The sequence below is a fragment of the Fluviicoccus sp. genome (assembly GCF_030646115.1).
Classification (GTDB): domain Bacteria; phylum Pseudomonadota; class Gammaproteobacteria; order Pseudomonadales; family Moraxellaceae; genus Fluviicoccus.
The window spans coordinates 168,874-226,544 of the sequence record NZ_JAUSMX010000015.1 but is presented as its reverse complement, the minus strand read 5'-3'; the positions used below and the strand labels follow the sequence as shown (position 1 = coordinate 226,544).

Annotated in this window: 47 protein-coding genes and 1 pseudogene (2 of these 48 only partly in view); 18 read left to right on the top strand and 30 right to left on the bottom strand. The window is 60.0% G+C overall.

Annotation, left to right across the window (positions count from 1 at the left end; translation table 11 throughout):
- From Q7T36_RS11470 to Q7T36_RS11460, 3 genes are all read right to left on the bottom strand, one after another.
- Positions 1-1,712 carry the 5' portion of a DUF2357 domain-containing protein gene (locus Q7T36_RS11470; protein WP_304848306.1) on the bottom strand. Its footprint begins 637 nt before the window's first position, so only the first 1,712 of its 2,349 coding nucleotides appear in the window; it begins with the start codon at positions 1,710-1,712; its stop codon lies beyond the left edge, outside the window.
- 58 nt (positions 1,713-1,770) lie between these two features.
- Positions 1,771-3,297 carry an McrB family protein gene (locus Q7T36_RS11465; RefSeq protein ID WP_304848303.1) on the bottom strand — a complete coding sequence of 509 codons (1,527 nt, stop codon included), beginning with the start codon at positions 3,295-3,297 and terminating at the stop codon, positions 1,771-1,773.
- A gap of 297 nt (positions 3,298-3,594) precedes the next feature.
- A complete protein-coding gene (locus Q7T36_RS11460) occupies positions 3,595-6,339 on the bottom strand; it encodes a peroxidase family protein (protein ID WP_304848298.1) in 2,745 nt (914 codons plus the stop codon).
- Positions 6,340-6,582: 243 nt separating this feature from the next.
- Here Q7T36_RS11460 and Q7T36_RS11455 point away from each other — a divergent pair, with 243 nt between their 5' ends.
- Positions 6,583-7,722, top strand: coding sequence for a GNAT family N-acetyltransferase (locus Q7T36_RS11455; RefSeq protein WP_304848295.1), 1,140 nt, complete (start codon positions 6,583-6,585; stop codon positions 7,720-7,722).
- Here Q7T36_RS11455 and Q7T36_RS11450 read toward each other — a convergent pair.
- Positions 7,719-9,587, bottom strand: a complete 1,869-nt coding sequence (locus tag Q7T36_RS11450) for a patatin-like phospholipase family protein (protein WP_304848292.1) — start codon at positions 9,585-9,587, stop codon at positions 7,719-7,721. The genes Q7T36_RS11455 and Q7T36_RS11450 overlap by 4 nt on opposite strands.
- A gap of 75 nt (positions 9,588-9,662) precedes the next feature.
- Complete coding sequence (locus Q7T36_RS11445) at positions 9,663-10,427, bottom strand: ParA family protein (RefSeq protein ID WP_304848288.1); 765 nt, start codon at positions 10,425-10,427, stop codon at positions 9,663-9,665.
- A 224-nt stretch (positions 10,428-10,651) separates the two neighbouring features.
- On the opposite strand from Q7T36_RS11445, the gene Q7T36_RS11440 reads away from it, so the two are divergent.
- The 3 genes and pseudogenes from Q7T36_RS11440 (at position 10,652) to Q7T36_RS11430 (ending at position 16,459) form a co-directional block, all read left to right on the top strand.
- The gene (locus Q7T36_RS11440; protein ID WP_304848284.1) at positions 10,652-12,109 is read left to right on the top strand and encodes an aldehyde dehydrogenase family protein; all 1,458 of its coding nucleotides are present in this window, start codon (positions 10,652-10,654) and stop codon (positions 12,107-12,109) included.
- Between the two features lie 180 nt (positions 12,110-12,289).
- A pseudogene (locus Q7T36_RS18005) lies at positions 12,290-12,553 on the top strand (hypothetical protein); the annotation flags it as partial.
- A 3,069-nt stretch (positions 12,554-15,622) separates the two neighbouring features.
- Positions 15,623-16,459, top strand: coding sequence for a hypothetical protein (locus tag Q7T36_RS11430; protein ID WP_304848279.1), 837 nt, complete (start codon positions 15,623-15,625; stop codon positions 16,457-16,459).
- Between the two features lie 36 nt (positions 16,460-16,495).
- On the opposite strand, the gene Q7T36_RS11425 is transcribed toward Q7T36_RS11430, so the two are convergent.
- Both Q7T36_RS11425 and ovoA read right to left on the bottom strand, forming a co-directional pair.
- Positions 16,496-17,299 (bottom strand): hypothetical protein, encoded by an 804-nt coding sequence (locus tag Q7T36_RS11425; RefSeq protein ID WP_304848277.1) that lies wholly within the window; start codon positions 17,297-17,299, stop codon positions 16,496-16,498.
- Positions 17,300-17,355: 56 nt separating this feature from the next.
- The gene (gene ovoA / locus Q7T36_RS11420) at positions 17,356-19,464 is read right to left on the bottom strand and encodes a 5-histidylcysteine sulfoxide synthase (protein WP_304848273.1); all 2,109 of its coding nucleotides are present in this window, start codon (positions 19,462-19,464) and stop codon (positions 17,356-17,358) included.
- A gap of 294 nt (positions 19,465-19,758) precedes the next feature.
- On the opposite strand from ovoA, the gene Q7T36_RS11415 reads away from it, so the two are divergent.
- Both Q7T36_RS11415 and Q7T36_RS11410 read left to right on the top strand, forming a co-directional pair.
- The gene (locus tag Q7T36_RS11415; RefSeq protein ID WP_304848270.1) at positions 19,759-20,439 is read left to right on the top strand and encodes a response regulator transcription factor; all 681 of its coding nucleotides are present in this window, start codon (positions 19,759-19,761) and stop codon (positions 20,437-20,439) included.
- A gap of 31 nt (positions 20,440-20,470) precedes the next feature.
- On the top strand, positions 20,471-21,916 hold the full coding sequence (locus Q7T36_RS11410) for a sensor histidine kinase (protein ID WP_304848268.1): 1,446 nt from the start codon (positions 20,471-20,473) through the stop codon (positions 21,914-21,916).
- On the opposite strand, the gene Q7T36_RS11405 is transcribed toward Q7T36_RS11410, so the two are convergent.
- The 4 genes from Q7T36_RS11405 to Q7T36_RS11390 all read right to left on the bottom strand — a co-directional run bounded on the left by Q7T36_RS11405 (position 21,913) and on the right by Q7T36_RS11390 (position 25,219).
- A complete protein-coding gene (locus tag Q7T36_RS11405; protein ID WP_304848266.1) occupies positions 21,913-22,377 on the bottom strand; it encodes a DUF4124 domain-containing protein in 465 nt (154 codons plus the stop codon). The genes Q7T36_RS11410 and Q7T36_RS11405 overlap by 4 nt on opposite strands.
- Positions 22,378-22,486: 109 nt before the next feature.
- Positions 22,487-23,995, bottom strand: coding sequence for an ammonium transporter (gene amt / locus Q7T36_RS11400; protein WP_304848264.1), 1,509 nt, complete (start codon positions 23,993-23,995; stop codon positions 22,487-22,489).
- A gap of 50 nt (positions 23,996-24,045) precedes the next feature.
- Complete coding sequence (gene glnK, locus Q7T36_RS11395; protein WP_304848260.1) at positions 24,046-24,384, bottom strand: P-II family nitrogen regulator; 339 nt, start codon at positions 24,382-24,384, stop codon at positions 24,046-24,048.
- 61 nt (positions 24,385-24,445) lie between these two features.
- Entirely contained in the window at positions 24,446-25,219 is a 774-nt protein-coding gene (locus tag Q7T36_RS11390; protein WP_304848257.1) for a TorF family putative porin, read from the bottom strand.
- A gap of 252 nt (positions 25,220-25,471) precedes the next feature.
- Here Q7T36_RS11390 and Q7T36_RS11385 point away from each other — a divergent pair, with 252 nt between their 5' ends.
- Complete coding sequence (locus tag Q7T36_RS11385) at positions 25,472-25,726, top strand: accessory factor UbiK family protein (protein WP_304848254.1); 255 nt, start codon at positions 25,472-25,474, stop codon at positions 25,724-25,726.
- Between the two features lie 60 nt (positions 25,727-25,786).
- Positions 25,787-27,277 carry a YifB family Mg chelatase-like AAA ATPase gene (locus Q7T36_RS11380; RefSeq protein WP_304848250.1) on the top strand — a complete coding sequence of 497 codons (1,491 nt, stop codon included), beginning with the start codon at positions 25,787-25,789 and terminating at the stop codon, positions 27,275-27,277.
- A gap of 39 nt (positions 27,278-27,316) precedes the next feature.
- On the opposite strand, the gene Q7T36_RS11375 is transcribed toward Q7T36_RS11380, so the two are convergent.
- Positions 27,317-29,833 carry an alkaline phosphatase gene (locus tag Q7T36_RS11375; RefSeq protein WP_304848247.1) on the bottom strand — a complete coding sequence of 839 codons (2,517 nt, stop codon included), beginning with the start codon at positions 29,831-29,833 and terminating at the stop codon, positions 27,317-27,319.
- 192 nt (positions 29,834-30,025) lie between these two features.
- On the opposite strand from Q7T36_RS11375, the gene Q7T36_RS11370 reads away from it, so the two are divergent.
- Positions 30,026-30,583: an LON peptidase substrate-binding domain-containing protein gene (locus Q7T36_RS11370; RefSeq protein WP_304848244.1), complete on the top strand. Its 558-nt coding sequence runs from the start codon at positions 30,026-30,028 to the stop codon at positions 30,581-30,583.
- 6 nt (positions 30,584-30,589) lie between these two features.
- Here the strand turns inward: Q7T36_RS11370 and Q7T36_RS11365 are convergent, their stop codons facing one another.
- The 11 genes from Q7T36_RS11365 to Q7T36_RS11315 all read right to left on the bottom strand — a co-directional run bounded on the left by Q7T36_RS11365 (position 30,590) and on the right by Q7T36_RS11315 (position 40,149).
- Positions 30,590-32,281, bottom strand: a complete 1,692-nt coding sequence (locus Q7T36_RS11365; protein WP_304848241.1) for a TrkA family potassium uptake protein — start codon at positions 32,279-32,281, stop codon at positions 30,590-30,592.
- Positions 32,281-32,661 (bottom strand): DUF6394 family protein, encoded by a 381-nt coding sequence (locus tag Q7T36_RS11360; RefSeq protein WP_304848238.1) that lies wholly within the window; start codon positions 32,659-32,661, stop codon positions 32,281-32,283. The genes Q7T36_RS11365 and Q7T36_RS11360 overlap by 1 nt, the downstream gene beginning before the upstream one ends.
- 87 nt (positions 32,662-32,748) lie before the next feature.
- A complete protein-coding gene (locus Q7T36_RS11355) occupies positions 32,749-33,207 on the bottom strand; it encodes an HIT family protein (protein WP_304848235.1) in 459 nt (152 codons plus the stop codon).
- On the bottom strand, positions 33,207-33,989 hold the full coding sequence (locus Q7T36_RS11350; RefSeq protein ID WP_304848232.1) for a hydroxypyruvate isomerase family protein: 783 nt from the start codon (positions 33,987-33,989) through the stop codon (positions 33,207-33,209). The genes Q7T36_RS11355 and Q7T36_RS11350 overlap by 1 nt, the downstream gene beginning before the upstream one ends.
- Before the next feature lie 58 nt (positions 33,990-34,047).
- Positions 34,048-34,773 (bottom strand): hypothetical protein, encoded by a 726-nt coding sequence (locus tag Q7T36_RS11345; RefSeq protein WP_304848229.1) that lies wholly within the window; start codon positions 34,771-34,773, stop codon positions 34,048-34,050.
- Between the two features lie 33 nt (positions 34,774-34,806).
- Positions 34,807-35,556: a hypothetical protein gene (locus tag Q7T36_RS11340; protein ID WP_304848226.1), complete on the bottom strand. Its 750-nt coding sequence runs from the start codon at positions 35,554-35,556 to the stop codon at positions 34,807-34,809.
- 79 nt (positions 35,557-35,635) lie between these two features.
- The gene (locus Q7T36_RS11335) at positions 35,636-36,355 is read right to left on the bottom strand and encodes a hypothetical protein (RefSeq protein ID WP_304848223.1); all 720 of its coding nucleotides are present in this window, start codon (positions 36,353-36,355) and stop codon (positions 35,636-35,638) included.
- A 203-nt stretch (positions 36,356-36,558) separates the two neighbouring features.
- Positions 36,559-37,272, bottom strand: coding sequence for a hypothetical protein (locus Q7T36_RS11330; protein WP_304848221.1), 714 nt, complete (start codon positions 37,270-37,272; stop codon positions 36,559-36,561).
- Positions 37,273-37,362: 90 nt separating this feature from the next.
- Positions 37,363-38,085, bottom strand: coding sequence for a hypothetical protein (locus Q7T36_RS11325; RefSeq protein ID WP_304848219.1), 723 nt, complete (start codon positions 38,083-38,085; stop codon positions 37,363-37,365).
- A 217-nt stretch (positions 38,086-38,302) separates the two neighbouring features.
- The gene (locus Q7T36_RS11320; RefSeq protein ID WP_304848216.1) at positions 38,303-39,445 is read right to left on the bottom strand and encodes an acyl-CoA dehydrogenase family protein; all 1,143 of its coding nucleotides are present in this window, start codon (positions 39,443-39,445) and stop codon (positions 38,303-38,305) included.
- 35 nt (positions 39,446-39,480) lie between these two features.
- A complete protein-coding gene (locus Q7T36_RS11315) occupies positions 39,481-40,149 on the bottom strand; it encodes a bifunctional 2-polyprenyl-6-hydroxyphenol methylase/3-demethylubiquinol 3-O-methyltransferase UbiG (RefSeq protein ID WP_304848214.1) in 669 nt (222 codons plus the stop codon).
- A gap of 229 nt (positions 40,150-40,378) precedes the next feature.
- Here Q7T36_RS11315 and Q7T36_RS11310 point away from each other — a divergent pair, with 229 nt between their 5' ends.
- Positions 40,379-42,196 carry an acyl-CoA dehydrogenase C-terminal domain-containing protein gene (locus Q7T36_RS11310; protein WP_304848212.1) on the top strand — a complete coding sequence of 606 codons (1,818 nt, stop codon included), beginning with the start codon at positions 40,379-40,381 and terminating at the stop codon, positions 42,194-42,196.
- A gap of 69 nt (positions 42,197-42,265) precedes the next feature.
- Here the strand turns inward: Q7T36_RS11310 and yihA are convergent, their stop codons facing one another.
- Positions 42,266-42,946 carry a ribosome biogenesis GTP-binding protein YihA/YsxC gene (gene yihA, locus Q7T36_RS11305; RefSeq protein ID WP_304848209.1) on the bottom strand — a complete coding sequence of 227 codons (681 nt, stop codon included), beginning with the start codon at positions 42,944-42,946 and terminating at the stop codon, positions 42,266-42,268.
- Positions 42,947-43,097: 151 nt separating this feature from the next.
- Here yihA and Q7T36_RS11300 point away from each other — a divergent pair, with 151 nt between their 5' ends.
- The 4 genes from Q7T36_RS11300 to Q7T36_RS11285 all read left to right on the top strand — a co-directional run bounded on the left by Q7T36_RS11300 (position 43,098) and on the right by Q7T36_RS11285 (position 45,519).
- The gene (locus Q7T36_RS11300) at positions 43,098-43,394 is read left to right on the top strand and encodes a cytochrome c5 family protein (protein WP_304848206.1); all 297 of its coding nucleotides are present in this window, start codon (positions 43,098-43,100) and stop codon (positions 43,392-43,394) included.
- A 16-nt stretch (positions 43,395-43,410) separates the two neighbouring features.
- Positions 43,411-44,067, top strand: a complete 657-nt coding sequence (locus Q7T36_RS11295) for a cytochrome c (RefSeq protein ID WP_304848203.1) — start codon at positions 43,411-43,413, stop codon at positions 44,065-44,067.
- Between the two features lie 155 nt (positions 44,068-44,222).
- Positions 44,223-44,840: a thiol:disulfide interchange protein DsbA/DsbL gene (locus tag Q7T36_RS11290; RefSeq protein WP_304848200.1), complete on the top strand. Its 618-nt coding sequence runs from the start codon at positions 44,223-44,225 to the stop codon at positions 44,838-44,840.
- A gap of 73 nt (positions 44,841-44,913) precedes the next feature.
- On the top strand, positions 44,914-45,519 hold the full coding sequence (locus tag Q7T36_RS11285; protein ID WP_304848197.1) for a glutathione S-transferase N-terminal domain-containing protein: 606 nt from the start codon (positions 44,914-44,916) through the stop codon (positions 45,517-45,519).
- Positions 45,520-45,574: 55 nt separating this feature from the next.
- Here Q7T36_RS11285 and Q7T36_RS11280 read toward each other — a convergent pair whose 3' ends face one another.
- From Q7T36_RS11280 to rdgB, 3 genes are all read right to left on the bottom strand, one after another.
- Positions 45,575-48,802 (bottom strand): FecR family protein, encoded by a 3,228-nt coding sequence (locus Q7T36_RS11280; RefSeq protein WP_304848194.1) that lies wholly within the window; start codon positions 48,800-48,802, stop codon positions 45,575-45,577.
- 15 nt (positions 48,803-48,817) lie between these two features.
- Positions 48,818-50,128, bottom strand: a complete 1,311-nt coding sequence (locus Q7T36_RS11275) for a tetratricopeptide repeat protein (RefSeq protein ID WP_304848191.1) — start codon at positions 50,126-50,128, stop codon at positions 48,818-48,820.
- A gap of 115 nt (positions 50,129-50,243) precedes the next feature.
- The gene (gene rdgB, locus Q7T36_RS11270) at positions 50,244-50,855 is read right to left on the bottom strand and encodes an RdgB/HAM1 family non-canonical purine NTP pyrophosphatase (RefSeq protein WP_304848188.1); all 612 of its coding nucleotides are present in this window, start codon (positions 50,853-50,855) and stop codon (positions 50,244-50,246) included.
- 162 nt (positions 50,856-51,017) lie between these two features.
- On the opposite strand from rdgB, the gene Q7T36_RS11265 reads away from it, so the two are divergent.
- A complete protein-coding gene (locus Q7T36_RS11265) occupies positions 51,018-52,013 on the top strand; it encodes a metallophosphoesterase (RefSeq protein ID WP_304848186.1) in 996 nt (331 codons plus the stop codon).
- Between the two features lie 9 nt (positions 52,014-52,022).
- Here Q7T36_RS11265 and metW read toward each other — a convergent pair whose 3' ends face one another.
- The 3 genes from metW to Q7T36_RS11250 form a co-directional block, all read right to left on the bottom strand.
- Complete coding sequence (metW, locus tag Q7T36_RS11260; protein WP_304848184.1) at positions 52,023-52,613, bottom strand: methionine biosynthesis protein MetW; 591 nt, start codon at positions 52,611-52,613, stop codon at positions 52,023-52,025.
- Positions 52,603-53,754 carry a homoserine O-acetyltransferase gene (locus Q7T36_RS11255; RefSeq protein WP_304848181.1) on the bottom strand — a complete coding sequence of 384 codons (1,152 nt, stop codon included), beginning with the start codon at positions 53,752-53,754 and terminating at the stop codon, positions 52,603-52,605. The genes metW and Q7T36_RS11255 overlap by 11 nt, the downstream gene beginning before the upstream one ends.
- A gap of 104 nt (positions 53,755-53,858) precedes the next feature.
- Positions 53,859-54,236, bottom strand: coding sequence for a hypothetical protein (locus Q7T36_RS11250; protein WP_304848178.1), 378 nt, complete (start codon positions 54,234-54,236; stop codon positions 53,859-53,861).
- 359 nt (positions 54,237-54,595) lie between these two features.
- Between Q7T36_RS11250 and mnmG the strand changes: the two genes are divergently transcribed.
- The 3 genes from mnmG to Q7T36_RS11235 all read left to right on the top strand — a co-directional run.
- A complete protein-coding gene (gene mnmG / locus Q7T36_RS11245; RefSeq protein WP_304848175.1) occupies positions 54,596-56,482 on the top strand; it encodes a tRNA uridine-5-carboxymethylaminomethyl(34) synthesis enzyme MnmG in 1,887 nt (628 codons plus the stop codon).
- Positions 56,483-56,579: 97 nt separating this feature from the next.
- Positions 56,580-57,215 (top strand): 16S rRNA (guanine(527)-N(7))-methyltransferase RsmG, encoded by a 636-nt coding sequence (gene rsmG / locus Q7T36_RS11240; RefSeq protein WP_304848171.1) that lies wholly within the window; start codon positions 56,580-56,582, stop codon positions 57,213-57,215.
- A gap of 102 nt (positions 57,216-57,317) precedes the next feature.
- A protein-coding gene (locus tag Q7T36_RS11235; RefSeq protein ID WP_304848167.1) for a ParA family protein crosses the window boundary here: on the top strand, positions 57,318-57,671 show its 5' end (the start). It continues 426 nt past the right edge of the window; only the first 354 of its 780 coding nucleotides appear in the window; its start codon is at positions 57,318-57,320; its stop codon lies off the right edge, out of view.

Below are 57,671 nucleotides of genomic sequence, written 5' to 3'. Positions count from 1 at the left end.
AACAATTCATGGTAACTGGTCCATTGCTTGGACATGTCACCGGGATAAATGATGTAAGCCCCATGAGAACGCCGGATAGCATCCCGATATGCGTGCATCTTCAACAGATCGGCGCGTTTATAGCTTCCACGTTTCTGTTCTTGTTTTTCGACGGCCAAATCCTGCTCCAAAGCATCCTCAGCAAGCTCCGAGTCATCAACTCCGAAAAGTTGCTTGAAGTTGTCAATTCGGTATTTGGCATCAAAATGAATGTGTACCATTAACTCTTGGGCTTCGGCTTCTGTGGCGGAAAATTCACCGGGCCAGATGCTCAGGGTATAGTCCGGCCTCATGCGCTCTGTCCACGAACTCGGCAAGATTGTTGTCTGCGGGCTCTTGTGGGAAAAAGTGCGGTTGTAGCCGAGTTGGGCACGCAGTTGACGACCGTGTTGTGTAGAAAAACCATCAAAACAGAGATGTTTGCCAGACCGCAGTTTCAAACTGAACCCGTCCTCGGTTTCCTCAATGAGTTCATTGATTTCGGGTTTTTCAAGTTGGAATACCCCGGAAAACACATCCAGCAACTTGAAAAACACCCAATATTCGTAAAGGGTGGCAATGTCACGCTGACCCGCATGGTAGACATCGTCGCCACCATGCCAAATCAGCCTCGCGGCCATGTCGAATCTAATCCAGGCTTGATAAATCTCGCGGTAACCTTCTTTTCTTTGCAGCACAGGGCTGCCTAAGGGAAGAAAGTCGGGTTTCGAGACGGATCGCATCAGATCAGTTCCCAAGGCATTTTCAAGATGGTTTTGCAGGCTGGCGATATCTTCTCGCAAGCGAGCATCTTGGCTGCCGATCTCATTTAACCGTTGCAACATTTGTCCGAGGAATGAGTCAAAAGTCTCCAGGGCAAATTTGATAAAGCGGTTTTCGGGAGTATCTTCACTTCGTGTATGTCGGTAGACCGTGATTCTTCTGGGGAGGGAGGCGATCCGGGACTTAAGTGGATGGGAGTTCGGTAATGACTCTCGATTCGTTGAGCTGGCAAGTTGCCGAAGCGTCCGGCCATCTTGTTTGACGCCGTGTCGAATGGATACTTCGACTTCCTCCGGCTCCCAACATTGATGTGGATGGCTGGATATGCGACGCAGTGCATTTTGGAAGTTTTCAGAGCCGATAATGGCTTTTAGGAAAGCAAAGCGTTGCGTGATGGTCTGTGGCGTTGAACCTGCATCAGGAACTAAACGCAGGGAGGTGGGTGCACGGAGTTGAAGCAGAAGATCCATGCATTGATCGGTAATGTCCTCCAGCATAATGCGATAGTCTTCGCGGTAGCTGACTTTTCGTGAACGCACTTCAACAGCGGCTTTGCCTGTTGGTCCATCAGGTAATTCTGTTTTCGCGACGAGGGCCAGTCGGCCTGTATTCAGTCCGGTAGCCAGAAAACCGGTATGGCGTCTGCCCGAAAGATGACTGGTTTCAATGATGCAGCCGTTATCTGCGTTAGCAATACTCAGAGAGAAGCAGTGCGGCTCAAACTCGAACTCGTAGCGGCAGCCCTCCAGCAGTTGAAGCGGCTCTTCACCATTTTCACGAGCCTCAAGGTCGTCTGTCCGAATTAAGCTGGCAACCGTTGAGGAGGAGCCTTGGCTAAAAGCATATATCTTCAATCTAGCAATGGCTTGGCCAGCTTCGTTGCAAAAGTCCAGACTCTCCATAGTGGTCATCTGCTCAGCCCTCTACGGAGGCGTACATAGCGGCGGTAGGCGTGCTACTTAACATCGGTTACGCCTCTGCAAAGGATGCAAACCCGTTTTCATTGAGCAGGCGCCACATCCGGGCAATCTTTTCGGCGCTGATTTTGTATGGGGCCGTCTCAGGAATCGCGAGAGAAGGATCGCTGTTTTTGTCCGATGAGCGAGCCGAAGCCTCGGCGGCTTGGAAAGGATTGGAGCCCCTTGAATGTGAGTCACTCACGCATAGAAACCACAGTTTTTTGAGCAACGGTCCAAGTTTCGCCCTTGAGCCATGCAGTTTAGGCAAGAACTTTTGAACGATGACACAGTCAAAAGCGGCGTCAAAATCAGCTTCGTCGGTACTGTCGAAGTCGCCCAGTTTTCCGTAAAAACTAATAAAACGTGCAGCTTCATGGGCCACACGATATCCAAACTCAGCTCCGTGACCTTTCAATACGTCGAAAAATAGAAGCATTTCTGCCTCGAAGACAGGTGCCAGAGCATTTGAAAAGGGCTGCGAAGGCTCACTGGCTGTTTCCACAAATAGCTTGGCGAATGGTGACCCTTTGCCCGAGAAATCAGTCATATTTGGCTTGCATGGACTGGTCAGGAACGCTTTTAAATCCTCAGATGTCATTCGGAACTCAATGACATTTGCACGGTCGAGAACCTTCGGAGAAAACATGTAGGTTGTCTCGTCAATGTTGACGGTACCAATAATGAACAAGTTCTTTGGCAGATCGATCAAGTTCGGGATGATATCCGCGCCCGCTTGGCGCGCTTCACCCCGATAAAGCTGAATGCTTTCCTCTGATTCAATTGCTGAAAGTACATCGGCAAAGTAGCGTTCCACATGCGAAAGGTTCATTTCATCAAGGATGAGGATATGCGGGACATTTGGGGCCTTGTTGGCACTGATGATCAGGTCAAGGGCAGGCCTTGTCACATAACGGTTTTGATCGAGTCCATCGGCATAGCCAAGTATATTTTCGTTTCCTGACCAATCCGCGCCAACGGGTACGATTTCGTAGCATGTTGTTCCCGTCTTTTCTTTCCGTTGAGCCAACAAGGCGAAGGCAGCGGCTTTTAAGTGAGTTTCAAAACTATGTAGCTGATCACTGAATTTACTGCCTTTTTTAACGGCTTCACGAATATCACGAGCACCTGTCTCTCTGGGAATATTGTTGTTTTCAATATATGCGGCCCATTCCTCAATCATCTTCCGGGGAAGAACGACCTTGATGGCATTTTGCTCATCAGCGGAGTTCCAAAACTCAACGGCCAGCGAGTCTGAAGATCTGACATAGTAAGTTGTTCGTTCGGACTCTATAAGACTCCCTGCCTTGAAAGGATCGCCTAGGCGTGTTCGAGGGCTAAGCCAGACGGCAATAGCCTGAGCCAGCTTGGTTTTACCTGAGCCAGCAAGCCCGGTACAAATGAGAAAGCGCTTGGTCAAAAGACTGGAAAAGAATCGTCGGACCATCTGATCCTCTACCCGCAGCCCGGCAACATTTGCATCACCTGAGAATTTGTTGACGATATCGCGTAATGCCATTTCTTGCGTCAATTGGGACACTTCAATCTCCGGTTAGGTGGGGCCACAGACTGGGATGATTTGTGCAATGCCAATCAAGACAATGAGGCTGTCAGCCATCAATGCCTCAACTGCCGAGTTATTCGGGCCAGTGGTCAAAAATTATTAATGTGAGTACTTGTAGGCCAAACTTATTCTTGTTGGCAAGTCATGAATGCTAGTTCTGGCCCACCAGCTGTCATAGAGCATGGGGATGGCTGTTGAAAAAATAGACGTACCCCCAACAAAAAAGCCCCCTTCCGGGGGCCTCCTTGCATGGCATTGCACCACAGCCGGGCGTTACTTGTCTTCATTCCGCTGATGCTTGAAGAACACCCCCTGATCCCCGAAAGCCGACACAATCATCGGCGAAGTCAGCTCCAGCGTCCCAATCTTCTTCGCACTGGCGCGACGATCCTTCGCATACTGGGCATGGGTGGACGGAATGATCGACGTCTTGATCTCCATCGACGTCGCATACACATCATAAACCGGCGAACCCGCACCCAGCGTCGCCAGGTCATAACGGAAATCATGCGCCGTCGTCGCAAACTTCGTCTTCACCTCCGCACGCGGCACAAAATAAATCTGCGTCGGAGCCTTCGGCGTCGCCACAACCGCGCCGCCCTGCGTCACCTCCGCCATATCATTCATAATCACCAGCGTCGGCTTGGAACTCACCGCCGAGAACAAAATGGTGCTGGCCGAATTGTTGATGTCCGTGGACACATAGTTTGACAACTCGTTGGCGAAGAAATTGTAGTTGGCTCCCTGACCCGCCAGCGTATACAACGCCGACACATTCTCCGACGGCTTGCCGTTCACCAGCGCCTTCCAGGCCAAACCGGGCTGGAACGCACCCTCGCTCGGGTTTTCGGTCACGGACAAACGCAGCAAACCGTAATCCGAACCCTGGAACAAACCGGTGTAACCATTGCCCGCAACCGGCACAAACTTCACCTTGGCCATGGCCCCATACGGGTGAATCGGCTTGGTGTAACCGGCCGGAGCCACATCGGTGCGGTTCTGCACCTTCTTCCACAAAATCGAACTGATCAGCCCGCCCGTATTCACCGGCTTCAGGTTGGGCATGGTGGTCTTGTACTGCGTGCGCAGCGCACCGTTCACCCACAAATGGTCGGCCTTGGCGCCGGCAGACCAGCTTTCATACTCCGCCGGCATATTCAGGCCCCAAGGCTTGAAGGCGTTGTCCATGCCGGTCAGGCTCAGCGCCAAAGTCGGGTTATGGCGCTTGATCACGTCTACCATGGTGGTGTTTTCCACCCAGTCCATGCCTTCCGGCGTGTAGATTTCCGGGCGGTAGTCCGTGGTGTAGAAACGGTCGGTCATCAAACGGCGCGAGGCATTGAGAATGAAGATCTGGAAAGCGGTTTCCCCAAAGGCGAAACCGTCCGGGCGTGTGGTTTCCGCCAGCATGCCCACCAGGGTGTCGATACGTTCGATGTTGTTGCCGTACAGGGTCTTCAGCTTGGTCAGCGTCGCGGCGTCGGTGGTCAGGTCCTCAAACTTGGTGATCGGATTCAGGCCGATCTGGCGGCGGAACTGGTTATAGCGGGGCACGCCGCGTTCACGGTCCCGCAGGATGTCGGTGGTGGCCAGGTCGATATTGCCCACCAGCGGCACCGACAGGTTGCGCAGGAAATTCGGGTAGTTGTTCAGCGTCAGCGAACCGGGGTGGGTGATGCCGAAGGAATACCACAAGCGGTCCGGGTGCTCGCCGGCCAGCAGCGACTCGGCATTGCGGTCGCGGGTATCCGGCAGTGCCACGGACTTGGCGACCACGTTCGAGCCAATATCATAGATATCCACCTTGTCACGCATCAGCGGGTGCATGCGGTAAACCGCCACGAACTCCTCGGTCAGCGTGTAGGGCACGCCCGCATTGTCCGGCGCGGCCGAACCCACCAGACCGGCCAGGGCATGGTCCAGGAAGGTGGTGCCGACGCCGGTGGACAGGTTCGGGTTGAAGCCGAGCAGGGCCTTCAGCAGGGAGTCGCTCTTGGCGAGGTCGTCCTTGATGGCGCGCACTTCGGCCTGGTACTTGTCACGGCCGGAACGGTCGCCAATGAGGCCCCACCAGTTGGCGTACATGGCGCGCTCGGTCACCGGGTTGGCGATCACGGCCGGTGTCCATTCCACGGTGTGGATCTTCGCCATCAGCGCGGCGTTGATCAGGCGGGCGCGGTCATAAATCCACTGGTCGCTCTGGGTGGGGTACTTCTGCTTCAGCATGGTCGCAATGGCGTTGTGTTCCTTGGTGAAGATCTGGTGCAGCATGCTCAGGCCCACCCACCAGTTTTCATTGAAACCGGTCACCGGCTTGCCGCTCAGCAGTTCGGTCGGCAGTGTGCCGTCGGCATTGATCTTCAGCTTGCCGTCCACGAAGGAGCGGAGCTTGTCGTTGGCGGCCTTGCTGCTGCCATACAGTTGCGAGCCGTCCCACCAGTGCGTGTTATGGTTGCGGTAGGTGTTGACCTTGCCTGCGTCGGCGCTGGTGCGTGACGGGTCGGCCTGGGTGCGGCGCACATCCAGATAACCGCTGCCCAGCACGTCGCCGGAGGGCAGGGGCACTTTGATCGGGTTGGCCGCCGGGTTGGGGCCGTGATCCACCCAGTCGTGGACCATGAACTGGATCCACGAGGCGGCAATGAAGTTCAGGCTGGGGGCGGGCTTGAATTCACCGCGCGCCATCAGCGTGTTGCTGACTTCGCGGGGGTTGGGCGACAGCAGGGTGTTGGCCTCGGTTTCGCCGGGGGTATAGGTCGGGTTGACGTTGCGGCCGAAACGCACGTAGGCCGAGCCTTCCGCCGGGTTGCTGAGGATGTTGCAGGTGCCGTCTTCGGTGCGGACGGTTTTGCTGCGGGTGTCGCAAGTGATGGTTCCGTTGAGCTTGGGGTAGTTCTCCAGATCAAACAGGTTGTTTTTCATCAGGCTTTCGCGTTGCGCGCCCAGCGTGATCAAGCCGGCGGCAATGCCCAGTGTTCCCAGCTTGGTCCATGCAGGCCATGTTACCCAGACTGCCATGTGGTGTCCCTCTATGGTGTTTTTGTTGGTATGGTGAGCGGCTGAATAATGCTCAGTCCGTGGCGATATTAAATACGGATGTGCATTTATCGCCCCTTCCTTGGGAGGGGGAGCGGCAAGGGGTGGGAGGGTTTTTGTAAAAAAAGGGGCTTTTGGCGAAAAAACAAGCTGAATTTGGGGGTGAAAGCAGATGAGTGATATTTCAGGGGTGACCAGCGGTCTTGACCGGGTGCGGGGTTATTCATGACGCCGCGTTTTCTGAACAGCATCACGGCCATCGACGCGGCTGATTGGGAGGCGCTGGCCGGTCAGGGCTACCCCTTCCTCTCGCACGAATTCCTCCTCGCCCTCGAAACCACCCACTGCACCGGCCCCGGCACCGGCTGGCAACCGCAGCACCTCATCCTGGAGCAAAACGGCCAACTACAGGCCGTCATGCCCCTCTGGCTCAAAACCCACAGCTGGGGCGAATACGTCTTCGACCAGGACTGGGCCCGCGCCTACGCCCGCCACGGCCTCGACTATTACCCCAAACTGGTCGCCGCCATCCCCTTCACCCCCGCGCCCGGCCCGCGCGTCCTGATGCACCCCGACGCCGACCCCGCCGAAGTCTGGCCGCACCTGCAGCAAGCCCTGCAACACCACACCCGGCAAACCGGCGCCAGCGGCTGGCACATCCTCTTCCCTGAAGACGCCGAATTACCCCACTGGCAAAACGCCGCCCCCGGCCACCGCCTGGGCTGCCAGTTCCACTGGTTCAACCGCGACTACCGCAGCTTCGACGACTTCCTCGGCGTCATGACCGCCAAGCGCCGCAAGGAAATCCGCCGCGAACGCAAGCGCGTGCAGGACCAGGGCATCCGCCTGCAACGCCTCACCGGCGACGACCTCACCCCCGAACACTGGACCCAGTTCTACCGCTTCTACCGCAACACCTACCAGCGCCGCAGCGGCCACGACGGCTACCTCACCGAAGCCTTCTTCCACGCCATCCACCACCACCTGCGCCACCGCGTACTGATGGTGCTGGCGCGGGACGAGGACGATGAAGCCATTGGCGGCGCACTCTGCTTCTTCTCCGAAGACACCCTCTATGGCCGTTACTGGGGCGCCTTGCGCGAGGTGGAATGCCTGCATTTTGAGGCCTGCCTCTATCAGGGCATCGAATTCTGCATTGAACGCGGCCTGACCCGCTTCGACCCCGGCGCGCAGGGCGAACACAAGATTCCGCGCGGTTTCGAACCGGTGCTGACGCACTCCTTCCACGCCCTGCAACACGAAGGTTTCCGCGAGGCGGTGGGCGATTTTCTGGGGGAGGAGCGCGAGGCGGTGCGGCGTTATGCGGAAGAGGCGCGGGGGATGCTGCCGTTCAGGGAAGGCTAGGGCACGCGCTCCGCATTTCCATCCCCAGCCGCCAACACCTCCCGCGCATGTTCATGGCCAATCTTCACCAGCGCATCAAAGAAATTCCAGCCCAGCAACTCAAAACGCCGCAGGTCCGGGCTGAACAGCACATCCGCTTCCGCCCGCGCCAGCAGGCTGCGTTGCGAACTGGCCAGCAGCGAACTCTGCACAATGCTGGACAGCAGGGTGGGCACCCGGTACATGCGCTGCCGCCCGTTCAGGAAACGGTCCATCAGGAAATCCACCGGCCCCGGAATGTCGGCAAATTCCGGCTTGACGCTGGGCAGCCACGAAAAGTCCACCGCCAGGATCTTCTTCACCGCCATCTCCGCCATCACATCCACCGGCAGTGAATTCATGAACGCGCCGTCCACGTGCAGGCCGTCGCCCAGCCGCACCATGGGGAAAATGCCCGGCAACGCCGACGAGGCCCGCACCGCCCGCCACAACGACCCGCGCCGGTGCACCACCTCGCCATTGGTGGCCATGTCGCTGCTGACGCAGAAGAAGTTGATCCACAGGTCTTCAATGTTCATCACCTCCGGAAACACCGACTGCAACAGCCCGTTCAGCCGCTTGCCCTGAAACACCGACAGGATGGGCAGCGGGCTCAGGTCGTTGAGGTGGGTGGGGTTCTGGCTGAAGGAATGCCGCACCTTGTCGGCCAGCCGCTCCACTGGATGGTCCAGCGCCACGCCCGCCGCCATGATCGCCCCGATGCTGGTGCCGCCCACCCGGTCAATGGGCACGCCCGCTTCCTCCAATGCGCGGATGATGCCAATGGCCGCCAGCCCGCGCGCGCCGCCGCTGCCCAGCACCAGCCCCACAGCCTTGCCGGTGACCAGCCGCGCCAGCCGCTGCATGTGGCGCGGGGTGTTGCGCCGCACATGAATGGCCTCGCGCACCCACGGCCGGGCGTCCAGCCAGCGGGCGGTGCCTTGCGGCATCAGCGTTTCCGGGGCATGCCACAGCATCAGCAGCGTGTCCGCCTGCAACCGGTTGCGGGAGCCGTTCATCAGCCGTTGCTCAAAGGCGGGCGGCAGGGCGCTGTCGTCGGCGTCAGCCAGCAGCAGCACGCGGTCGGCCTGGCGCAGGCAGCGCTGGGTCCAGGCGTCGTCGCCGGGGTTGGCCAGATACACCACGTAGTCGTTCGGGCCTTCCAGCGTGTCCAGCCAAGCGCTCAGCTGCCGGTAGCGTTCGGGGTCCTGCTTGCCGACAAAGGCGATGCCGGGTTCGCCCAGTTCGCGGTCCACCGTCGCCGGGTCCAGCAGCACCGTCTTGCCGCAGGCGGCCATGCCGTTGGCCAGCTCCACGCGAAAGCGGGTCAGGTCAATGTGCGGTGACAGCGGCAAAATCGTGATGTTGGTGACCTGGTCCACCCGCCGCCGCCGCACCTGGTTGATGCGGTTGCGGCGAATCACCAGCTTGGCGGTTTGCAGCAGCAGTTGCGGGTATTGCAGGAACCAGCGTTGCAGGCGGTCGGTGGGCATGCGCACCACCACGCTGTCGCGGGTGGCCATCACCGTTGCCCCGCGCACATCGTCCGAGAGCACGGCAATTTCGCCCACGGTTTCGCCGGGCTTGATGTCGCCCAGAATCTGGCGGACGCCGTCCGGTGCGGTGCGGATGGCGCGCAGGCGGCCGGAAATCAGGAAATAGGCGGCGTCGCCGGGGTCGCCCTGCGCAAACAGCGTGTCGCCGCCTTCGCACTCCACCCACTCGCTTTGCGCCAGGATTTCATCCAGCACGCTGTGCTCCAGCTTGCCGAAATACCCCAGCAGAATGCTCCGGAACAACAGCGTCTGCTGGCGGGTGGCTTGCGGTACGGGCGTGGCGGAGTGCATGGCGGGCGGGTCCGTTGGCCGGAGGCCCGTACTGCACCGGCGTCAGTATTGTTATAGGGAAAAGAGGGCCTTACTTCAGTCTAGTTGCTGGGCGGCGGGCTGCAACACCGGTGCAATTTCGGCCCACAGTGCGGCATAGGCCAGCCCGCCCTTGCTGCGCGGGGCGCTCACCACCACCGGTTGCTGATGCTCGCCCATCTTCTCAATGTCGGAGGCAAAGGGAATGGTGGTTTGCAGGAAGCGGTCGCTGCGCTGGCGCAGGGTGTCCATGGTGTGGTGGTGCAGGGATTTCTGCGCCTGCACCAGCGAAAAGAACGGCATCAACTTCTTCTTCGGGTAGTCGTGCTCCTCGAAAAAGTGATTGAGGTGGTCGAAGGTGCGTTCGGAGAGCGTGGTGGGAATCACCGGCGCCAGGATGTGGTCGGCGGCGGTGAAGATGCTTTCCGCCAGGTTGCCGAGGGTGGGCGGGCAGTCCAGGATCACCAGGTCATAGTCGTCCTTCAGCCCGGCCAGGATCATCGCCAGCCGTTGCTTGCGCTTGCCCAGGCTTTCCAGCAGCACGTCGAATTCGCGGAAGCCCAACGTGGCGGGAATCACGTCCAGCCGTTCATACTGCGAGTGCTTGATGTGTTCCAGCAGGTGTTCATAGGCCTTGAAGAAGCGTTCGCTCCAGTCCTTCTTGGCGGGCTTCACCTGATAATAGTAGGAAGCCGCCGCTTGCGGATCGAGGTCGATCAGCAAGGTCTTCAGCCCGGCATGGGCCGCCAGCCAGGCCACGTTCACGGCCGTCGCGGTCTTGCCGACGCCGCCCTTCATGCTGTAACACGCAAGCACCTTCATGCTTCACCCCCACGCTCTGTTTATGGTCTGGAAAAGGCAGGATTGGAATATATCGCGGCCCGGCGTGCAGCGACAATTTGATGAATTTTTAATGACGGCCGCGTTGACCGGAACTATCAATAAAAAGGAGTGGGGCGGCCGTCAAGGTCGTGGCACTATAGTCCAAATTGTGGTCGTGGTGTTTGCGGCCGAAAACCTACCTGCGTGGAGCTTTAATAATAATCATGAACGCCCCCCTTGCCGCCCCGATGACCGAAGCCGACCCCGTGCAGATGCGCGCGGTCTTTGACGCCCAGCTGGAAACCGCGCTGCGCTGGCGGCAGTCCACCGCTGCGCAGCGCATTGACCGCATCAAGCGCCTGCGTGAGGCTTTGCTGGCCAACCGCCAAGCTTTCTACGAAGCCTTTGCGCTGGATTACCGCAAGCCGGAAGCGGAAGTGGACGTCACCGAGCTGATGCCGGTGCTGGACGAAATGCGTCATGCCATTGGCCGGGTGAAGCGCTGGATGAAGCCGCACCGGGTGTGGCCTACCAGCCTGATGATCATGACCAAGGCCTGGGTGCAGTCCCAGCCGCGCGGGCGGGTGCTGATCATTGCGCCGTGGAACTATCCCCTCAACCTCTGCTTCGGGCCGCTGGTGTCGGCGCTGGCGGCGGGCAACACCGTCATCATCAAGCCCTCGGAAATGATGCCGTCGGTGTCGGCGGTGATGGCGCGCATCATCCGCGATATCTTCCCGGAAAACGAAGTAGCCTTGTTCGAAGGCAGCCTGCCCACCTCGCAGGCGCTGCTCGACCTTCCTTTCGACCATATCTTCTTCACCGGTTCGCCCCTGGTGGGCAAGGTGGTGATGACAGCGGCGGCCAAGCACCTGACCAGTGTCACGCTGGAACTGGGCGGCAAGTCCCCCACCATCGTCGACGCTTCCGCCAATCTGAAGACGGCCGCCGAGACCCTGATGTGGGGCAAGTTCCTCAACGGCGGCCAAACCTGCGTGGCCCCCGACTACATGTATGTCCATGCCTCGGTGAAGGATGCCTTTGTGGAAGAGTGCCGCACCATCCTGGCGGCGCGCTACGGGCAAACCCCGGCGGAGCAGAAGGGCAGCCCCGACCTGACGCGCATCGTCAATCCGCGCCATGCCGGGCGGGTGGCGTCGTTGCTGCAGGAGGCGGTGGACGGCGGCGCACGGGTGCTGACCGGCGGCGAGGTGGATGTGGACGATTGCTGGGTGTCGCCGACGCTGGTGGACCGCGTTCCGTCCGGCGCGCGCATCATGGAGGAGGAGATTTTCGGGCCGCTGCTGCCGCTGGTGGAATTCACCGATCTGGATCAGGTCATTGCCGACATCAACGCCCGGCCCAAGCCGCTGGCGCTGTATGTCTGGAGCCACACCCAGGCCAACATTGACCGCGTGCTTGAACGCACCAGTTCCGGCGGGGCCTGCGTCAACCATTGCCTGATGCAGTTCGTGCACGGCAACCTGCCCTTCGGCGGCGTCAACAACAGCGGCATCGGCCACGCCCACGGCCACTTCGGCTTCAAGGCCTTCTCGCATGAGCGGGCGGTGGTGCAGTCCTCGTTCATCATGCTGGTGCGGTTGTTCTTCTCGCCCTACAACGCCGGACGCATGAAGGTGATCAAGGCGTCGCTGGCGTCGTTGAAGCTGCCGATGCCGTAAACCCCGGCGCTTTGCGCCGCCCCCTTTCCAAGGGGGCTTCAAGTAACAGGAGAAAAGAGGGTCAGCGCGATGTGACCCCTTCATACAGCTTCACGGCCGTCAACCCGCCCGGCTTCGGGGTTGTAAGCGGCCGGGGGTAGGTCGAGAATCAAATTTTAGCCATATTTTGCAAGGGGCGCTATGAAAGCACTACGCAAGGGATACCGGGATACCCGCATTTTATGGCTGATGATGGCCTGTGCTTACCTCTTTCTGGCGGGTTGCGGCGGCGGCGGGGGAGGCGGCGACAGCGGCGGCGGGGGAGCTGTCGTTCCCACCGTCAGTAAATACACTTACTCCACCAAAGTGTACATCGTCGAAAAAGGCAGTAACAAGGTGAGGGTCATCAATGCCCCTTCGGATGAAGAGCTCGCCAAGATTCCCGTTGGCGCAGCCCCGGCGGCCATCGCGGTAGACAACAGCGTCAACAAGGCCTATGTGGCCAACGGCGGCGAGAAAACCATCTCCGTCATCGACACCATTACGCATAAAGTCGTGTCAACCCTCACCACGGCCGACAAGCCGGTTGACGTGGTCATGGACCCCGGCGCCCACCGCCTTTATGCCAGTCTGGCGAATAACGCGGTGCAAGTCTTCAACACGGACACCCAGGCCGCCGTAACCAGTGTTTCGGTCGATGCCGGCCCTTTGCGCATGGCGATCGACACAGCCGCGCAGCGCTTGTATGTGCTGGGTAACTTTAGCGTCAAGGTGATCAATACCAGCTCAAATACCGTTAGCGCCACGCTAAACAGCAGTGCGGCTGCCAATAACCCCTACAGCAGCCTGGGGCTGAACCCACGATTGAAGCGGCTCTATGTCATCAACCTGCTGAACGCCAATCTGGATATTTTTGATACCGGCAGCAACACCAAGATCAGCTCCGCCTTCGCGAGCATCTTTTTCCCCAGCGATATTTTCGTCAACCCCAATGATGACCGGGTGTACGTCAGCAGTTCCCGCGACACCCATGTCAGCGCCCTCGATGCCAACGGCACGGTTCTTACATATATCTTTGCCAGCAATGCCGAGCGCATCGTGGTCAACACCCTCAGCAACTATCTCTATGCTGTGGATAGCAGTAATAATGCGCTGAGAATCAACCGCCTGGACGGGCTGGTGCCGGATGCCTCCGGCACGGTTGCGACGACCACCGCCTACAGCAAAAACTACAGTTTGGCCACCACCCCCAGCGCCCTGGCCGTGGTCAAGCCAAGCCGTCCCGCCGTCACCAACATGCCCGCGCTGCCTGCGGCAGGCGGCTACGCTGACAGCTGGAAACTGCTCACGGCCAACTTCAACAGCGTGGCTTATGGCAACGGACTCTACGTTGCCGTGGGTGACCGGGGTGTCATTCAAACCTCGCCCGACGGCGCGGCCTGGACACAACGTGTTTCAGGTGTGGAAACCACCGGCGGCGAGTTCAATCTGAACCGGGTGATTTTTGCCGGTGGCCGTTTTGTCGCGGTGGGTGAGGGCGCCCGCATTCTCACCTCGACGAACGGCGTGGCCTGGACCACGGCGAGCGGTTCGGGCAGTGGCAACCTGTACGGCGTGGCCTGGAACGGAACGCAATACCTGGCCGTGGGCCCTGATAACGCGGTGTCCTCCCCCGATGGCGTGACCTGGACCCGGAGTCATGCCTTTGACATGACCCCCGGTGTTACGTATTTGCTGGACCCTGTGGGCTACCAGAACAAATTCGTGATCAGCGCCCAGAATATTTACAACTTCGTGAGCGATGGCAACGCTGTCTCGAAACTGATGACGGCCGGCGGCGAGTCGTTCATCACCAATCTGGGCGGTGGTCAAAACCTGATCAACAAGCCGGGCACCAGCACTTTTGTGTCGGTGGTCAGTGGCTCCATGCTGAAATCCAACTCCAGCCAGTACACCAATAACGGTCTGCCAAGCCCCACCCCCTTGAGCTCGGTGGTCACGATTTCTGAAGATGGCGGCATCACCAAATACGTTCCTCCCGAGATGGCGTTGACCGACGGCAATGAATGGAACATGGTGACCTACAACCCGGTGAAAAACCTCTATGTGGCCGTCGGTGGCGCCGGCGGCAGCCGCAGTGCGTACATCTATCAGGCCGACAAGCAGTACAAGATTCCGGCGGCCAACGGCATCATTGCCACCTCAAGCGACGGTAAAAACTGGACGCGCCGCACCAACCCGTTGCCGCAGGCGCTGTTCGGGGTGAACGTCAACACCTCCACGGGAGAGATGATTGCCGTGGGTGAAATGGGTGCCATCCTCACCTCGACCGATGGTGCGGCATGGACGGTGCGCGCAGGCAACTCCACCGCCTTGCCCGTCACCGCGAACGCGTTGACGGCCTTCACCGAGGTCATCTGGGGTGGTCCGGGCGCCGGCATGTTCGTCGCCATTGGCAATGCCGGCACGCTGTACACCTCGGTCAACGGCAGCAACTGGACAAAGGTGGCGGTGACGACGACCAACGATTTCACAGGCATTACCTGGGGCGGCTTGCCGGGGCAGCAAAAGTTTGTGGCGAGTTTGCGTGGTACGGCGTCAAGTGACTGGGCCTACACCAGCAGTGACGGCGTGACCTGGACTCCCGTAGCCCGCCCGGCGGCGGCTTCCGGCGGTTCGGATGGTTTGGGGATGTTTGGCGTGGTGTGGAACGGCAGCAAATTTGTCGGAGCGGATCTGTACGACCTGTACGACTCTGTCGATGGGGTGAACTGGCGTTTCATGGCACAGAGCATTACGTTCATTCCCGGCGGAACACAACATGCGGGGGTGCGGCTGCGCTACGATGCCCAAGCCAGGAAATTCATATTCCTGCGGTATTCGACACACTGTGCAACGATGGGACAATGCGACCGTTACACCGATATTTTGACCTCCGGGGACGCGGTGTCCTGGTCGGAGTTCGGGACTGGCCAAGTCGGGACAGATTTCAGAAATGATGCCTTGTTCGACTTCTCGGGTGAACCCTTGCTCACGTCCGGCATGGTGGTTTACGGTCTGACGGCCTGGGTGCCCTATGAAGGCGAGATGGTGCTGCCGGAGGCCGGACCTGCGGCCATGCCGGTCAAAACGGCCATGCGCACCGGGGCAAACCATTGCGTGTACTACAAGCTGGACCCCGACTCCCGGCATGACTGCCCCTACTACAAGGGGGTTTATACCAACCGCATGATCAACACCGGCTCGCTGATGGTGGGCGTCGGCCCCGGCGGCATCTACACCAAGTCGAAAATCGGGATTAACTGGAACAGGATGCCGTCGCCGGGCGCCACCTTTACCAGTGTGGCCTGGAACGGCAGCGTATTTGTCGCCGTTGGCAGTCATAACATCGCGGTATCGCGCTAGGCTGAAGTTGCCGATGCCGTAGCCAGGGGAGCGGATTGGCCTGCCGCAAGGCCTCCGGGGTGACGGCTTGCACCGGATACGATTAAGGGGTACAACCCGGGCTTTACTTTTTCAGCCGGGTTAATGCGCATGAAGTGGCTTTACAGGATCGGCTTTCTGCTGATTATGGTGGGTATAGGCCGGGAAGGGTATCTGATGTGGCAGGCGCATCGGGATGCGGCATTGCTCCAGCAATATCTGCCCAGGCTGGAGCAGGAACTCATTCGCGGGTACGCCGCCGATTATGGCAACCTGTTCTGTGTAACGGCGCCGCATTTCCCGGTGGGCGACGGCTTGCCGAAAACAGAGTGGGTGCGTTCGCCCAACGGGCTGTCGGAATGCAGGGTGACCGGGGAACATCGCTTGCCCGGCGGATTGAAGACCGGCTGCGCTGTGTGCCCGATATTATTGAAGATGGGCTTGATTGAGCAGGCGGAACTGACCTTCAGGGATGCTGAGGGTCAGGCCGTGACCCGCCCGGTCTACCGGCTGACGGAGGCAGGGCGCCCGCTGTATTTTTCCGAAATGACGACTCGCCGTCCCCCGGTTGCCAGGGGCTGTGAGCCCGGGGAGAAGCGGTATATTCCCGAAGATGAAGCAAAGGCTCCGGTTCCCAAGGAGGGGGAAACCGGGGTCGGTTTCTGCTTTGCCGAGGGACTCCGGCTCCATGCTATACGCAAGTACCAGACCCCCGTTCGTTCCGGTAACGAAATCCTGATGGGGGTTGAATATGATGTCGAGGTGATTAATCCGGCCCCCTCGCTGTTTGATCCCGAGATGAGCAACCTGCTGCACGACATACCGGCCAGAGGTAACCCGGCGCTCCTGCCGCCGGTGATCGGGACCGCCACTTTCAAGGCCGACTCTGATGAGCGGACAGTTTTTCATAATGAAGTGTCGATTGATGGCCCGTGGATCAGCAAGTAATCCTGTCCGCCGGTTGTGTGAGGCAGGCGACAGGAGTCAACGCCGAAGCTGTGCATCGGGGAGCCCGTACATCATGCGCACATACAGGCCGGCTTCATCCACGGGTCTCTCCAGCAGGAGGCGTGTTGCGCGCACGGTGGCAAGGCACTGTTCCGGCCTTGAGGCCGATGTGGCAGTCATGGCGGACCGGTCTTCCGTTCGAGGGTATGCCTTAGACCATTTTTCCAGCAGTGCGGCCAGTTCTTCCTCGTTCGGCACGGGTTGGGGGGTGAGGGCCGCCTCGCGGATCAGTCGGAACATTGCTAAGTCCAGTTGCTGAAGCAGTGCGGCCGGAGGTTTTCCTGCCTTTCGGAAAACCAGACCGGGTGGCGGCTCCATCAGCATGTAGCAGAGTTCCTCCCCTTGGCTGGCATAATGCTCCAGTTCATCCATCCGGGCGGATATGAACTGGATGGCCGTCTCATTGCTGCTTTCCGGTATTTTTCGGCGCATGACGTAGTACAGGCCGGACTTGATGATGGAGGCCGCATCTTCACGGGTCTGGCCGTGATGGGCATGCGCGGTTATTTGCGCAATCGTTTTCTCCCAAAGTTCGGCGTCATGTTGCCTTAGCTCCGCAAACGGTTGGCTGGCCGCCAGTTCCGTGGCCATGCTGCCGATACCCAGGGAGGGAAAGCTCGGCTTCAGCCATCGGGCCGTGCCGGATACGGTCACGATCAATGTCAGCAGAAAGACAGCGGCAACCTGTCCCCGTTGCATCCGTCGGAGACGTGCGGCCAGCAAGCCGGATGCGGCCGCCACGCCGATGCAGCCCAAGAGGGCCAGACCGATTATTTCCATGTGGATTTCCTGTTGGCTATATCCGTTGTCAAAGCAAAAGCATCATGGCAGAGCCACTACACCCGCTCCCACACCGTCACTTCCGCCACCGAGTGCTGGAATTTCCGCTTCGTCTCACGAATCACGAACGGCACGTCCACCGGCTCTCCCACCAGCCGGAAGTGCCCGCCCAGCATCACCTTCAAACCGTCCAGCGTCGTCACCGTTTCGCCATCGCGCTTGAAGCCGCCAATCCAGGCCTCGCGTGGGGTGTGTTCCGGCAGCCAGGTGTAGGGCGAGGTCAGCACCAGCAGGCCGCCGGGGTTGATGCGTTCGTGAATATGGTTCAGGAACAACGCCGGGTTATACAGCCGGTCAATCAGGTTCGCGGCCAGCACCAGATCATAGCTGCTGAACGGCGTCTTCAGGTTGCAGGCGTCGCCCTGGAAGAATTCCACTTTCTGCTGTATGCCTTCCAGCCCAAGTTCCGCCAGCGTGCGGGTGCAGTAGCTCACCAGTTCGCCTTCGTCAGTGCGGGTATAGCGCAGCTTGCCCTGTTCGGCCATTTGCACGCCCAAGCCAATGAAGCGCGCCGAGAAGTCAATGCCGGTCACCCGGTCGAAGCGTTGCGCCAGCTCGAAGGTGGCGCGTCCGGCGGCGCAGCCCAGATCCAGCGCGTTGCGTGCCGGACGGTCGCCCAGCGCCGCAATGCACAGTTTCGCCAGGCTTTCCGAGAAGTTGGCGACGCCGTAATGCAGGTCGCCGTAATGGAATTCGGCATACTCCGACAGCAGGCGGTCGGTTTCGTACAGCGACCCCGGCACCTGCGCTGGCGCGGCCGAGACGATATAGCGGAAGCCCGCGTGCTGGAAGAAATGGCGGCGGAAGGCATAGCGGGAGTCTGCGCGCGCCTCGTTGCCGCAGGCAATCCATGAGCCGCCCTTGATCAGGTTGTGGCGGTCATCGAAGGTGGGGGTGGAGAAATCGTCGTACCACGGATGCACGGTGAAACCGTCGAAGGGGTAAATGGGTGTCTCCGTCCATTGCCAGACATTGCCGGTGACATCAAAGAAGTCGCCATGGGCAAAACGGTTTACCGGACACGACGACGCGCCATGATCCAGATGCAGGTTGGCCGCCGCCGACCGGTCAGCCGGGACATCGGCCAGGCCGCAGACATCGTACAACCGCCGCCATTCATCCTCGGTGGGCAGCCGCACCGGCCGGCCGGTTTTCGCCGCCTTCCAGCGGCAGAAGGCGCGTGCTTCCAGACAGTTCACTTCCACCGGCCAGTCCCAGGGCATCGGCACTTCTTCGGTCATCAGCCGCAATTGCCAGTCGCCGTCGCGCCACAGCCAGAAGGTGGGGTGTGTGGCGGCGGTGAAACCCAGCCAGCCTCGGCCTTCCTCATCCCAGAATTCCGGGCGGCTGTAGCCGTGGTCCTCGACAAATTCGCGGAATTCACCGTTGCTGGTCAGGTAGCGGGCCGCCTCGAAGGCGGGGATATCGGCGTGATGCATGCCGTATTCGTTGTCCCAGCCATAAAACGGGTCGCTGAATTCCCGCCCCAGCCGCACTGACCCGGCGGCAACCGGCAGCAGGCGGTTTTCCGGCGCGGGGCCGCTGTCGCGGGAGGGCTGCCAGTCCGCATGCGGTTTCACAAAGGACAAGGCCTGCTGGCGGATCAGCACCGACGAGGTTTCCAGGTGGATGCGCTCATGTTCAATGCCCATGACAATGGCCCACCAAGGATGATCCCAGCCAATGGGCAAGGTCAGCGGGGTGTGGTCGATGACGGCTGTGACCAGCTCCCGCACCTGGCGGCGGTAGTCCCGGACTTCGGCAACCGTCGGCCAGTCATAGTGGGCCTCGTTGAGGTCGTCCCAGCTCATCTCATCCACGCCAACCGCAAACATCGACTCTAAGCGCGGGTTCAGCCGTTCCTGCACCAGCCGCGCCAGCAGCAATTTGTTGATGAAGAAGGTCGCGGTATGGCCGAAATAGAAAATCAGCGGATGCCGCAGCGCAATCGGCTTGCGGGTCCAGGCTTCGTCATCGGCCAGCGTCTCGAACAGGCTTTCATAGCGGTCGAAGGTGTCAAGGAAATAGTCCCGCAGCGAACGACGGACGGTTTCCGCATCAGGTCCGTTCAGCAACGGGGTGCGGGGAAAAAGGCGTGGCGGCATCGGGGGCTCTCCGGAATATACCTGAACTTAACACGCAGGGCGGCCGGAGGAAATATGACGAAAAATCGCGGAGGCGATATGTGACAAAAGAGATTAAACGGGGGATGATGCAGGGTAGGAACAGGAGGTAGAGAGAGGGGGCATAGACAGTAACAACTCCCGAAATGGGGAAGAGAACCAGACAGCCGCAAAACCATCTTTATCCCGGGAACTGTTACTGCCAACCCCCTGAACCTCGCCGCACGGTTATAATAAGTTGACCAAGCTTTCACCAACCTTACAAAAAGCCGCCTTATGCGAATTCTTCTTGTGGAAGACGACCGGCCCATTGCCGAGGGCCTGCGCCACGCCCTGCATCGTGAAGGGTATCACGTGGATGTTGCCATTGACGGTTTGCTGGCGCGTGAGGCCCTGCGCCATGAAGTGGTCTACGAAGTCATCATCCTGGATCTGGGACTGCCGCGACTGGACGGGCTGAGCCTGTTGCGGGAGTGGCGCAACCGCCAGATCGCAACGCCAGTCATCATTCTCACGGCGCGTGACGAGGCGGCTGACCGCATCCAGGGTCTGGACAGCGGCGCTGATGACTATGTGACCAAACCCTTTGATGTCAATGAACTGCTGGCGCGTATCCGGGCGGTGGCCCGTCGCGCGCTGGGTGGCGCGGTCAACGAGCTGGTGCTGGGCGACTTGCGCATGGATCGCACAGCGCGGCGCGTCTTCGCCGGGGGGGAGGAAATGGGTCTTTCTCCCCGCGAGTACAACCTGCTGGAGTTGCTGCTGACCCGCGCCGGCAAGGTGGTGAGCAAGCCGCAAATCCAGGAGCACCTCAGCGATTGGGACAGCGACCTCAGCGACTCCGCCATTGACCTCTACATGCACCGCTTGCGCAAGCGACTGGAAGGCAGTGGGGTGCAATTGCGCACCATTCGCGGTTTCGGCGTCATGTTGCAGGTTGCGGCGACCGATGGCTGAGCCTGGCGGGTTCCGCCGCTGGCGGCAAAGCATGCCCACGTTTGCGGCCTGGTGGCGTCGCCGCAAGCTGCGCCGACTCTACAGCCTGCGCGGCCGCCTGTTGTTGTGGATGCTGTTGCCGTTGCTGCTGGTGTTGAGCTGCTCCGGCGTCATTGCCTATTATCAGGCGGTTTATTATGCCTACAGCGAATACGATCAGACGCTGTATGACCATGTGCATTCGCTGTCGCAACTGGTGGAGAAACACGGCAAGCGCGTGTCCCTGAACATGCCGCGCCAAGCCAAGCGCATGTTCCTGTGGGACGATTTTGACACCACGTATTACCAGATTTCCACCGCCAACCGGGTGGTCGCCGGGGAAAAAAAATTTCCTATGCCTCACGGCCGCATTCTCAAATATTACGACACTCTCATTTTTGATGGGGAGTTCAAGGGGACGCCGGTGCGGGTGGCCATTCTGGTGGCCGACCATCCCGAACTGGGGCAGGCGGTCCAGGTCAAAGTCGCGCAGACGCAGCACCGCCGCGAAAAACTGACCCGCAAAATCCTGCTGAGCGTACTGGCGCCGCAGCTGGCCTTGATCGTGATTGTCATTCTGGTGGTCAGCCTGGGGGTCAACCGCAGCCTGCGGCCGCTGTCTGCCATGAGCCGGGCGCTGGACGCCCAGAACCACCAGCGCATTGCCCCGATTCCCGGGACAGGGGTTCCCCGGGAAGTACTGCCGCTGGTGCGCGCCATCAATGACCTCCTGACCAGGCTGGATGAGGCGCTGGCCTCACAACGCAAATTCGTGGCCAACGCCGCCCATCAGTTGCGTACGCCGCTCACAGCCATCAGGCTTAATCTGGATCGCTTGCTGACCTCGGCGCCTGGCCGGGAACATCAGGAAGCTGAGGCGCATCTACGGGCTTCGGTGGAGCGGACTATCCGCCTTTCCCGCCAGTTGCTGATGCTGGCGCGCGCCGAGCCGGAAGGATTGCGGCAGACACCGCTGGCGTTGCTGGACCTGGTGGATCTGGCGCGTGAAGAAGGCATGGAGTGGGTACCGCCCGCGCTGGCGATGGGCGTAGAGTTGAGTCTGGAGGCCCCCGATCAGCCGGTGTGGATCCAGGCGCACGCCACCTTGCTGCGCGAGGCGCTGAGCAACCTGATTGATAATGCCCTCAAGTACGGCTCACGGCCGGGGCGGGTCGTGATTGGCGTCAGCGCCGTGCCGACGCCAGGGTTGTGGGTGCAGGATGACGGCCCTGGTATTGATCCGGCAGTAGGTGACAAGGTCTTCGAACGTTTTTTCCGCAACGATGAAGGCGGTGACGGTGCCGGGCTGGGGCTGGCCATTGTCAAGGAAATCGCCGTGCTGCATGCCGCCCGCATTGAGTTGGGGCAGGGTCTGGAAGGGCGCGGCCTGCGCGTCAGCCTGAGTTTCCCGCTACCGGAAGAGCGTATTGTTCCGGCCGCGCATCATGACCGTCCTTAACGGCATTTCTTCAGTGCGTCGTTGACTTTCTCCCGTTGTTGCGCAATTTCATCATCGTTTTTGTAAATGCGTTCGCCTTTGGAGTCCACGGTGTAATAGCGGCCGCCTTGGGCGAATTGACGCTGCTGATCCTTGAGGCGGGCGCAATCCATCTGCCGTTTCTGTCGCTCGCCACTGGCTTTTTTGTCCTTCTCTGCCTTGGCGGCCCGTTCTTCATCCATCACCTTCAGCAGCTTTTTCTGCCGCTCCAGCGGGGACTCTGTCGCTGTAGCAGCGGGAGCGGCGGCAGGCGCATCGGAGGTCGGGGCGGTGCGGATGTTGACGGTGTTGCTCTTCTGGTTGGCGGGAGGCTGGTCGGTGAAGTGCACCTTGCCGTCGGCATCTTTCCATTGGTAGATTTCGGCGACGGCGGGAGCGGCCGGCAGCAGCATGGCGAGTAGAAGAGGCGTGAAGCGGAGCATGAGTCCCCCTTGCCGGGCAGGCAATGTCGTTAACCAAGGCTAAAGTACAGCCAATAAAAAACGGAGGCCGAAGCCTCCGTTTCATTGTAGCTGACTGTACCGGAATCGGTTAGTCGTTGTAGGCGCGCTCACCGTGCGAGGTGACATCCAGACCGATACGCTCGTTCTCTTCGTCAACCCGCATGCCGATGGTCATGTCGACCAGCTTGTAGGCGATGAAGGAAACCACACCCGACCAGACAATCGTCGTTACCACACCGATGGCCTGAATCTTGACTTGACCGAAGATGTCGTAGCCAGGAGCCACACCGTTGGCGACGTAGTCCCAGACACCGGTGCCGCCCAGCGAAGGTGCCGCGAACACACCGGTCAGCAGGGCGCCGAGGATACCGCCGATACCGTGGACGCCGAACACATCCAGCGCATCGTCAGCACCCATGACCTTCTTCAGGCCATGCACGCCCCACAGGCAGATGATACCGGCCAGCAGGCCGATGGCCAGCGCGCCGCTCACACCCACAAAACCGCAGGCGGGGGTGATGGCGACCAGACCGGCCACCGCACCGGACGCGCCGCCCAGCATGGAGGGCTTGCCCTTGAAGATCCACTCGGCGAACGACCAGGCTACAGCGGCGGCGGCAGTTGCGACCCAGGTGTTGATGAAGGCCAGGCCGGCAATGCCGTTGGCTTCCAGCGCCGAACCGGCGTTGAAACCGAACCAGCCGAACCACAGCAGCGAGGCGCCGATCATGGTCATGACCATGTTGTGCGGCAGCATCGCTTCCTTGCCGTAACCGATACGCTTGCCAACCACATAGGCACCCACCAGCGCAGCGACAGCGGCGTTAATGTGCACCACGGTGCCGCCGGCAAAGTCGAGCGCACCCTTCTGGAACAGCCAGCCGGCCGTTGCAGTGGCAGCGGTAGCGGCATCGGCGTCGGTGTAGGCGTCAGGACCGGCCCAGTACCAGACCATGTGCGCCATGGGCAGGTAAGAGAAGGTGAACCAGATGACGGTGAAGGCCAGCACACCGGCGAACTTGGCGCGTTCGGCGAAGGAACCGACGATCAGGCCGCAGGTAATGGCGGCAAAGGCACCTTGGAAGACGATGTAGATCATTTCGTGGATCGGCGTCGCCTTGTTCCAGGTCGCGGCAAGCGAATCAGCCGTCACTCCGCTCAGGAACACCTTCGACAGAGAGCCGAAGAAGGCATTGCCCTCGGTGAAGGCGACGCTGTAACCGTAGACCATCCACAGCACGGTAATCAGCGAGAACACGGTGAAGACCTGCATCAGCACCGACAGCATGTTCTTCTTGCGCACCAGACCGCCGTAGAACAGGGCGAGGCCGGGAATGGACATCAGGATGACGAAAGCGGAACTCATCATCAGGAAGCCGTCATCCGCCTTGTTGGCGGTCGGGGCGGGAGCAGCGGCAGCTTCAGCCGGAGCGGCTTCGGCGGCAGCCGGGGCGGGGGCAGCGGTTTCAGGGGCCGGTGCGGCTTCAGCCGTGACGGCGACGGTTGCCGGGGCGGGCGCGGCGGCCTCCTCGGCATAGAGCGGAGCGGCGCCAAACAAGGCTGTGCTCAAACTCAGGGCAATAAGCATCTTTTTCACGGTGGTTCTCCACGTGATTGCCAGAAAGGACGAAAGGATTGGGTGGGTTATCAGACCGCGTCGACGCCGGTTTCCCCGGTGCGGATGCGGATCACCTGTTCCAGACTGCTGACGAAGATTTTGCCGTCACCGATCTTGCCGGTGTTGGCGGCCTTGGTAATGGCTTCAATCACCTGGTCCAGCAAATCGGTGCCAATGGCGACTTCAATCTTGACCTTGGGCAGGAAGTCCACCACGTACTCTGCACCGCGGTACAGTTCGGTGTGGCCTTTCTGGCGTCCGAAACCTTTCACTTCGGTGACGGTGATTCCCTGTACGCCGATATCGGAGAGGGCCTCACGGACATCATCCAGCTTGAACGGTTTGATGATGGCGGTAACCAGTTTCATCGTTGTTGCTCCTGAGAAAGGAGCCGCCGCCCGAAAGGGGAAGGGCGGCGGCCCAAAGCGGTTAGAAGCCCTTGGAGAGCGTCACCACGAAACGGCCTTCGCACAGGCCGCCGCCGCAATCGGCTTCGTCAATGTCGGAGCCGATGTAGGCTCCTTCCACACCCACGCCGCCCACGGTTTTGGACACGGCCAGTTTGTAGTCCATATAGGCGTCCTCCTTGTTGGTGGCAGCCAGCGCAAGCGCTTGGGTCATCATGGCTGCACTGTCAAATTTGTTCATGCCCAAGCTGCCACTGACGCCGAATCCGGCAACTTCCGTGCCATAGCTGGCAAAAAGATACATGAATGCATCTGACTCATTGAAGTAATCAGGGCTGTAATTGAAGCCAACCTTTGCTCCACTCATGCTGGCTGAGGCATAGATCTCGTTGTAATCAGCCTCCAGTACCTTGCCGCCGACAACAGTAGAGTTGTTGGTGGTGCTGAGGCCGGGGTAGTTATAACGCATGACGCCGACATCGTAGGCGACTTCACCGGCCTTGCCGCCGTAGCCCAGCAGTGTGTCCAGCTCCAGTCCCGAAGACTGACCGGGCCCAGCAGAGAAAGCAGTGATGCTGGAACCCCACATCGAGTAGTAGAAGCCACTGCTGTGGGTAAAAGTCATGGCGCCTTGCACCGCTGCACCATTGGAGGTTTGCGACACGCCACGGAACAGGTAGTCGGAGGTGAAAGCGGCGCTGCCGGTCACGGTGACAGGGGCGTCAGCCGCAAACGCGGTAGCGGACATCATGACGGAAGCAGCGAGAACAGCCTTGGCCAGATTTGCGAGTTTCATATCTAAAGACTCCTAACACAGCGTTGTAAACAGACTTGGAAAAGTCTAAAAAGTGGTTTGCCTGTTATGCTTTGCAGAAGCCGTGCCAACAACGCTAAATTCCTTGTGACAAAGGGTTTACAGACGGACACAAACTGAAATACTTCCGGAGCGCACCACCGGAAGCTTCTTTTCAGGGGTTGTTTTGTGCGAAATTGGTGCGCAATTAAGCGGGTTTCCTTTTATTGGTGCATTTTTCGGGCGGAGAGCAGCATGGCAATCGACAATTTGGTGCAAGCAGTGCGCGAGCAGGTGGAAGCGCGCTTTTATCAGGCAGGGCAAGGCGGCGCCTGGCAGGAGCTGGACCGCAATCTGCAAGCGGTGCTGTCGGAGGTTTTTGCCAAGCTGGACCTGGTGACGCGGGAAGAATTCGACCGGCAAAGCGTGTTGCTGAGTGAGGCACGGGTGAAGTTACAGTCCCTGGAGTCGCAATTGCGGGACTTGGAGGCTCGCGCAAAACCGGTATAATCCGCCGCTGTTTCGCCCGGCTGCCGGGCGAACCCGTCGTTTTCACATGGAAAGTGTCTTATGTCCCTCGCTCTCGTGCGCACGCGCGCCGCCATTGGTTTGTCCGCACCCCTCATAACGGTTGAAGTCCACCAGAGCAACGGCCTGCCCGCGCTGATCATCGTCGGCCTGCCGGAAGCCGCCGTACGCGAAAGCAAGGACCGGGTGCGCTCGGCCCTGCAGAACGCCGGTTTTGAATTCCCCCAGCGCCGCCTTACCATCAACCTGGCCCCCGCCGATTTGCCGAAAGAGGGCGGGCGTTATGACTTGCCGATTGCGCTGGGCATCCTCGCCGCCAGCGGCCAGATACCCGTGGAAACCCTGGAAGACCGGGAGTTTGTGGGCGAGCTGGCGCTGACCGGGGAGTTGCGGGCGGTGCCGGGGGTGCTGTCGGCCAGCCTGGCGGCCGGGCGTGACAACCGCGCCCTGTTTGTGCCCCTGGAGAATGCCGGTGAAGCGGCGCGGCCGCCGCAGTCTCGGGTGTTCGGGGCGGCGGACCTGGGGTCGCTGTGTGCGCATCTGCAGGGCGACCGCATGTTGCCGCGCGCGCTGGCTTCTCTGCCGCTGCATGTCCGCAAGCTGCCCGACCTGGAGGACGTGAAGGGCCAGCACCGGGCGCGGCGGGCGCTGGAGATCGCTGCCGCCGGAGGCCATTCGCTGCTGATGATGGGGCCGCCGGGCACCGGCAAGACCCTGCTGGCATCGCGCCTGCCCGGTATCCTGCCCGAGCTGGACGAAGCCGCCAGCCTGGAGGTGGCGACCATTCATTCGGTGGCCGGTCAGCCGGATCATCCGCTGGGCACGCCGCCCTTTCGCGCGCCGCACCATACGGCTTCAGCCGCCGCCTTGGTCGGTGGCGGCTCCAATCCGCGTCCCGGCGAAATCACGCTGGCGCATCAGGGCGTACTGTTTCTGGACGAACTGCCGGAGTTCGACCGCAAAGTGCTGGAAGTGCTGCGCGAACCGCTGGAGTCCGGGCATGTGGTGATTTCCCGCGCCGCCCGCCAGACGACCTTCCCCGCCGGATTCCAGCTGATAGCGGCCATGAATCCTTGTCCCTGCGGATATCTGGGTGACGGCAGCCCGCGTTGCCGCTGCTCACCGGAGCAGGTGCAGCGTTATCGGGGAAAGTTATCCGGGCCGTTGCTGGATCGCATTGATTTGCATATTGAAGTCCCGGCATTGCCGGCTTCGGCCCTGCGGGAGGCCAAACCGGGCGAGGCGTCTGCGGTGGTGCGGGAGCGGGTGCTGCAGGCGCGCGCCCGGCAACAGGCGCGGCAAGGCGCCACTAACCGGACGCTGAGCCCGGCGGAGCTGAATTGCCATTGTGTGATGGGTGAGAAGGAGGCGCGTCTGCTGGAGCAGGCGATGCAGCGTTTACGGTTGTCGGCGCGCGCCTATCACCGCGTGTTGCGGGTGGCGCGCACCATTGCCGATCTGGCGGGTTCCGAGTCCTTGCAGACGGCGCACCTAACCGAAGCCATCACCTTCCGCCTGCTGGACCGGCAATAGTCCCTGTAGGTCGGGCTTCAGCCCGACACCCCGTTCCCGTTAACTGATCGTCAGCGCCGTCGAGTCCTTGTTGACGGTTACCGTCTTCACCAGCGTCACCACTTCTTCGACGCTGGGGGCCGTGGCGCTGCCGGCCGCCTTTTTCAAAGGCATGGTGTGGTGGAACTTGGCCTCTACTTTGGCGCTTGTCACTTTTACGGTTGCAAAGCCTTGGGTTCCGGTCTGGACTTGCTTGATCCAGGGGTTTTGTTTCGCCGGCGGCGTCACGGTGCCGGTGTAGGGGTTGATGTCAGTGGCAGGCAAGCCCATTTTTGCCCGCAGGCCGTTGATCATGGCCAGCAGCGTGTTGCCCATATCGCCCGCCAGGGTTTCATTGAGGGTATTGACCGGGGTATGTCCGTCGGCTGATTCGCTTTCCAGATACTTGTCGAAAGCCAGACGGTTGATGTCGGTTTTCTGCTTGGCGGTCAGTTTTTCAAAGGCAATCTGCCCCGCCGGCGTGCCGACATCAATGGAGCCGGTGGGCAACAGGGTGGTGATCTGCTTCACTACCTCAGTGCGCACGGCCTGATAAGTCAGCATGTTCACGGAGCTGTACACCAGGGGTCGCAGCGCCCGGAACGGGTTGGCGCTGGTTTCCAGCGTATTGATATAGCCCAGCGGGTCGGTCTTGCGGGCGGTCTTGACGGCATTAACCTCCTCCTCAAAGCTGCCCACCACCCCGGCCAGATAGCTCCAGAAGCTGGAGGAGCTGATGCCCGCTGTGACCAAGTCCACCAGAGCGGCGTCACCGGGCGTGTACGCGCCATAGCTGGCGGGCACTTCCCCGGCATAGAAGGCATGGATGTCGCCGGTGAGCGCCACCACGTTCTTGATGCCGCTCTGCTTCAGGAAGCCGGTGAGGTTAGAGCGTTCGGCGGCGTAACCGTCCCACTGGTCGGCGTTGATCAGGTAGGTGTTGAGCATGGCCTTCAGCGTCGGGTTACCGGCGGCGGCCAGGGCATCAGCCTGGTCGACAATGGTGGTCAAGGCATTCAGGTTCAGCGCCATGCGCAGCAGCGAGACTTCGTTGCCCCAGAACTTCCAGGTGGAGGTGCTGCCGGCCATCTTGCCTTTCCACCAGTCGCGCTGGGTTTTACCCATGATCGAGACTAGCGTCAGGCCGATGTCGTTGAAGGCAGCGGCTTCGTCGGCGGTCAGGGTCGAGCCGGTGGGGTCGGCGCCCAGCTTGACGAGAATGCCCTGCAGGAAATCGGCAGTCTGTTGATCGCCGGCACCTGCCGCCATTTGCGCGGCCTGACCGACAGCGGCCTGCATCTTGCCGCCCTGCAACTGCAGGAAAGTTGGTTCCGGTACGAAATAGCGGGCGCCGATGCTGCCCAACTGATCTGCGACACCGGGTGTGGCAGGGTTGTCCACCGCTTCCGGAATCACATGGTCGGCGCGGTACAGGCGTTCATCCGTCATCACGAAATGCGCCAGTTTCCCGAATTTGAGGTCGCGGTAAATCTTCACGGTGGCAAAATTGCCGGCGACCGACTCATCCAGATCCGGAATGTCGGCGGGCATGAACTCAAACCAGGCGCGGTTGGCGGCGCGGCGGCGTTCGGTCTGGCGGGTGTCCGCTCCGGCGGCGGAGGGTGCTCCCAGTTGTTCGTTGGACACCGGCAGGACGCCGTTGACCAGCATCACCGAACCATTGCCGTAAGTTTCATTGTTCTGCCAGCAGTCATCAGAAAATTCATGGTCATCCCAGATGGCGATGATGGCGCAGCGGGCATGCAGTTCCTGCAAACGCAGGTCGGTGCGGTATTTCTTGTAGAGGTAGCGGTAATCTTCCAGCGTCGTCGCCACGCGGGCGGTGGTGCTGCCGGGCTTGAGGGTGTTGCTGGGGATCATCAGCTTGTCGTGTGCGCTTTCAACGCCTTCTGCCTGATAACTGTCCCCGGCGGCTTCGTAGATGTAGTCGCCCAGATGCACCAGGAAGTCGAGATCCTGCTTGGCCAGCGCGCTCATGCCCGCCCAGTGGTTGACGCTCCAGTCCTGACACGAGACAAAGGAAAAATTCAGTTCTGCGACATCGGCACCTTCGGCCGGGGCGGTCTTGAAGCGGCCGATGCGGCTGATGCCGGTGCCTGCCTTGAAGCGGTAGTAATACGTGGTTAAGGGGTTGAGGCCGGTCAGCTTGTGGCGAATGGAGTTGTCATTGACGGCCTTGGCGGACAGGTTGGTGACAGAGGTGTTGGCGGCGGCGAAGGCGGTGCTGCCGGAAACTTCCAGCGTCACGGCGATATCCGCACCGGCATTGACCTGGGTGACATCATCGGCGGCGGCGAGCAGTGCACGAGTCCAGAGAATGATGGAGTCGGGCTTGGGGTCGGCGGAAACCACCCCTTGCGGGAATTTGTGACTGCCGGTGGTGCCGGGGCGGCTGAGCGGGTCACCGGTCAGGGCGGGTTCAGCATTGTCATTGTCGCCAATACAGCCGGTCAGGCCGAAAACGGCCACCGAGCTGGTCAGGAAGCCCATATTCTTCAGTAAGTCACGACGATTCATGAGAGTCATTCTCCGGATTGTTTTTAGTGATTCTTGTTATAGGCCGGGTGTATGACACCCGTAATCTAGCCTAGCGCATTTTTTGGCAGTCGCTGCATTTTTTTCCGTTGGCCTTGCGTAGCTCTCCCGTTCCGCCGCAATTGAACTAGGCTTTCAGGATACCGAGGTTTTTCGGGGTGTGCAGGTGCAAGAATGACCACAGAGCTGGCGCTGTTTCCATTGAATCAGGTGCTGTTTCCCGGCGGCGGTGTGCCGTTGCGGGTGTTTGAATTGCGCTACCGCCGTTTGCTGGATGAATGCGGGCGGACACAGCCGTTCGGACTGGTGCGGATTCGCTATGGGCAAGAGGTGGGGGATGCGGCTTTCCCCTACGATATCGGTTGCGCCGCTTATGTCGTGCAGAGGGTGGCGCTGGCAGACGGCAGTCTGGCGATAGAGGCGGTGGGCGACCGGCGCTTCCGCATCCTGTCGTTGCGGGTGGAGGCGGACGGCCTGACACGGGCGGCGGTGGAATGGCTGCCGCCGGATCCGTGGGTGGCCATCCCAGCGCACCTGAAAGCGGTGGCGGACTCCTTCAGCGAGTGCGGCGATCGCCTGGAGGATGCCGGGTCGCTGGCGTGGCGGCTGGCAGAGGCGCTGCCGATGTCGCTGGACGAGCAGCAACGCTTGCTGGAGGAGTGCAATCCGGACTTGCGCCTGCATCGGGTCAAGGACTGGCTGATGCGGCATCCGGATGATTTTGCGGGCTGAAGCGCGTTAGTCGTTGCGGTTTTTCCGGTTGGCCAGCCAGCGCCAGATCAGGCCGTCCGGGCGATTGATGTCATCCAGGACATAGGCCAGCACCTGGGCGTCACGCAGGGTCAGTTCCAGCCGGTATTGTGTGCCGGGGGCGCCGGCCATCAGCAGCGTGTCATTCGGCAGCAGGATCAGGGATTCCTCATCGGGTCCCGCCATGAACTCCGCGCCGCGCTTCAGCGCCACCACATGCAGACCCAGTCGCTCGTCGCGGTCACGGTTGTCGCGCAGCAACTCCCCCAGCCGGATTTCCCTGTGGCTGCCAAACCAGGCAAAGACAGCCGGAGCCTCGTCATGATTCAGGCGGACTTCCCAGACGCGGGTGTCTTCGTCCGGCAGGTATTCCAGTAACCGGCGCACCGTGGCGGAAGGCATCTGCCGCAGATGTTCCTGCAAGGGGGTCAGCATGGCCGAGGTCATGGCGGCCAGGCATTGGCGGGCCACCATCACGCTGGGCACCATCAGCATGTCCGGTTTCAGCGCCTGGAACAGCAGCGCGCTGTGATCATCGTTTTGACGGAGGATGATATGGATGTCGGGATTGACCTGCCGCGCCAGCGCCACCAGCGCCAGGTTGCGGGTGTCATCCGCAGTGCCGACCACAATGCCGGCGGCATAAGGCAGGTGGGCATCCCGCAGTTCGTCCAGCTCCTGCTGCCAGACACCGTCAATATCCTTGGGCGACAGGTTGAGCAAGGTCGGGTCGATGGGTGTGCAGGGGCGTCCGGCGTCCGTCAGCGCATCCACCACCAGACGGCCAAAGCGGCCATAGCCGCAGATGATCCATTGCCCTTCGGGGCAGGGGCGGTCGCTGAGGCGGCCTGTGCCATGGGTGGGGGTCAGGCGGGTGAACAGGGTGTGCGCTTCCGGATTGGCCAGCAGCAGGCGCAGCTCATCGGCGAAGGCCGTGAAGGGGTTGACCAGCATGTCGGTGCCGAACGCCAGGGCGCTGGCGGCAATGCTGGGGGTTTCCGAACGGCAATACACCGGGACATAGGGGTTCAGCACCCGTGCGGCGGCGGCGATTCCCAGGTTGGTTGCATCGTCGGAGGTCAGGGCCAGCACACCTGCCAACTCGCGATGGGACAGTCCGGCCGACATCAGCACTTCGGCATCGCGGGCATCCGCCAGCAAGGCCGGGATGCTCAGGCCATGATCGTGCAGTTCCAGCTCGAAAATTTCCTGTTCGCGCTTTTCCAGCACCACGACGCGTTGTCCTTCATGACCCAGGCGGTCGCAAAGCAGTGCGCCGGTCTGGCCGTAACCGCACATCAGCCAGAACGGCTCGCGAATGCGCTGTACCTGCCGACTGAACCGGCCGCGCTTCATGGCTTCCAGAAATGTGCGGTCCTGGGCCAGCGCCATCATGGCGGCCAGCAACCAGGCCCAGACCACCACCGACAGGTAAATGCTGAACGTGACCCACATGCGCTGGGCATTGGTGAAGGCATAGGGTATTTCACCAAAACCAATGGTGGTGGCGGTGTAGCTCATGAAATAAAAGGCGTGGAACCAGCTCATCTCCACCGGTCGGCCTTCGCCATCGGCGCCGGGAATCAGCGTCAGCCCCGTGACGCTGACGGCGTAGCTGAGAATGACGGCGATAATGGGCAATCGCAGCCGCCGCAGGGCGATGAACAGCGCGGTATTCATCAGCGGCGGAACATCACGGTTTCGGCAATTAGCAGGATCAGCGAGACAAAGTTGGCCAGCATGGCGCCTCCGGCCAGGGAGACAATGCTGGCCATGGCGCTGGGTGTCATTTCACCCACCACCTGCGTCTGGTAACCCCAGAGCAGGGAGGCGGCAATCAATTGCAGCACCGCCACCAGACTGGTGGCCAGTTGTGTGGCGCCCATGTGCGAGCGGTCGCCGAATTTCAGCGAGGTGGCGATCAGGTTCACCACCAATGCCGCCGCAAATTCTCCAACATGGTGCAGTTCAGGCCGGTCAATGTCGCCAATGAAAAAACCGAAATTCAGGGTCGCGGCCAGCACGATAAAAAATGCAAAAATGACTTTTTCAAGGTTCATGGGGATGTGTTCCGGGTAGGGGACTCAATAGGGAGTCTGCGAGTGCGGGAGAATCCTGAAGGAGGGGAAAATGAGGGAAACACCACCTCAATGCAACGACCTGAATCCCAGCGCCAGACGGATTTCTTCGGCCTGCCGGTCCAGCACCGTCCGTTTGGTTCCGCCCCGCAGCATCTGCAATGGTTTGCCGAAGATGCCGCCCGCAAAGGCCAGGAGGTCGCCTTCATAGCGCGGCAGTACATGCAGGTGGACATGCGGCACCGTCTGGTGAGCTGCCTTGCCGTCATTGATGTTGAAGTGCAGGGCGTCAGGCTTCAACGAGGTCTGCCGTAGCGCCTGCCCGATGCGGTTGCCGGTTTCAAACAAGTGCGCCCGTTCCTCCGGGGTCAGTTGGTGCACGAATTGCGCATGACGTTTGTTGACGACCAGCACATGTCCCGGCCGCATCGGGAACAGGTCCATGAAGGCCAGGCACAGGGCATCTTCGTAAACCAGGCTTGCCTGCGCTTCCCGGGAAGCAATGCCGCAAAAAATACAGGATTTCATCAATACCCCCGATACGGTGCAAACCAGTCCAGCGAGTCCACCGTGTGTCCGGTGGGGTGATACTCCGCGCCGCAATAGCCGTGATAGCCCAGGCGGTCCAGTAATCCGAACAGGGCCGGATAATCCAGTTCACCGGTTCCCGGCTGCCCACGCCCCGGCGTGTCGGCAAACTGGATATGGCCAATGGCATCCAGGTTCTCACGCAGGGCAGGGAGCAGGTCTTCACCCATGCGCGCCATGTGGTAGCAGTCAAACTGCATCTTCAGGGTAGGGTGGTCCACCGCCTCACGCATTTCCTGCATGTGCGCCACGGTATTGATCAGGAAGCGTGGCATGTCCCGGGTGTTGACGGCTTCAAAGGTGGTGGTGATGCCCGCCGACTGGAAGGCTTCGGCGGCATAACGCAGGTTCTGCGCCAGCGTCTGCAGGCATTGCAGCAAGTCCGTAGCGTGCGGTTGGCGGCCGGCCAGCACGTTGACGCAGCTGACATCCAGGGCTTCGGCATAACGCAGCGCCTCCATCACGCCCATGCGGAACGGTTGTTCGCGCCCGGGGACGCAGGCCAGCCCGTCCCCGCCGAGCATGAGGTCCCCGGCGGGCACATTGATCAGCACCAGTTCCAGTTCATGCAGTTCAAGTTCGCGCTGGATGACTTCTATAGGCAATTCGTAGGGAAACTGGATTTCCACGGCCTCAAAACCGGCCGCACGAGCGGCCCCAAAGCGATCAATCAGCGGGTGCTCACGAAACAGCAGCGATAGGTTGGCGCAAAAATGGGGCATGAAAAAAGATCCGGAAAGTCAAAAATGCCAGTGCGTACCCTGATCCGGACGATACGGGTTACTGATAGTCACTGAGATCATAAACAGGGAAGGGCAGCTTTTTGCCTTTGTCGTACTCCCCGGAGGACAGCTGGCGCTGCATGGCCAGCACAATGGTGTACGGTGCCGACCGCTGAATGAAGTTTGAGGCCCAGGCCGGCACCCGTCCGCCGGGTTCAATATAACCTTCCGTTTCCAGCAGCACCTTGCCGCCGCCCAGCGGCGTGTATTTCAGGAACATTTCCTGGGCGGGCATGCGCACCAGCGGCGGTTTTTCGGCAATATAGTCCGGTACTGCGCTGACCTTGAGCATGGCGTAACGCTGGGTTTTGGTCTGCGGATAAACAATGCCGCGCAACACGGTGTCGCGATCAGGCAGGCTGCCGGGCGCCCGGTGGACCAGATAAATGTAGTACTCGGTCGCCGATACCTGCTTCAGCAGCTTGGACTCCTTCACTTGCCAGTACCATTTGTCATAGGTGGCGAAATCCAGCATCAGCCGCACGATGGCCTCAACCGACGCGGTCAATTCCGCCTCCACCTTGAAGGACCGGAACTGCTTGCCATCCTCCTGCCGCATCCAGGTCTTGATGTTGCGCTTGCGGTCATGCCGCACCAATCGCCATTCATTGCTCAGCGGCGTCCGAAGTTCATCCAGGTCGCTTTCTTCGTCATCCACGGCGCGTGCGGGCAGGGCGGTCAGCAGCAGCGACAGGCTCAATAACCAGGCAAAGGCTTGTTTCATCACTAGTCCAGGGTTCGGAACAGGGGGCTTTACTTATGGCCGGGGCGTCTCGGGGAGCTGCACCGGGAACGGTAAAGGGGTCGCATTACGCGCATATTCTTCTTTTTCGACCATGCGCTGAATGTTGACAATAATACTGTAGGGCGCACTGCGTTGCACAAAATTTGACGCCCATGACGGTACTTTCCCGCCCGGGTCAACATAACCTTCCGATTCGATGCGAACCTTGTTTTCGGGCAGCGGGGTAAAACGGATGGTCATGTCTTCGGCGGGCATGCGCACCAGGGGCGGTTGCAGCGGCATGTAGTCCGGAACCGCATTGACACGAAGCAGGACAAAAGGCTGCCCGGTGTTTGGCGGCTCCACGACTGCATGCAGGATGACATCGCGGTCCGGCATGCCATAGGGTGCATTGTGGATCAGGTAAAGGAAGTACTCGGTGGGCGAAACCTGTTTCAGCAGGCGCGATTCCCGCACGGACCAATACCAGCGGGTGTAACTGCTGAAGTCCAGCATCAACCGCGCCAGGGTTTCTGCGGATGCCGGAATGACCGCTTCTACCTTGAAGGAACGGAAGCGCTTGCCAGTTTCCAGACGGGCAAAGGTGCGGATGCTGCGGGTCCGGTCATCCTTGACCAGTTGCCATTCCGCCGTCATCGGTATCTGCAGTTCACGCAGGTCGTCGTCACGCGCTGACGCCTGCGACCATGGCAAGGCCGTGCCTATCAGCAGGGCTGCCGCGAATCCGGATGACCGCCGAACCAAAAACCGCCAGGAACTCATGCACGCTCCGGAGAGTCTGAGGAAGTAGAGCTTTGAACCTAACCGGTTTCAGCTGCTGCCGCAAGACACCTGGGCGATGTCAGGGTGCGGCCGTCTGCTCGAAGTCGTAGACGGCAAAGGGGACGGGCGTATTGCTGTGGCGATATTCATCGCGCAGGACCATGCGCTGGAAACCCATGATCACCGTGTAGGGTGCATTGCGCTGAATCAGGTTGGCGTCCCAGGACGGCACCTTTCCACCCGGGTCAATATAGCCTTCCACATCAATCTGCACGCGGTGGTTGGGCAGCGGCGTGAAGCGGATGGTCATGTCCTCGGCTGGCATGCGCACCAGCTTCGGGACGAGCGGCAGGTAGTCGGGTTCGGCCCTGACCTTGACCACGACAAAATTCCGCTCCCGGTTCTGCAACTCCAGTGTTGCATGGAGAATGACGTCACGGTTGGGCAGGCCATAAGGCGCCCGGTGTATCAGATAAAGATGATAATCCGTCGCGCTGGTCTGCTTCAGTAGCCGGGACTCCATGACCTCCCAGTACCATTTGCTGTAATTGGGGAAGTCCAGCAGCACTCTGGCGATGGTTTCCATGCGGGAGTTGAGGATGCCTTCCACTCTGAAGGAGCGTATGCGCTTGTTGTCTTCCAGCTTGGCATAGGTGCGAATCTGGCGCTGGCGGTCATTCTTGATTAGCTGCCATTCATTGCCCAAGCGTGACTGTACTTCACGCCAGTCCTGATCAGCGTTGGCGATGGATGGGAGCATCCATAGGGAAATCAGCAGGGCGCATGCCTTACGAAGCATGAAGTGCACTTCCTTGAGCCTTGGTTCAGCGGAGGATTGTCTTTGCCGGAGCGGCCACGCACACCGGAAATCCGACTAAATGACTGGAAAACCCGATAGGCGACATGCCGCTCTCTTCAGTTCCCGTGCTGTTGGTGTTTTCTCGTAGGCGTTATCCCACAAAGTGAGCGGCCTGCGGCATGGAGTCCGAAGGCCGCAACCGGTCAGGGCGCGTTGTTGACGGGGAAGGGCAAGGGGGACTTGTCGTTGACATACTTGTCCTGCTGCATCGCCCGCCGCATGCCCAACAGCGTGATGTAAGGGGCATTGCGGGATACGAAGTTGATGGCCCATGGCGCCATTTTTCCGCCCGGATCGACATAGCCTTCATTGGTGATCAGGATCTTTCCCCCTGGTAATGGAGTCAGTTTGGCGACCATGTCTTCCGCCATCATGCGGACATAAGGCGGCTTTTCAGGCGTGAAATCAGGAACCGCCGTTGTTCGCACCGTAATGAAAGGCTTGGAGGGCGTTTGCGGCTCAAAAACCATGCGCAGCGCAATGTCGCGATCCGGCACGCCGTAGGGCGAGTCATGCACAACATAGATGTAGTATTCAGTCGCCGACACCTTTTTCAAGGTCTTGTTGTCCAGCACATGCCATGACCAGTCCCGGTAATTGTCAAAGTCCAGCAGGACCCTGACCAGATCGTCCAGTTCACCTTCAAACGTGGCCTCCACCTTGAACGACCGGAAGCGTTTGCCATCTTCCTGTTTGACAAAGGTTTTCATGTTGTGGCGGCGGTCATTCTTGACCTGCACCCACTCATTACCCAGTCTGTCCTGCAATTCATCCAGATCGTCCTTGGAGGCGAGGGCCGGAGATGCAACGGCCAGCATGCAGAGCGGAACTGTCAGTAATTTCAACCATTTTTTCATGGTTCATCTCCAGGTTATTGTCGTTGTTATTCAGTTGTTATCAAGCGTAGGCTGCGCCACGGAAAAGGCAAATTCCGTGGGGCGAAGTTGTCAGTTCATGTTGTTATAGACCGGGAACGGCAGCGGCGTCTTGGCTTTCTGATACTCATCCAGGCGCATCATGCGCTGCAGGCCCACCATGACGCTGTAGGGGGCGCTGCGCTGGATGAAGTTGATGGCCCAGGTCGGCACTCTTCCGCCCGGATCAATATAGCCCTCGGCTTCAACCTGCACCTTGTTGCCGTTCATGGGCGTGAATTTCACCGTCATGTCTTCAGCGGGCATGCGCACCAACGGCGGCTTGTGTTCCATATAATCTGCAACGGCTTTGACCCGCAGCATCAGGAAATTCTTGCCCTTGGATTGAGGCTCCACGGTGGCGTGCAGGATGACATCCCGGTTGGGCAGCCCTCCCGGCGCACGATGAACCATGTACATGTAATACTCGGTGGCAGAGACTTTCTTGAGCAGCTTCGAGTCAAGGACTTCCCAGTACCATTTGCTGAAATTGTCGAAGTCCAGAAGCACCCGCGCTCCGGCTTCGGCGGTTCCATCCAACTCGGCCTCCACCTTGAAGGAGCGGTAGCGCTTGCCGTCTTCCTGTTTGGCAAAAGTCTTGATGTTGCGGAGTCGGTCATTCTTGACCTGAACCCATTCACTGCCGAGTTTGCCCTGCAGTTCGTCCAGGTCATCCTGCTCATCGACCGCGTGGGCCAGGGGGATGACTGAAACCAGCATGGATGCCGCCAGCAGTGTCCGTAATGTGCGCCGCATATATCCTCCGGAGGAGCATTTATTGTTTTGCCGGAACAGGCTTTCCGGCGATTCTTTAGCCAGAGTACTCCTGTTCTTCGGGTTGATTTGTGATTATTTATAGTCTGTCTGAAACATTTTGACAATATTAGGTGAGCGGGGGGGATTGAAATGGAGTCTGTCGGGGATTATGCGCCGTCCGTCCGGACGGCGCTTTTTTGAACCGGCGGAAAGCGGATCAGCGACCCACCAGTGACCGGGCAATCACCTCCTTCATGATTTCATTGGTGCCGCCGTAAATGCGCTGGATGCGGGCATCGACATAAGCGCGGGCAGCCGGGTATTCCAGCATGTAACCGTAGCCGCCGAACAGTTGCAGGCAGGCATCGGCTACGCGGCCCTGCATGTCAGTGCTGGCCATCTTGGCGACTGCGGCCTGGGTGGCGTCCAGCTTGCCTTCCATGTACTGACGGACACATTGGTCGATGTAGGCGCGGTTGATGGCGATTTCAGTATGGCAGGTCGCCAGCACGAAGCGGGTGTTCTGCAACTGGCTGATCGGTTTGCCGAACGCCTTGCGCTCCTGGGTGTAAGCAATGGTTGCTGCCAGTAAGCCTTCGGCCGATGCGACGGCGCAGGCGGACAGGTTCAGGCGTTCACGCGGCAGTTCATTCATCATGATCGCGAAGCCGCGGCCTTCCCCGCCCAGCAGGCTGTCCAGCGGCAGCTTGACGTTATCGAAGAACAACTCCGAGGTGTCCTGGGCATGCAGGCCCATCTTCTCCAGGTTACGGCCGCGCGCGCAGCCGGGCAGGCTCATGTCCACCAGGAACAGGCTGACGCCCTTGGCGCCGCCGGCGGGGTCGGTCTTGGCAGCCACAATCACCATGCCGGCGTGCTGGCCGTTGGTGATGAAGGTCTTGGAACCGTTCAATACGTAATGGTCATCCTGACGGATGGCGGAGGTGCGGATCGCCTGCAGGTCGGAACCGGCGCCGGGTTCGGTCATGGCGATGGCGCCGACTACTTCCCCGGAGGCCATCTTCGGCAGCCATTGCTGATGCTGGGCGGCATTGCCGATGTGCAGCACATAGGGAGCGACAATGTCGGAATGCACCGACAGTCCGGTGGCCAGCGAGGCGAAGTTGGCGCGCGAAGCTTCCTCCAACACCACCATTGAGTACAGGTAAGACACGCCGGAACCGCCGAGCTCCTCGGGCTGGTCGACGCACAGCAGGCCGTTTTCGCCCATTTTCAGCCAGACATCGTGGGGAATGATGCCGTCCTTTTCCCATTGGTCGTAATGCGGTTTGATTTCCTTGTCCAGAAAGCGGCGAACCATGTCGCGGAATTGTTCAAGTTCGGAGTTGTGGTCGGTCATCGCGGGCCTCGTGAGCTCTGTAAGGAATTGCCGGATTATTTCCAGGCGGTAAACAGGGCGGCCAGGCCGTCCTGATGGATTTCGTAGCGGCTGAAGGAGGCTGCCAAGGCGGCCTCCAGTGCGGCGGGGGAGTCGTCGCGGTTGCCGAAGATGCCCTGCCGGTTATAGATGGCCATGACCCCGCGCGCCAGAAAATTCTGCGGTGTACCCCGGCCCAGCAGCGTGGAGCCGAACAGCACTCCGCCGGGATTAAGCAGTCCGGCCAGGTTGGCGAAGGCCTGCTGTTTGCGCTTGGGCGGACCGGGCAGGCAGTGCCAGACATAGTTGAAGCCGATCGAGTCAAAACCGGGCAGCTGCGGCATGCGGTCGGACAGGATGTCGGCAATGACGCCGGCCGGTTGCACGGCGGCCATGGCGGCGGAGGCGGTTTCCAGTGTGTTCGGGTTCAAGTCCATGAACACCACGCGCGGGCGCAATACCGGAAAACGCACCTGTTTCAGGAAAAAGCCGGTTCCCGCACCGACTTCCAGGTGGTTGGCCGAAATGTGCCGGGCATAATGCGCGTGCAGCCGGTTGGTCGAGCACTCCCAAAACCAGCGGTTGGAGACGCCATGCACCCAGAAGTCATAAAATTTCAGGGCGGACTTGCTGTAGACGGCCGCACCGGCGGCGGTATCAGAACGGCTGGAGGATGAAAGGCTCATGGAGGCTCCGGTCGGACAGCGGTCGGGGCCCCTGAGAAGGCGGGCCGGGAGGACGAATGTATAGGCGGGACGTCAAAAAGAAAAGACCACAGGCTTCGACTGGACAGAGCCGGGACAGATTCTGGCCCGAATTCACCAAAATGCCCGCCTCTTTGCCGTGTTGTGTCAATGCCGGGGCGCATGATTTCAGTACAATAGATGACACATAGGTATATCCGAGGTCAAAACCATGCCGACTTACAAGGCTCCCCTGCGCGACACGCGCTTCCTGATGAATGAAGTGTTCGACTTTCCCGCCCACTATGCTGGCCTGAGCAACGGCGGTGACGCCACGCCGGACATGGTTGACGCCATTCTGGGCGAGTGCGGTCGTTTCTGTGAGGAAGTACTGGCGCCGATAAATCTTTCCGGTGATCTGGAAGGCTGCACCTTCGAAAACGGCGAAGTCACCACTCCCAAGGGTTTCAAGGATGCCTACGATCAGTTCGTGGCAGGCGGCTGGCAGGGACTGTCGCATCCGGCCGAATACGGTGGTCAGGGCATGCCGATGTCGCTGGGCCTGATCAAGTCGGAAATGATGGGCACCGCCAACTGGTCGTTCACCATGTACCCCGGCTTGTCCCTGGGTTGCATGAATACCATCATGCAGCACGGTAATGACACCCAGAAGAACCTGTACATGCCGCCACTGGTTGAAGGCCGCTGGACAGGCACCATGTGCCTGACCGAGCCGCAGTGCGGCACCGACCTGGGTCAGGTCAAGACCAAGGCCGAGCCGCAACCGGACGGCAGCTTTAAACTGAGCGGCACCAAGATATTCATCTCCGCCGGTGAGCATGACCTGGCTGAGAACATCATCCACATCGTGCTGGCGCGACTGCCCGATGCCCCCGCCGGCACACGCGGCATTTCGCTGTTCATTGTGCCGAAGTTTCTGGTCAATGCCGACGGTTCCCTGGGCGAACGTAACCCCGTGACCTGCGGTTCGATTGAACACAAGATGGGCATCCGCGCTTCCGCCACTGCCGTGCTGAACTTTGATCAAGCCGTAGGCTACATGATCGCCCAGCCCAACAAGGGCCTGGAAGCCATGTTCACCTTCATGAACACCGCCCGCATCGGCACTGCCGTGCAAGGCGTAGCCCATGCCGAGCTGTCCTACCAGGGCTCGCTGCCGTACGCGCTGGAGCGTCGCTCCATGCGTTCGCTGTCGGGCAAGAAAGAGCCGGACAAGGTGGCCGATGCGCTGATCTGGCACCCGGATGTCCGCCGCATGCTGCTGACCCAGAAGGCCTTCGCCGAAGGCGGCCGTGCTATGATCTACTTCGCTGCGCAATATGCCGACCACATGACCAACGGCATTATTGAAAACGACCAGAAGAAGTACGACTACTGGGATGACAAGCTGGGCTTCTTCACCCCGATCCTGAAGGGTTTCCTGACCGAAATGGGGCTGGAAGCGGCCAACATCGGCATGCAGGTGTTTGGCGGCCATGGCTATATCAAGGAACACGGCATGGAGCAGATTGCCCGCGACGCCCGCATCGCCACCCTGTACGAAGGCACCACCGGTATCCAGGCGCTGGACCTGCTGGGCCGCAAGGTGCTGCTGACAACGCGCGGCAAATGCGTGCGTGATTTCACCGCCGACATCCTGAAGTTCTGCGGCCGCCATGCCCGCAACAAGAAGATGCGCCGTTACGTCTGGGACCTGACCAAGCTTTGCGCCCAGTGGAACTACCTGACCACCCGCATCATGCTCGCCGCCCGCAAGGAACGTGACATGGTGGGCGCGGCCAGTGCTGACTTCCTGATGTACTCCGGTTATGTGACCATGGCATATTTCTGGGCACTGCAAGCGGCTGTTGCTCAGGAAAAGCTGGAGAACGGCGGAGCCGAACAGGCCGAGTTCTACCAGGCCAAGATCCAGACGGCCGAGTTCTACTTCGAGCGTCTGTTGCCCCGCGCCCAGGCTCATGCCACCAGCATGCTGGCGCCGGTGAAGAGCCTGATGCAGATGGACAAGGATCACTTCGCGTTCTTCTGATCGCGAAGCGGAATAAAAAAAAGGGGAGCTTCGGCTCCCCCTTTTTTTCATGGTTTTGTATACCCAGTCTCAAGCGGATGGCGCACTGTCCTCGGCGACTGGAGTCGCTTCCGGAATGGCATCAGCCTCCGTCGGAGGATAGTGCAGCCATTCCCCCAGCTTGTCGGCCGCGTCCTCCATGCCGATGCCTCGCAGGGCGGAAAACAGCGAGATGGTGGCGTGCAGGCCTTTCTCCTTGAGCTGTTTGGCGACGTTCTGCACCGTGATCATGGCCGGGCCGCGGTTGAGCTTGTCGCACTTGGTGAGCAGGATATGCACCGGCAGATTGCCCGCCTGCGCCCACTTCAGCATTTCCACATCGTAGTTCAGCAGCGGATGGCGGATATCCATCAGCAGCATCAGGCCGCGTAGGCTGTCGCGCTTCAGCAGGTAGTTCTGCAACTCCTTTTGCCAGGCGATTTTCATGGCCTCGGGCACGGCGGCATAGCCATAACCGGGCAAGTCGACCAGTCGGCGCTCCTCATCCAGGCCGAAGAAGTTGAGCAATTGTGTTCGACCGGGGGTCTTGGAGGCGCGGGCCAGTTGTCGCTGCCGGGTCAGAGCATTGATGGCGCTGGATTTGCCGGCGTTGGAGCGGCCCACGAATGCTACCTCGTGGCCGATGCCGGGCGGACAGGCGGACAGGCGCGGAGCGCTGGTCATGAATTGCGCTTTCTGCAGCAGTCCCAGCACCGGATGTTGTTCGGCCATGTTGAGTCGCCTTTGTTTGGAAGTCGCGCATTGTATAAGGGTATTACCGTGATGGCCAGTTAAGGGTATAATCAACGTAATTTTGGTCAGTCCGGGTGGATTTTGCCGGGAATTTTCCCGAAATCCACCGGTCTGGTCCTGGAGGCTGCTCATGTCAATGAAGTCTGCGACGCTTGTGGTGCTGGCCGGCCTGTGTCTGGTTGCCGCTGCCCGGGCGGACGGCATTGAAGCCAAGTATGCAAAAGCCTGCGCCACGTGTCATGGCTCCGGGGTCTTGAATGCCCCCAGAACGGGTGACAAGGCGGCTTGGGCGCCGCGTCTCCAGCAAGGTTTGCCGGTGTTGCTCAGTCATGTCAAGGGCGGCTTCAAGAACATGCCGGCCAAGGGGCTGTGCAACGATTGCTCTGATGCTGACTATGAAGCCCTGATCAAATTCATGTCTCAATAAACGTTTGGAACCCGCTATGAAGAAGTCTATTGCTGCCCTCGTCGCCGGTCTGGTCGTTGGTATGGCTCATGCCGCTCCCATGCCCAAGGGTGATGCCGCCGCCGGCCAGATGATGGCCGCCCAGTGCGCCGCCTGCCATGGAGCCGACGGCAACAGCGCTGCGCCCACTTTTCCCCGTTTGGCAGGCCAAGGCGCCCGTTACCTGTACAAGCAATTGACCGACTTTCGTGACGGTCGCCGCATGAACGCCCTGATGCAGCCCATGGCCATGGGCAAGACGGATCAGGATCTGGCGAATCTGGCGGCTTATTTCGCCACTCAAAAGTCAGGTGTCAACCTGGCCGACCCGGCGACCATTGCCGCTGGTGAGCGCCTGTATCGCGGTGGCAACGCCAAGAGCGGTGTCACGCCTTGCGCCGGTTGCCATGGCCCTGCCGGTCGCGGCAACAGCCTGGCAGGCTTCCCCAAGCTGGGCGGCCAGCATGCGGATTATGTGAAGGCACAATTGCAGGCCTTCCGCGCCGCCGGACGCGAAGACAATGTTGATCCTTCCCTGAAGCGTAACAACGATGCCGGCAAGCCGGGTGAGCCGGGCATCATGCAAATGGTTGCGGCCAAGTTGTCCGACAAGGACATCGAGTTGATCTCGAACTACGTTTCCGGTCTGCACTGATTCCGGAAGCCGGAAAACGCCCCGTGACGCGGGGCGTTTTCATTGGGGAACACAACGCAACAATTTCCGCACAGAGATGGCCTGCGGTCCGTCAAGGCCTTGGGCTATGCTCGTTGACAATAAGTTCATAACGATTCAACGATTCCGGAGTGACCATGAAAAAGTGGATGGCGGTGGTGATGTTGTGGCTGGCAGTGCCCATGTTGGCGTTGGCGGCGACCTTTGTGGAAGGAAAGGATTACCGGCGTCTGGCCACTCCCGGCCCGGTCGACAAGCCCGGTATGGTGGAAGTCCGTGAGTTCTTCTGGTACGGCTGTCCGCACTGTTTCCGTCTGGAACCGTTTGTTAGCACCTGGCTGAAAACCAAACCCTCCAATGTGAATTTCATCCGCACTCCTGCCGCCCTCAACCCGGTATGGGAAGGCAGCGCCCGCGGTTTTTATACCCTGGAGTTGATGGGAGCCGGGCTGGTGGATAAAACTCATGGCCCGCTGTTCAGCGCTATCCATGAAACACCCGCCCGCATTTTTGATGAAAACGCTCTGGCGAACTTCTACAGCCGATACGGGGTGGATCCTGCCAAATTCCGCAGTTTGTTCAACTCATTTGCGGTTACCGGCAAGGTGATGCAATCTAAGTCGCTGGCGCAAAAGTTTCAACTGGAAGGCGTGCCGGCAGTGGTGGTCAATGGCAAGTACGTGGTTTCGGGTGAGAGCGCCAAGGTGTTGGAAGTGGTGAATTACCTGATAGGTCTGGAACGCAAGAAAAAATAAGCGACTCAGGACGAATCAAGTATCAGAAGCCCGCATTTATGCGGGTTTTTTTATAAACATGGGAGTGGCGGAAATGAAACTGGTAGCGTCTTTAACAAGTCCTTTTGCGCGTAAAGTGCGTATTTTGTTACTGGAAAAACAGATCCCGTTTGAGCTGGTCGTGGACATTCCGTGGAATTCCGACACTCAGGTTCCCCTGCATAATCCCTTGGGCAAAGTGCCGGTGCTGGTGCTGGAGTCCGGCGAAACGGTCTATGATTCCCGGGTGATTGCGGCCTATCTGGAAACCTTGCCGGGCCGAAAATTCATTCCTCAGTACGATGTTGCGCGCATAGCCGTGTTACGCCTTGAGGCGTTGGCGGATGGTATTGCCGATGCGGCGGCGGCAGTCTTCATTGAGCGTAAACGCCCTCCGGTGCAGGTCAGCGATGACTGGATTGACCGGCAGATGCTGAAAATCCAGCGCGGTTTGGCGGGCTTGTCGGTATGGCTGGGTTCGAGGATGTATTTTGTCGGGGATGACGTGACACTGGCGGAAATTGCGGCTGTCAGCACGCTGGGCTATCTGGACTTCCGTTTTCCGGAGCTTGACTGGCGGCAGAGCCATCCGGCGTTGGCGAACATGGCTTTGCGGATGGAGCTGCGAGTGAGTGTGCAGCAAACGCAGCCCGTGGCGTGACGCCGTAAACAACAACGCCCCCTGAAGGAGGCGTTGGGTTTGGAGCGGTGCAGGGTCAGAGGGTGGGAGAGCCAATGCTGTGGTCGAAAGCGGCCACGCCGGAAACGGGAGCGGTGTTGACAGCAGTGTCGGCGGTGAAACGGTAGCCGATACCTACCATATCCGCTCCAGACCCGGCAATGAATCCGGAGGCCGTGCCGCTGCATCCGGTGCACGCCGTACCATTATTGGCGATGTTGAGCGTGTTGTAATTCAGTTGGGCGCCGCTCAAGGTGCCGGTGAAGCCCTTGGAGTCGACAGTGATCGCCGTCGTGATTGGATTGTTGTTGCCATCAAAGGCCGGCATGTTCATGCCCAAGCTCAGTGACGCGGTGGCTGTTGCGAAGTTGATCTGAACCTGACCGCTAGTCAGTGATCCTGCCGTGGAGGCAGGGGCTGAGGCGTTGCCGAGCAACTGGTAGGCCGTCGGCGCCGTTCCGCCCGCCAGATTGTAGGTAACGGTCCGACCCTGATCCGTGAAGCTCTGGATGGCCGTACCTGGACCGGTGGCGGAGGCCTCTCCAATCAGGTAGTGGATGCTGCTGCTGGACAAGCCTGTGGCTTCTTTGACGGCGTTGGTAGTGTCGTAGTAGACATGGGCAGTCGGGCTAGTCCACCGCGCCCAAGACAATGTGTTGCGGTAATGCTTGAGTTCAAGAGCTTCCGGCGCCGCAGCATTGTCCACCCGTCCAAACAGCTGTGTGGTATTACCCTGAGTGCCGGTTGCTTCGATCAGTCCGCCATTCAACTGGCTGAAGACGCGGGTTAAGCCGGTCAGCTTTTTTTCGGCCAGATCCAGTGCATCAGGGAAGAAGAGGGCAGTTGATTGCCCGGTCAAATCATCCGCCACCAGTCCGGTGGTGTCGAAAGTGGGCTGGATAACGGTAGCGCCGGTCTTGTCGAGTACGGCAACCCCCCCCAAGGCAGAGTTGGGAGAATGTATGATGCTGTAAGATACGCCGAGCATGTCGCCGTCATTGCCGGTGAAGAAGCCGGCAAGCACAGTGTCGCAGCCCGTACCGTTGCAACGGGAGTCCTGACCGCTGCTGATGGCTTTCAGCTCCCCGTTTTCAAGCTGGAAGCCGTTGCCGGCATTCAGGGAGGGTCGGCTGATGCCGTTTTTCAGGACGTTGTAGACAGTCTGGTTGGGGCCGATGCCGGTTGTCAGCTGCATGTCCACATCAATCAGGCCATCGGCGAGGTCCAAGTTCAAGTTCAGGCGATCCAGGGAGGATGCGATGACGGTGCCGTCACTGAAACGGGGCTTGGTAGCGAAGGAGCCATTCCCCGGATTGTAAAGCGAGTATTGCACCTTCAGGTTGCTGTCCGGAATTACGCTCGGAGTAACGCCAATCACATACGGCATAAAGGTTGTGAGGCCCAGGCCGAGGTTGGTTCCGGCATAGGTTAAGGAGCCATTGGTCAACTCACCGACGGCAACCAGGCGGTTGGTATCCGTCATCAGATTGGTGAAAGCGGCGCTGCCGCTGGCAAAAAGGTTACTGGGCGATGAGCCGGGATTCTCCACCAAGGACAACAACCCGCCTTGTTTGGCGCCGGGGTTTTGCTCAAAGTCAGCCTTGACGTCCAGGGTCACCAACTGGCCTTGTGCATCAGCGCGATCTACCGGGCTGGCAAAGGAGTACAGTGGAGAAATGCCGCTGCTGGCGCCATCGGTGGTGTCGGTCAAAGACGGATGGATGGCATATTCGCTGCCTTGGCCGAGGACAGCAACTCCATTAACACCGGATCCCTGTGCCCCATCAATGCTGTACGAACTGCCCAGCAGCCCGCCGTCGGGTCCGGTGAAGAAGGCGGAAATCCGGGTGTTACAGCCACTGCTGCTACATGAAGCATCCTGCTGGCTGGTGGCAGAGAGGCCGGAGATCAGGTCAAAACCGCTGCTGTTCAGGGAAATGTTGAGGCCTTTGCCGGAAGCGTTGTAGACCGTGGCGTTGCCGCCTGCCGCCGGCGTCAGGGTGACTTGCATCCTGTCGACATAAAGCTTGGCATTTTGCAGGTCGATACCCATATCCAGCGCATTCAAGACGCCGCTCATGGTGCTGCCGGAGGCCACCCGGGCTGCCGAGGCGTTGTTCAGGTGGTATTCCACATAAAAGCTGCCGGTGGGGCCAGCCACGGGGGTGCCGATGATGTAGGGCAGGAACTGATTGCTGCCTAGAACCTCCTCGGTGGGAACGGAACTGTTGCCGAGCAATAGTTTGCCGTCGGTCCATTCGCCGTAGCTGAGGCCGCCGCCATCCCACAAGCCGGTATGGACGTTGGCCTGTTTGGCTCCGTCGGTTTCGGGCCGGTTAATGAGCGAAGAGCCGCCCTCGCCGCTAAACAGGGTCAGCAGGCCGCCACGCGTATTGTGACCCGGGTTGAAGGTAGCGCCAACACCGGAAGTCCGTGAGCTGTTGGTGTCAAACAGACTGCGAATCACCGGACTGGCAAAGGCATAGAGCGGGGTGCTGTTAACGGTATCCGTCAGGATCGGAGTGTTGGGCTCGGTCGGGACGCCGCCCACTGAGCCATCTTCACCAACTTGCTCACCGGAACGGATGTCGCTTTCGTCGCGATCTTCGTTCCGCGCCATTTCCAGCCGGTTTTCACCCTCACCGGCAGGGCCGTCAGCGCGCGCGCCGACCGTCGTGCCTTCAGGGGCCGGGCCAGGGGCTTCGCCATCCCGCGTCTGGAAGGTCTGGCCGGTGCCGACATTGCTGCTTCCGGAGTCATTGCTAAGGTTAACCATGCCGTGATTGACGCTGACCAGCAGCAGGCCGTTGCGATAGCTGCTGGCATAGCCGGTGCCGCGGATGCCGATGGTGGCGACCGGGGTCTTGACCTTGTAGTTGGCGCGGTTGACCTTGCCGATGGCGCCGCTGACCGTGCGCATGCTGCCGCGAACAAAGTTGAACAGCAGCGAACCTTCTTCCGGCTTGGCCTTGGAGAAGGTGTAGTTGTCGACGCCGAAGACGGTATCCGGCTGCAGGCTGAGGAAGCTGCCGTCGGTGAAGCGGATTTGCGCCCGTCCACGATTGGTTTCAATGCGTTCGCCGCTGTTGATGAAATCGCCCCGGGTCAGGGTGCGCTTGCTGCCGTCGGCGCTGACGGCGACAACACCGCCGGAGACGAAGTTGACGCGACCGGCGGTTTCGGCAACGGCCATGCCCGACAGGGTCATGGCCACGAGAGCGGCCAGCAGTCCTTGCGGGTTGAGAAGTTGGGTTCTGGTATTCATGATTCTCGTGCTCCCTTACAGGTCGTAGCGCAGGTCAAGGCTGATGACGTGGCGGTCAAAATCGTAAATGACGGTGTTGGAGTTGTTTTGTGTGAAGGTAAAGACTGGTTGCAGGGTCAGCGTCGGCTTTATCCGCCAGGCCAGCCCCAAACTGAGGTCAGTCTGCTTGTCGTCCCGGACGATGCCGTTGATCAGCTGGGGCGTATCGTAATTGCGGGATTCGTAACTGATTGAGCTGTTCATGCGCAAAGTGTTGGAGAAGGACAATGCCCCCCCGGCACGCAGCCCGGAAAAGTCATTGGCGAACTGGGTGGAGGGGGCGGCATGGCTGGTGGTTTTTTCATTGCCGGTGTAGGCGCTAGCAAAGACAACCGGGCTATAGGCGCCATCAAAGCCTTGTGACCAGGCGACTCCACCCGTAAGGCGGTCGGCGTCACGGCTGGTTTGGCTGTCGTAGCGCATGCGGTTGGTCTGCAGGAAACAGGCGAACTGGCCGGTAAGGCCGATGTCGCGCTGATACTGGCCGCTGAGCCCGACCACATCGCGATAGGCGCTGCCATCCAGCCACATTTTCTGCAGGGAAAGCTTGGTGCCGATCTGGCCGCCGCTTAGCAGGTAGTTGGCTCCCAGATTGCCATCCAGCATGTGGTAGCTGAATTGGGATTCGTCAAAATAGTTTCGAAGGTTGAGACCGATATCGCCGCTACTATTGAACTTTGGGGTATGGCGATAAATGAAAGAACCACCTGTCTGAAGCCCGGCAAAGCTGCTTTCCAGGCGACGGTTCTGAGCATTCAGGGGGAACACGAAACCAGGTATGGCAAACTGGCTGGCATCCGTGGCGCTGTTGGCATTGCTGTCAAAGCCGGCGCCTGCCTGGGCATAGGCCCTTAGCTGGCGTTTTTCCTGCTTCTCGCGCACGCTTACCGCACCCAGGAACTTGCTGACCAGTTCCTGCACCTGCGCCGGCGGATTATAAGCCTGGATGGTTTCCAGTTCGGCCCGAGCATTGGCGGTTTCACCCATGGCCAAGTGCGTCCGCGCCATCTGCACCCGGCACGGACCGTTTTCCGGCTGTGCGGTCAGGCAGCGTTCAAAGGCAAACACGGCATTGCTGGGGTCGCCGGTTTCCAGCAGGGCCTGTCCCAACAGGTAATCGTAATCTGGATCACCGGCACGCTCATCTTCCAGCGGGGCCAGTAAAGCAACCGCATCGGCGGCTTTCTGTCCGGCCAACAGGCTTTCCGCCTGCTGCAGCACTTCGTCGGCCATAACGCCGGTGGAGGTGGCCAGCAGGGTGGCCAAAGTCAGTAACTTCAAACGCATGATGTCGATCCCTGTTGGGGTGTTAATCGATTCTAGTGGTCAAATTCTGTTCCGGCCATACCCGGTGACGCACGATCACCCGCATAAGCCGGAACGCGTTCGGTTTTCTACCCTTTTACAGCGTCGAGAGGGTATTGCGCAACAGGTGCAGCAATTGGTTCATCGCCTGTGCGCGGTGACTGATCCGGTTTTTCAGGGATCGGTCCAGTTCGGCGCTGCTGCAATGCTTTTCACGAACCAGAAACAGAGGGTCATAACCGAATCCGTTGTTGCCTTGAGGGGCGGGCAGGATTTCTCCTTCCCACAAGCCCTGGCAGATCAGCGGCAGCGGGTCGTCGGCATGACGCACCAGCACCAGCACGCAGACAAAGCGCGCCGTCAGTGGGATGCCGCTGCGGCGGAATGGCAGCAGGGTCTGTAACAGTTGGGTGTTGTTGGCGGCATCATCCGCACCGGGTCCGGCATAGCGGGCGGAATAGATGCCCGGTGCGCCGCCCAGCACATCCACGCACAGGCCGGAGTCGTCCGCCAACGCCGGCAGGCCGGAAATGGCGGCGGCGTGCCGGGCCTTGATCAGCGCATTTTCCACAAAGGTGAGGCCGGTTTCCTCGGCATCGCTGATGCCCAGCGACTTCTGGCTGATGACCTCGATATGCAGGCCGTTGAGCAATTCTTGCAACTCTTTCAGTTTTCCGGGATTACCGGTGGCGATAACCAGTTTTTTCATGATTCGATATCCAGCGGGCCTTGCCTGATTCTAGAGCCATTGCGAGTATTTGACGACCCGACAGTGGTAGGGTAAGCGACTGTGGATAAAACTGTGCATAAGTCGTGACTTTTCGGTTGTGGCTTATTCTTGTGGATAACTTTGTGGATAAGTGTGGTTGCCATGAGATTCGGCCGTTACAAGGTAAGTGCAGGGCTTGGGTTGGGCATATTGGCCCTGATCCTGGCGGTCCCGGCCGTGCAGCAGGCGCGTGCCGCGTGGACCCCCGATCCGGGCCTGACCCTGTTCAGGGCGTTGTTGTTCCATGAAAGCGGGTTGTTATGGCCTCTGGTGGTTGTGATGGCCGTAGGAGTGCATCGGCTCTGGTTTTCACGGGCATTCGGCATCGTGATGGCGGTGCTGTTCCTGCTGGGAATTTATGCCCGGTTTGTGGAACCCAATTTACTGTTTGTGCGCGCCACTGTGATCCAGGCCGGTTATCCGTTGAAGGTGGCGCTGGTCAGCGACATGCACTACGGTTTGTTTTCCAGCCCCGGGCAAATGCAGCGACTGGTGGATCGGTTGAATACCCTGGAGGTGCAGGCGGTGCTGGTGGCCGGGGACTGGACGTATGAGCCGGGGCGTCACGAGGATCTGGCTTTGCTGCTGGCCCCGTTCAGGCAGTTGCGCCACCCGGTGTATTCCGTGCCCGGCAACCACGACGGGCAGCAGCCCGGCCCGCCGCTGGAGCGTGAATTGCGGGCGGCCTTGCTCCACAACGGAATTCAGCCGATTGAAGGCGGTGAGGTGAATCTGGGGCCGGTGACGCTGGTGGGGTTGCGCGACTTGTGGGCTGAATCGACGGGTGCCGGGCGTTTGCCGTCTTTGGCGTCATCCGGCAAGAAGCTGCTGCTGCTGACCCATAATCCCGATCTGATGGAGGAATTGCCGCCGTTGCCGGTTCCGGCGCTGATGCTGGCGGGTCATACCCATGGCGGTCAGGTCAATCTGCCCTGGCTGACGGAGCGGATGCTGGCCGGGGTGACCCGTCACGGATACAAGCGCGGGCTGTATCAGCGGCCCAACGGGCAGGTGTTTGTCACCAGCGGCGTGGGCATGATCGGCCTGCCGCTGCGTTTCGCCATGCCGCCGGTGATTGATGTACTGGAAATACGCTGAAGCCTGCGTTCAGCGCGTGACGCGGTAAATCGCGACTTCACCAAACATGTTGGGGAACTGGCGCATCAGAAGGCTGCCCTGCTGGTCGCCGTCGACGGCGCGGCGGTTGAGCACGGTGACGCCTTTCTCTGCACACAGGGCTTCAAAATCGCGGAAGGTGCAGAGGTGGATGTTCGGGGTGTTGTACCAGGAGTAGGGCAGGGCTTTCGACACCGGCATCATGCCGCGCCAGAACAGGTAACCGCGTGTTTTCCAGTGGGCGAAGTTGGGGAAGGTGATGATGGCCTGCTTCGCCACCCGCAGCATGTCTTCCAGCAATTCATCCGGCTTGGCCACGGCTTGCAGCGCCTGCGTCATGATGACGCTGTCGAAGGTGGCGTCGCCGAAGTTGCCCAGCCCTTCATTGAGGTTCTGCTGGATGACGTTGACGCCGCGCGCAACGCCGGCGCTGATCTTGTCTTCATCAATTTCCAGTCCGTAGCCATGGACATTGAAATTGTCGCGCAGGTGCGCCAGCAGCTCGCCGTCGCCGCAGCCCAGGTCCAGCACCCGGCTGCCGGGCTGAATCCATTGTTCGGCCAGTCGCAAGTCAAGACGCATGGGGAGCCTCGTCAATCCGGTTCAGGAAGTTCTTCAGCAGGGTGATGTAGCGTGGAATCGGGAACAGGAAGGAGTCGTGGCCTTGTGGCGCGTCGATATCGGCATAGGAGACATCCTTGCGTTCGGCAATCAGTGCGTTGACGATTTCCTGCGAGCGCGACGGAGCAAAACGCCAGTCGGTGGTGAAGGATATCACCAGGAAGCGGCAGGTGGCCCGCGCCAGCGCGGCCTGCAGATTGTTGTCGTATTCGCGGGCGGGGTCAAAGTAGTCCAGCGCCTTGGTCATCAACAGGTAGGTGTTGGCGTCGAAATAGCGCGAGAAGGTTTCGCCCTGATAACGCAGGTACGACTCCACCTGGAATTCCACATCATAGCCGAAGGCGAACTGGCCGCTTTTCAGATCACGGCCGAATTTTTGCTTCATGGCGTCGTCGGACAGGTACGTAATGTGTCCGACCATGCGCGCCAGGATCAGCCCGCGCTTGGGATAGGTGTCGTATTCGTAGTAGTGGCCGCCGTAGAAGTCCGGGTCGGAGAGGATGGCCTGCCGTGCTACTTCGTTGAAGGCAATGTTCTGCGCCGACAGCTTGGGGGCGCTGGCGATGATGACGGCGTTGCGGATACGGTCCGGGTAATCCACCGCCCATTGCATCACCTGCATGCCGCCCAGCGAACCACCCACCACAGCGGCCCAGGCGTCAATACCCAGGTGGTCGGCCAGACGGGCCTGCACCTGCACCCAGTCCTTGACGGTGACCAGCGGGAAGTCGGGGCCATAGTTCTTGCCGGTGGCTGGGTTGAGCGAGGACGGGCCGGTGGAGCCGTGGCAGCCGCCCAGGTTGTTGAGGGCGACCACGAAAAAGCGGTTGGTGTCGATGGCCTTGCCGGGGCCGATGCAGGTATCCCACCAGCCGGGCTTGCCGTCATCGAGGCTGTTGTAGCCGGCGGCATGATGGTGGCCGGACAGCGCGTGGCAGATCAGCAGGGCGTTGGACTTGCCGGCGTTGAGCGTGCCGTAGGTTTCATAGACAAGGTCGTAGCTCTCCAGCACGCGGGAGCACACCAGGGTCAGCGGTGTATCGACATGCAGGGTCTGTGGCGTAACCAGCCCGACCGAATCGGGGGGCAATGTCTGGGGCATCGGTGTAAACCGGCAGGGTGCAAGGGGGATTCAAGTCTAAAGAGAGTGGGGAAGGGGTGCAAGCCGGACGCGCATGGTCGGCGTCCGGCCACATCAGCGGGAAATCAGGCGAGGTTGAGCGCCGGCATGTAGGGGATGGTCAGGTCATCCTTGTTGGCCAGATGCGACTCCAGCATTTCCAGCAAACCGACAAACTCTTTGGCACGGGCCGGCTTCTTCAATGAGAACACCGATCGCTTCATCTTCTCGGGGTCGGTGCTGTAGCCCACGACCACGGACATCGGCTTGCCGGGCTCGGCATGCGGATAAACCGGTTTGGCGTCATCCAGATCCACAAAAACCACATCGGCATAGCCTTCCGGCAGATAACTCCAACGGGCGGAGCGGGAGGTTTGGGAAATGATTCCCACCAGCGATTTGAAGACCAGACGGTCTTGCTCCTTGCTGGAGGTACAGGAAAGCGAAAGTGTATTGCCGGTCATGATGCACCCCGTTTGTCACATTATTGATATTTGTAGGATATAAAAATAGCGACGCTGACTAAGCCGGTTGGGACGAAAATGCAAGAGTGTCCATAAGGGTGAGCGTCAATAATTGTTAATTTATCGTAAATACAGCTGTACAAAGGAAAGTATGGGACAAAGGGGCCTTTTTTCCAGATTAGCTGTGCTGATAAATTCAATAATGTGAACTATGCCCGTTTTTTTCCGGCATTGGCCCTAAAACCGGGGACTCCCTCGCGGTAAAGGTCGAACTCCCCGGACGGCTGGTTTATAATTGCCCGTTCGATTCAAGGCCGGTTCCCGGTGTCTTCAGCGGCAATTCCCCCAGCGGTGGTGTTATGCGTTATCCCAAATTTTACGATGTCATTGTCATCGGCGGCGGTCATGCCGGTACCGAAGCCGCTTTGGCGGCGGCGCGCATGGGTTGCCAGACCCTGCTGCTGACCCACAACATCGAGACGCTGGGGCAGATGAGCTGCAATCCCGCCATCGGCGGCATCGGCAAGAGCCATCTGGTCAAGGAAATCGACGCCTTGGGCGGCGCCATGGCGCTGGCCACTGACCTCGGCGGCATCCAGTTCCGCGTGCTGAACGGCAGCAAGGGCCCGGCGGTGCGCGCCACCCGCGCTCAGGCCGACCGCGTGCTGTACAAGGCGGCCATTCGCGGCATCCTCGAAAACCAGCCCAATCTCGATATTTTCCAGCAGGCTGCCGACGACCTGATTGTGGAAGGCGAGACGGTGAAGGGCGTGGTCACGCAAACCGGCATCCGCTTCGACACCAAAACCGTGGTGCTGACCACCGGCACTTTCTTGGGCGGTGTCATCCACATCGGGCTGGAAAACCACAAGGGTGGCCGCGCCGGGGACCCGCCATCCATTGCACTGGCCAACCGCCTGCGTGAACTGCCGCTGCGCGTCGGCCGTCTGAAGACCGGCACGCCGCCGCGCATCGACGCCAAGTCCGTCGACTTCAGCGTCATGACGCCGCAGCCGGGCGACACCCCGATTCCGGTGATGTCGTTCATGGGCAACGTCGCCATGCACCCGGAACAGGTCAACTGCTGGATCACCCACACCAACGAGCAGACCCACGACATCATCCGCGGCGGCCTTGACCGTTCGCCGATGTACACCGGTGTCATTGAAGGCGTTGGTCCGCGCTATTGCCCGTCGATCGAGGACAAGATCCATCGTTTCGCCGACAAAAATTCGCATCAGGTGTTCATTGAGCCGGAAGGCCTGAAGACCCACGAGCTGTACCCCAACGGCATTTCCACCAGCCTGCCGTTTGACGTGCAACTGTCGCTGGTGCGTTCCATCAAGGGCATGGAAAACGCGCACATTACCCGCCCCGGCTACGCTATTGAATACGATTTCTTCGACCCGCGCGACCTGAAGCACACGCTGGAAACCCGCGTCATTCACAACCTGTATTTCGCCGGGCAGATCAACGGCACCACCGGTTATGAAGAAGCCGGGGCGCAGGGGCTGCTGGCCGGGATCAACGCCGGGCTGCGTGCACAGGACAAGGATGGCTGGTATCCCACCCGTGATGTCGCCTATCTGGGTGTGCTGGTTGATGACCTGATCACCTTGGGCACCAAGGAACCGTACCGCATGTTCACCTCGCGCGCCGAATACCGGTTGCTGCTGCGCGAGGACAATGCCGACCAGCGCCTGACCGAAACCGGCCGTAAGTTGGGGTTGGTGGACGATGCCCGCTGGGCCGCCTACTGCGAGAAGCAGGAAGGCATCGCCCGCGAGAGCCAGCGCCTTAAATCAGTGATGGCGCATCCCGGCAGCACGCTGGGTCAGCGTTTCGCCGAGCTGACCGGGCAGGAACTGAGCAAGGAGAACACCTTGCTGGAGCTGCTGAAGCGGCCGCAGGTCAACTTCGCCCATGTTGCTGAACTGGCGGGCATTGACGTGGCCCCGGAAGTGGGCGAGCAGATTGAGATCAACGCCAAGTACGCCGGTTATATTGACCGCCAGCAGGACGAGATCGACAAGCTGCGCGCCCATGAGGAAATGACGTTGCCCGATGACTTCGACTATGACCGTGTTTCCGGCCTGTCGAATGAGGTGAAGGCGAAGCTGAAGGCGACGCGCCCGGAGACGCTCGCGCAGGCGGGGCGCATTCCCGGCCTCACGCCGGCGGCCGTGTCGCTGTTGATGATCTATTTGAAGAAGCACGGCATGGCCAACATGCGGCTGGCGGGTTGAACGCAGGATGCAGGTCGGGCTTCAGCCCGACAATACCCTTCGCCCGGAGAACGGTGTCGGGCTGAAGCCCGACCTACAGGAATAATCAGGATTTTGCATGACTGACACACCACAACTCGCCACTTTGCTCGACAGCGGTATCCGTCAATTGCAGCTGGAGCTGCCGGTAGGCAGCAATGAGCGGCTCCTGTCCTACGTGACGGCGTTGCAAAAGTGGAACAGCGCTTATAATCTGACGGCCATTCGCGACCCCAAGGACATGGTGGTCAAGCATTTGCTGGATTCGCTGGCGGTTTCGCCGCATGTGCGCTCCGGCAGCCTGCTGGATGTCGGCACCGGTGCGGGCCTGCCCGGCCTGGTGCTGGCGATGGTGCGCCCCGACCTGCAGGTGGACCTGCTGGACAGCAACAGCAAGAAAACCCGTTTCCTGGTGCAGATGGCCGCACAATTCGGCTTGAAGAACGTCAAGGTGCATCATGCCCGCGTCGAGCAGGCCAAGCTGCCGCCGCAGGCGCAGATTATCAGCCGCGCCTTTGCCAGCCTCAACGACTTCGCCCACTGGTGCGGTCACCTGATGGCGGACGACGGCCTGCTGCTGGCGATGAAGGGCTTGTACCCGCAGGACGAGATCGATGCCTTGCCCGCACCGTTCGCCGTCCGTGAAACGCATGTGCTGACGGTGCCGTATCTGGCTGAGGCACGTCATCTGGTGGTCATTGGCAAAAACGCCTGAGACGGCGCGCCCGACGGGGTGCGCCACGGAGCGGGCGGTCCGCCCCTCCCGACCCTCCCGGTGTTTCCGGGGAGGGAACCTGATTAGTGAAGGAAACCTGACATGACGCAAATTCTCGCCATCGCCAACCAGAAGGGCGGAGTCGGCAAAACCACCACCTCCGTGAACCTCGCCGCCTCGCTGGCCGCCGTCAAGCGCAAGGTGCTGCTGGTGGACCTGGACCCGCAGGGCAACGCCACCATGGGCTCCGGTCTGGAAAAGCACAGCCTGCCGTACTCGGTGTACGAGGTGCTGCTGGGCAATGCGTCGATCAACGTCGCCGTGCAGCCGACCCCCAAGGCCGGTTACGACGTGCTGGGTTCCAACCGTGAACTGAGCGGCGCGGAACTGGAACTGATGGACATGGAGAGCCGTGAAACCCGTCTCAAGGACGCGCTGGCTTCCCTGACCAAGAAA

Coding starts and splice junctions, on each gene's coding strand:
- Q7T36_RS11460 (WP_304848298.1), bottom strand. CDS start 6,339: ATGGCAGTCTGGGTAACATGGCCTGCATGGACCAAGCTGGGAACACTG.
- Q7T36_RS11255 (WP_304848181.1), bottom strand. CDS start 53,754: ATGCCCCAGACATTGCCCCCCGATTCGGTCGGGCTGGTTACGCCACAG.
- Q7T36_RS11405 (WP_304848266.1), bottom strand. CDS start 22,377: ATGCTCCGCTTCACGCCTCTTCTACTCGCCATGCTGCTGCCGGCCGCT.
- Q7T36_RS11275 (WP_304848191.1), bottom strand. CDS start 50,128: ATGCGTTTGAAGTTACTGACTTTGGCCACCCTGCTGGCCACCTCCACC.
- Q7T36_RS11415 (WP_304848270.1), top strand. CDS start 19,759: ATGCGAATTCTTCTTGTGGAAGACGACCGGCCCATTGCCGAGGGCCTG.
- Q7T36_RS11285 (WP_304848197.1), top strand. CDS start 44,914: ATGAAACTGGTAGCGTCTTTAACAAGTCCTTTTGCGCGTAAAGTGCGT.
- Q7T36_RS11295 (WP_304848203.1), top strand. CDS start 43,411: ATGAAGAAGTCTATTGCTGCCCTCGTCGCCGGTCTGGTCGTTGGTATG.
- Q7T36_RS11300 (WP_304848206.1), top strand. CDS start 43,098: ATGTCAATGAAGTCTGCGACGCTTGTGGTGCTGGCCGGCCTGTGTCTG.
- mnmG (WP_304848175.1), top strand. CDS start 54,596: ATGCGTTATCCCAAATTTTACGATGTCATTGTCATCGGCGGCGGTCAT.
- Q7T36_RS11455 (WP_304848295.1), top strand. CDS start 6,583: ATGACGCCGCGTTTTCTGAACAGCATCACGGCCATCGACGCGGCTGAT.
- Q7T36_RS11280 (WP_304848194.1), bottom strand. CDS start 48,802: ATGAATACCAGAACCCAACTTCTCAACCCGCAAGGACTGCTGGCCGCT.
- Q7T36_RS11445 (WP_304848288.1), bottom strand. CDS start 10,427: ATGAAGGTGCTTGCGTGTTACAGCATGAAGGGCGGCGTCGGCAAGACC.
- rsmG (WP_304848171.1), top strand. CDS start 56,580: ATGACTGACACACCACAACTCGCCACTTTGCTCGACAGCGGTATCCGT.
- Q7T36_RS11325 (WP_304848219.1), bottom strand. CDS start 38,085: ATGCGGCGCACATTACGGACACTGCTGGCGGCATCCATGCTGGTTTCA.
- Q7T36_RS11250 (WP_304848178.1), bottom strand. CDS start 54,236: ATGACCGGCAATACACTTTCGCTTTCCTGTACCTCCAGCAAGGAGCAA.
- Q7T36_RS11360 (WP_304848238.1), bottom strand. CDS start 32,661: ATGAACCTTGAAAAAGTCATTTTTGCATTTTTTATCGTGCTGGCCGCG.
- Q7T36_RS11370 (WP_304848244.1), top strand. CDS start 30,026: ATGACCACAGAGCTGGCGCTGTTTCCATTGAATCAGGTGCTGTTTCCC.
- Q7T36_RS11335 (WP_304848223.1), bottom strand. CDS start 36,355: ATGCTTCGTAAGGCATGCGCCCTGCTGATTTCCCTATGGATGCTCCCA.
- Q7T36_RS11410 (WP_304848268.1), top strand. CDS start 20,471: ATGCCCACGTTTGCGGCCTGGTGGCGTCGCCGCAAGCTGCGCCGACTC.
- Q7T36_RS11365 (WP_304848241.1), bottom strand. CDS start 32,281: ATGAATACCGCGCTGTTCATCGCCCTGCGGCGGCTGCGATTGCCCATT.
- rdgB (WP_304848188.1), bottom strand. CDS start 50,855: ATGAAAAAACTGGTTATCGCCACCGGTAATCCCGGAAAACTGAAAGAG.
- Q7T36_RS11385 (WP_304848254.1), top strand. CDS start 25,472: ATGGCAATCGACAATTTGGTGCAAGCAGTGCGCGAGCAGGTGGAAGCG.
- Q7T36_RS11430 (WP_304848279.1), top strand. CDS start 15,623: ATGAAGTGGCTTTACAGGATCGGCTTTCTGCTGATTATGGTGGGTATA.
- Q7T36_RS11330 (WP_304848221.1), bottom strand. CDS start 37,272: ATGAAAAAATGGTTGAAATTACTGACAGTTCCGCTCTGCATGCTGGCC.
- ovoA (WP_304848273.1), bottom strand. CDS start 19,464: ATGCCGCCACGCCTTTTTCCCCGCACCCCGTTGCTGAACGGACCTGAT.
- Q7T36_RS11315 (WP_304848214.1), bottom strand. CDS start 40,149: ATGAGCCTTTCATCCTCCAGCCGTTCTGATACCGCCGCCGGTGCGGCC.
- metW (WP_304848184.1), bottom strand. CDS start 52,613: ATGCGTCTTGACTTGCGACTGGCCGAACAATGGATTCAGCCCGGCAGC.
- Q7T36_RS11375 (WP_304848247.1), bottom strand. CDS start 29,833: ATGAATCGTCGTGACTTACTGAAGAATATGGGCTTCCTGACCAGCTCG.
- Q7T36_RS11355 (WP_304848235.1), bottom strand. CDS start 33,207: ATGAAATCCTGTATTTTTTGCGGCATTGCTTCCCGGGAAGCGCAGGCA.
- Q7T36_RS11340 (WP_304848226.1), bottom strand. CDS start 35,556: ATGAGTTCCTGGCGGTTTTTGGTTCGGCGGTCATCCGGATTCGCGGCA.
- Q7T36_RS11265 (WP_304848186.1), top strand. CDS start 51,018: ATGAGATTCGGCCGTTACAAGGTAAGTGCAGGGCTTGGGTTGGGCATA.
- Q7T36_RS11440 (WP_304848284.1), top strand. CDS start 10,652: ATGAACGCCCCCCTTGCCGCCCCGATGACCGAAGCCGACCCCGTGCAG.
- Q7T36_RS11390 (WP_304848257.1), bottom strand. CDS start 25,219: ATGAAACTCGCAAATCTGGCCAAGGCTGTTCTCGCTGCTTCCGTCATG.
- Q7T36_RS11450 (WP_304848292.1), bottom strand. CDS start 9,587: ATGCACTCCGCCACGCCCGTACCGCAAGCCACCCGCCAGCAGACGCTG.
- Q7T36_RS11345 (WP_304848229.1), bottom strand. CDS start 34,773: ATGAAACAAGCCTTTGCCTGGTTATTGAGCCTGTCGCTGCTGCTGACC.
- yihA (WP_304848209.1), bottom strand. CDS start 42,946: ATGGCCGAACAACATCCGGTGCTGGGACTGCTGCAGAAAGCGCAATTC.
- Q7T36_RS11310 (WP_304848212.1), top strand. CDS start 40,379: ATGCCGACTTACAAGGCTCCCCTGCGCGACACGCGCTTCCTGATGAAT.
- Q7T36_RS11290 (WP_304848200.1), top strand. CDS start 44,223: ATGAAAAAGTGGATGGCGGTGGTGATGTTGTGGCTGGCAGTGCCCATG.
- glnK (WP_304848260.1), bottom strand. CDS start 24,384: ATGAAACTGGTTACCGCCATCATCAAACCGTTCAAGCTGGATGATGTC.
- Q7T36_RS11425 (WP_304848277.1), bottom strand. CDS start 17,299: ATGGAAATAATCGGTCTGGCCCTCTTGGGCTGCATCGGCGTGGCGGCC.
- Q7T36_RS11350 (WP_304848232.1), bottom strand. CDS start 33,989: ATGCCCCATTTTTGCGCCAACCTATCGCTGCTGTTTCGTGAGCACCCG.
- Q7T36_RS11320 (WP_304848216.1), bottom strand. CDS start 39,445: ATGACCGACCACAACTCCGAACTTGAACAATTCCGCGACATGGTTCGC.
- Q7T36_RS11380 (WP_304848250.1), top strand. CDS start 25,787: ATGTCCCTCGCTCTCGTGCGCACGCGCGCCGCCATTGGTTTGTCCGCA.